Origin of the sequence: Castellaniella sp. S9, assembly GCF_027257175.1 — a bacterium.
Classification (GTDB): Bacteria; Pseudomonadota; Gammaproteobacteria; order Burkholderiales; family Burkholderiaceae_B; genus Castellaniella.
Window position 1 is genome coordinate 56,023 of the sequence record NZ_JAPFGD010000011.1, and the last position, 53,675, is coordinate 109,697.

Here is a 53,675-nt window from a genome sequence, read left to right on the forward strand (position 1 = left end):
CGCCGAGTCGCTGGCCCAAGTCTACGAGGTCTCGGCCCGGGTCGAGACCTGCTCGCGCGGACTGGCGCACATCCTCATCGACGGGCTGTGCGCGCCCGCGTCCTGAGCCGCCCCTCCCCGAACCCTCCATCGACCACCCGGCACAGCCCATGCGACTCTACCCCTCGACCGCCCGCCCCGCCGCAGCCATCGGATCCTCCCCGCGCACCAGACCGGGCGCGGCGCGCCTGCGCGCCGCATTCGCGGCGCTGATGCTGTCCGCGCTGCTGGCCGGCCTGGCGGCGCTGGCCCCGCGGCCGGCCCTGGCGGCACCCATCCAGGTCACCGACATCCTCGGACGGCAGGTCACGCTGCCGGGGCCCGCACAGCGGGTGGTCCTCGCCCAGGCACGACATTTCCAGGTGCTGTCGCTGCTGACGCCGGATCCGGCGGCGATCCTGGCGGGCTGGTCCGACGAGTTCAAGACCTCTTTCGCGCCGGACTACCAGGTCGCGCTCCAGCGCTTTCCCAGTCTGGCCGGGGTCCCGGTCGTGGGACGCCACCGGCCGGACACGTTTTCGGTAGAAGGCACGCTGGGGCTGCGCCCCGACCTGGTGGTCATGACCGCATCGTTCGCCGGCCTGGCGCCGGGCCAACCGGCCGGCGAATCCCCACTGATCGGCCGGCTGGAAGCAGCCGGCGTCCCGGTGATCGTGATCGATTTCTTCATCCGGCCCATGGAGAACACCGTCCCCAGCCTGCGGGCGCTGGGCGCGGCCATCGGCCACGCGGACCGGGCGGAGGCGTTCATCCGCTTTTACGAGGCGCACCTGGCGGCCATCGCGAAACGGCTGGAGGGCCTGGCCGACGCGGACCGCCCACCGGTCTTCGTCCACGCCCACGCGGGCATCACCGACTGCTGCAACTCGCCGGGAGTGGGGACCTTCAATGAAATGGTCCGCTACGCGGGGGGCCACAACATCGGCGCCGACGTGCTGAAGACCGCGACCGGCAAGCTGAATTTCGAATACATCAATTCGCGCGCGCCGCAGGTCTATGTGGCGACGGGCACCGGCTCGGACGCCGCCAAGGGCCTGGCCATCGGGGCTGGCGTGGACCCGGCCGATGCGCGCGCCAGCCTGTGGCGCGTGATCGAGGGCAATCACCTCGACGCCCTGCCGGCGGTGCGCTCGGGCAACAGCCATGGCATCTGGCATGCCTTCAACGACTCGCCGCTGCACGTGGTGTTCATCGAGGCGCTGGCGCACTGGATCCATCCTGAGCGTTTCGCCGACATCGACCCGGCCGCGACGCTGGAGGCGATCAACACCCGCTTCCTTGCCGTGCCGCTCGAGGGCACCTACCTGGTGGATCTCGAGCCCTGATACCGTGGAACGCGACACCACGGCCGGCCTGCGCCCGGCGCCATGACCGTCCGGGAAACCGAGCTGCCCGCGTATCCCGCCGGCACGCAGCCGGCGCGGCGCCTGCGCCTGCACGTCCCGGCCGGCATGGCGCCGCCGGCCGGCTGGCCCTTGCTGGTGCTGCTGGACGGCGATTGGGTCTGGCCGCCGCGCCCGGCGCCCGGCGCCCTGGCGCACTGCGCCGTGCTGATCCCCGGCCATGATGCGGACGAGGCGCAGGCGCTTGCGCGCCGCGCCCTGGACTACACGCCGCCGGCCCCGAGCGGCGGTCGCTGGCCCGACCCGCGCGTGCCCCGCTGGCAATGCGGCGGCGCCGACGCCTTCCTGGACGCCTTGCTGGGCCCGATGATGGATTGGGCGCGCACGCAGGCTGCGATCGACGGCCGGCGCCTGGCCCTGTACGGCCATTCCTACGGCGGCCTGTGCGCCCTGTACGCCCTGGCGACACGGCCGGGAGCCTTCACCCACACGATCTGCGCCAGCCCCTCGCTGTGGTGGCGCGACGGCCTGGCCGCGGACGTGCTCGACCGCCTGCGGGACGCGCCCCCACCGCGTCCGCTGCGCCTGACGCTGATGGCGGGCACGTTGGAACGCTGGCACACACAGCCCCGCGATCCCGCCGCGCCGCACGCCCGCCGCGGGGGCGTGCCGACTCTGCCGGCCTTGCGTGCGCTGGCTGCCCGCCTGGCGGGCATCCCCATGCTGGATTGCCGGCTGGAACTGCTGGAGGACGTGGGCCACGGCGACGCCTTGTCCGCCTCCGCCCGACGCGCCATCGCGCTGGCGCTCGATCCGATCGATCCCGGAGAGCCCCGGAATACGGGCCTGAACGGAAGCTGAACCCGGTCCCGGCTGGACCGATATCAGGGAAATTTCCTATACTCTTGGATTATAATCATTCTCATTATCATGAGCACAATCAATTCAAACCCTCTTCCGCAACAGGTCTGGCCCGCCGAGTTCGCCGAGCGCTACCGCGCCGCCGGCTACTGGCGCAACGAGACCTTCGGCGCCTGGCTGCGCGAGCGCGCCACCGCGCATCCGGACCGGATCGCGGTCGTCGGCGGCGACCAGCGCTGGAGCTATGCCGAGCTGGACCGCCGGGCATCCGCCCTGGCGGCCGGCTTTCTGCAAGCCGGCCTGCAACGCGGCGACCGCGTCCTGGTGCACCTGCCGAACATCCCGGACTTCATCGGCGTGGTCATGGGGCTGTTTCGTGCCGGGCTGATCCCGGTGTATGCCCTGCCCGCCCACCGCATCACGGAAATCGAGCATTTCGCCAAGGGCTCGGGCGCGCGCGCCTACGTGGGCGCCGCCACGCACGCGGGCTTCGACTACCGCACGCTGGCGCGCGAGCTGCGCGGACGTTGCCCATGGGTCGAGCACGTCTGGATATCCGGCGAGGCCGAGGAATTCGCCGCGCTGGACACCCTGTACGCAACCGACGGCGCCGCATTGCCGGCCACCGTCTCGCAAGGCTCCGACGTCGCCTTCCTGCAGATTTCGGGCGGCAGCACGGGCCTGTCCAAGCTGATCCCGCGCACGCACGACGACTATATCTACACGCTGCGCGAATCGGCGCGGATCTGCGGCCTGGGCCCGGACTCGGTGTTCCTCGGCGCGCTGCCGATCGCACACAATTTCCCCATGAGCTCGCCCGGATTCCTGGGGACGCTGTACGCCGGCGGCCGGGTCGTGCTCAGCCCCGCGCCCGACCCGGAGACGGCCTTTGCGCTGATCGAGCGCGAAAGCGTGACCGTCACCAGCCTGGTGCCCCCGCTGCTGCTGCAGTGGCTCGACCTGGCGCCCAAGGCGCGCCAGGACCTGGGCAGCCTGCGGACCATCCAGGTGGGCGGGGCCAAGCTCTCGGCCGAGGTGGCGCGGCGCGTGCGTCCGGTCCTGGGCGCGACGCTGCAGCAGGTGTTCGGCATGGCCGAGGGGCTGGTCAACTACACGCGTCTGGACGACCCCGACGAGATCATCATCCACACGCAGGGCCGGCCGATCAGCCCGGCCGACGAGATCCTGATCCTGGACGACGAGGGCCGGCCGGTCGAACCGGGCCAAGCCGGGCACCTGCTCACGCGCGGCCCCTACACGATCCGCGCCTACCATGACAATCCGTCCGCCAACGCGCGCTCGTTCACCGAGGACGGCTATTACCGCACCGGCGACGTGGTGCGCATGACCCCCGAAGGCTACCTCGAGGTCCAGGGCCGCGCGGGCGACCACATCAACCGCGCCGGCGAGAAGATTTCGGCCGAGGAAATCGAGGATCACTTGCTGTCGCACCCCCAGGTCTTCGACGCCGCGGTGGTCTCGGTGCCCGACGAATACCTGGGCGAGCGCAGCTGCGCCTTCATCATTCCCAAGGACGGCAAGCCGCGCCCGGTCGAACTGAAGCAATGGATCCGGGGGCGCGGCGTGGCCGACTTCAAGGTGCCCGACCAGATCGTGTTCGTCGAGCGCTTCGCCTCGACCGCCGCACTCAAGATCAGCCGCAAGGCGCTGCGCGCCGACCTGCGGGCCCAACTGCTGGCGCAACAAGACGCACAAGGAAACTGACCATGTCCGACACGAGCCCGCTGACCCTGGAGCGCATGCGCGCGGACGTCGCCCGCATGCTGCACGAAGACCCGCAGGACATCCGTGACGATGACAATCTCATGGACCTCGGGCTGGACTCCATGCGCATCATGAAACTGGCCTCGGGCTGGCGCGAGGCCGGCGCCAACCTGGACTTTGCGGACCTGGCGGCCGAGGCCACCCTGGCGCACTGGTGGTCCATCGCCGCACGAGCCTCGGGCCAGGCGGCATGATCCCTCCCGAACCCGCGGCCGCAACGCGGGCGCTGTCCTGGGCGCCGCTGACCGAGGCCCAGGAAGGCCTGTGGTACGCCCAGCGCCTGGACCCCGCCAATCCGATCTTCAATCCGGCGCACTGCACGACACTGCGCAGCGCGCTGGACGTGCCGCGCTTCGTGCAGGCCGTGAACCAGGCCCTGGACGAGGCGCAAGCCCTGTCGCTGCGTTTCGAGGACCGGCCCGACGGCCCCGTCCAGGCCCTGGATCCCGCCCGAACGCCGCGCCTGGAGGTCCGCGACCTGCGCGCGGATCCCCAGGCCGAGGAACACGCCTGGGCCTGGATACGCGCCGACCTGGCGCGGCCGGTCGACCCCGTCGCCGAACCGCTGGCGCGCCAGGTCCTGTTCCTGTGCGGCCCCGCGCTGGCCTTGTGGTACCAGCGCGTCCATCACCTCGCCGCGGACGGCTACGGCATGGCCCTGATCGAGGGGCGCGCGATGCGCCTGTACGGCACGCCGGACGGCGCGGCAGCGGAGCCTGCGCTGGCGCCGCTCGCCCCGGTCTGGGCCGAGGACCAGGCGTGGCGCAGCGGCGAGGCGCGCAGCCGCGCACGCGAATTCTGGCTGGCGCAATGCGCGGGACGCATGCCCGCCGCCAGCCTGGCCGCGGGCACCGCCCTGAGCGCCCACACGTGCCTGCGCGAAGAACATCCCGCGCCCGCCGACCTGGTGGATGCGCTGCGGGCACTGGAAATCGCCGCCGACGTCAGCTGGCCGGATATCCTGACGACGCTGGGCGCGGCCTATGTGGCGCGCCACCTCGGCCCGGAGGCTTGCGTGGTGGGCGTGCCGGCCATGGGCCGCCTGGGCAGCCGCAGCGCGCGCGCCGTGGCCACCATCATGAATGTGGTGCCATGGGTCTGCGAGCTGGACGAGTCCTCCCCCATGGCCGACCTGCTGATGGCCGCCGCGCGCGACCTGCGCGGCCTGCGCCGCCACAGCCGCTACCGGGCCGAGCACTTGCGCCGCGACCTGGCGCTGCCCGGCGGCCTGCCGCGCCTGCACGGCCCCATCCTCAATGTCCTGCCCTTCGACGCCCCCTATGCCGCGGCGGGGCTGGACGCCTCGCAGGCCGTGCTGTGCACCGGCCCGGTGGAGGACCTGACCTTCAGTTTTCGCGCCGCGCCGGACGGCGCCGGCCTGCGCATCGAGGTCGAAGCCAATCCGCATCTATACACCGCGGCCCAGGCGCGGGCCCATCTGGCGCGCCTGACGGTGTTTCTGGGCACCGCTCTGCGGGCGCCGCGGCTGGCCGACGCACCGACCCTGACGCCCCGGGAGCACGAGCGCTGGGCGCTGGCGCCCAACCGGACGGCCCATCCCGTGCCCGAGGGCACGCTCTGGTCGCGCATCCAGGCGCAATTGCGGGCGCGGCCGGACCACGTGGGCCTGGAGGACGCCGAGGGCACCTGGACCTATGCGGACATCGACGCCTGGACCGCAGCCGCCGGCCGCCGGCTGCGCGCCGCCGGCGCTGGGCCGGGCGCCCGCGTGGCGGTGGCCCTGCCGCGCTCGGCCCGGCGGGTCCTGTGCCTGCTGGCCATCCTGCGCAGCGGCGCCGCGTACCTGCCGCTGGATCCACGCCAGCCGCCGGCCCGCCTGCGCGGGATCCTGGAGGACTCGCAGGCCTGCGCCCTGGTGGGGCCGGCCGCGTTATGCGAGGGCCTGGCGGCACGGCCGCTGTCGCTGGCCGCGCTCGCGGCCGAGGACGCCGGGGCGCCGGGCCCGCCGCAGGGGCCGGCCGCCGGCCCGGAGGATCCGGCCTATGTCATCTATACCTCGGGTTCGACGGGCGCGCCCAAGGGCGTCATCGTCCCGCATGCCGCCATCGTCAACCGCCTCGAGTGGATGCGCGCGCACTACGCCATCGGCCCGGCGGACCGCATCCTGCAAAAGACCCCGGCCACCTTCGACGTCTCGGTCTGGGAACTGTTCCTGCCCTTCCTCAGCGGCGCCCGGCTGGTCGTGGCGCCGCCCGACGCGCATCGCGATCCGGCCTGGCTGTGCCGCCTGGTGCGCAGCCACCGCATCACCGTGATGCACTTCGTGCCGTCGATGCTCGCCGCCATCCTGGAGGAACCCTCGGCGCAAGGCCTGCGGGCACGGCTGGTGTTCTGCAGCGGCGAGGCCCTGCCGGCGGCGCTGCGCGATCGGTTCCATCGAACCATCCAGGCCGGGCTGCACAATCTGTACGGCCCCACCGAGGCCGCGGTCGACGTCTCGTATTGGGCCGCCGACGCCGCGGACGACAGCCGGCCCGTCCCCATCGGCTGGCCGGTCTGGAACACCGGACTGCACGTGCTCGATGAGCGACTGCGTCCGGTGCCGCCCGGCACCCCGGGGCAGCTCTACCTCAGCGGACGGCAACTGGCCATCGGCTACCTGGGCCGGCCCGATCTGACCGCCGAGCGCTTCATCGCCGCCCCGCCGGGCCTGGAAGCCGGCGACCGCCTGTACGCGACGGGCGACCTCGCCACGCGCCGCAGGGACGGCGCGGTGGCCTACCTGGGCCGCCTGGACCATCAGGTGAAACTGCGCGGCCAGCGCATCGAGCTGGGCGAAATCGAGGCGATCCTGGCCGCCCGCCCGGAGGTTGCGCAAGTCGCCGTGCTGGCGCGCGAGGACCGGCCGGGACACGCCCTGCTCGCCGCCTACGTCGTGACAGAATCCGGATACGAGGCCGATCCGGACATCCTGGCCGCCCACGCGGCGGCCCACCTGCCAGACTACATGGTGCCCACGGCCTGGGTGGTCCTGCCCAGCCTGCCGGTCACGGCCAACGGCAAGCTCGACCGTCGCGCGCTGCCCGCACCAGCCCAGGACCGCCCCCGGGGCGGACGGCCGCCGCACACCGCGGCCGAGCGCCGCGTGGCCGAGGGCTTCCGCGCCATCCTCGACTTGCCGGGGACACCAGGCGCCGACGACGATTTCTTCGCCCTGGGCGGACATTCCCTGCTGGCGGCGCGGCTGGCGCTGTGGCTGCGCGACGGGGAACGGGATCTTTCATTGGGCACGGTCTTTCAGTATCCGACGGTGGCGCGGCTGGCCGCGCACCTGGAGGCGCGGGCGCTCGAGCCGGCGGGCACGCCGCAGGCGGGCTTCGGCCCGGTGGTGACGCTGCGCGAGGCCGAGGGCCGGCCCGCCCTGTTCTGCATCCATCCGGCCGGCGGCCTGTCGTGGTGCTATGGGACCTTGGCCCGGGCCCTGGCCACGCCGCGCACCGTGCATGGCCTGCAGGCGGCGGCGCTGGCCCTGGACGGCACTGCGCCCCCGGCCAGCCTCGCGGAGATGGCGCGCGACTATGCCGACCGGGTGCAGGCGCTGCAAAGCGCCGGGCCTTACCATCTGGCCGGCTGGTCGGTGGGCGGCATACTCGCACACGCCGTGGCGGCCGAACTGCAGGCGCGCGGCCAGGCGATCGGCGTGGTCGCCCTGCTGGATGCCTATCCTTGCGACGCCTGGCGCGATCGGCCCGAACCGGCGCCCGAGGACCTATACAAGGCCTTGCTGCATATCGCCGGGGCCGATCCCCAGGCGCTGCCGCCCGAGCGCCTGAACCGCGCGGGTGTGGTCGACTTCCTGCGCACCGGGGGCCATCCCCTGGGCGAGCTCTCGGATGCACGGCTGGATGCGGTCTTCGACACGGTGGCCCACACCAACCGCCTCGCCCGCGCCCATCGGCACACGCCCTACGCCGGCGAGGCCCTGCATTTCCAGGCCGCCCTGGACCACGTGGACTCCGGCCTCAGCCCGCAGTCCTGGCACGCGCACGTCGGCGCACTGGCGGTCCACGCCGTGCCCGCCACGCATGCGGCCCTGCCGGCGGCCGAGGCCACCGGCCGCATCGCCCCGATCCTGGACGCCTGTCTGGCCGCGGCCGACCGGGCGCACCGCGACGATGCGCGGAGCCCGGCACGGCGCGCAACCCCAACGATTCCCTCGCACAAGGAACCCGCATGATCCTGACCACCACCCGGCGTCCCCTCGCCCGCAGCGCCCGGCTTTTGCTCGCCGGAGCCGTCCTCGGCCTGGCGGCCGGCTGCGCCGCCACCGACCCCGTCCCGCCGGCGCCCGCCGCCGTCGCGCCCGCCGCGCCCTCATGGTCTTTCGAGGCGCATGGCATCGGCTTGGTCCCCGGGGTGTACCAAAGCGCCTACAGCGCCCGCTTGCAGCGGCTCTACGTCGCCAGCGCGGTGGGCCGTCCGCCCGTGCGCGAATCGCGGCTGCTAAAGATCGATCCCGCCTCGCTGCGCGTCGAGGCCGTCGTCACACCGGCGCCGCAGGCCAGCCGCCAGGACGGCCAGGTCCAGGCCATCTACGGGGTCGCAGCCGACGACGCCCACGGCCAGGTGTGGGCCACCAACACCCGCAGCGGTTCGGTCGCGGTCTACCGGCAATCGGACCTGGCGCTGGTCAAACAGTTCGCCGACAATGCCGTGCCGCATGCACGCGACGTGGCGATCGACGCAGCGCATGATCGCGCCTATGTGTCCTCGCCCGCCAGCAACGTCATCCACGTATTTGACACGGCCACGCTGCAGCCCTTGCCCGGCATCACCCTGAGCGGGGCCGGCGAGGCGCCCAAGCCCATGAGCCTGGCCCTGGACGCCGCCCGCAAGCGCCTGTACACGGTCAGCCTGAACACGGCGGAGGTTTTTGCCATCGATACCGCCACCGGCCGCCAGATCGCCCGCTATGCCGTCTCCGGCGTGCAGGGCGCCTCGGGCATCGCCGTGGACAGCCAGGCGCAGCGGCTCTACGTGGCCTCGCAGAAATCGGGGGACGTCACCGTGCTCGATGCGCGCGATGGTCGCGTGCTGCAACGCGTGCCGACCGGTGCCGGCGCCCTGAACGTGGCGTTCGATCCCCTGCATCGCCTCGCCTACGTCGCCAACCGGGGCGCCGGCACGGTCACGGTCCTGAACGATGCGGGCGTGATCCAGGCGCAAATCGCCAGCGGCTCGGCCCCGAACCATATCATCATCGATCCGCAGGGCATCGCCTGGCTGCTGGTCAAGACCAAAGGCAAGAACGATCCGAACGGCGACCGCCTGATCCGCATCGAGGCCCATGCGAAGTGACATGGACATGCTGACCCACCTGGATGTCGCGCCAAGCACCCTGGCTGATTTCCAACCCGGCGACAGCCTGTTCGCCACGCCCCGCGAGGTCTATCATGGGCGCGGCGCCGGGCTGCGCGCCGCGCCCGTGGGCGGGGTCGCCCGCCGGGCGGCGGAGCTGCTGTCCGAGGCCTCGGACAGGCCGGCCGCGCCGGTGCTGCTGGGCCTGCTGCCCTTCGATCCCGGCCGCCCCGCGCAGTTGCTGGTGCCCGACGTGCTGCACCGCATGAGCGCGCCGCGGGCGCTGCCCCCATCGGGCCCGACGAGCGTGCTGGGCTGCACCGAGCATCCGTCCGGCGCCGCCTACGAGCAAGGCGTGCGCGACGTCCTGGCGCGCATGGCCCTGGATCCGACGCTGCGCAAGGTGGTGCTGGCGCGCACCCTGCGGATCGCGCTCGAGCAGCCGGCCGACCTGCGCCGCATCCTCGGGCGTCTGTGGCTGCACAATCCGGCCGGCTACACCTACGCCGTGCCGCTGGATGGCGGCGAGTGCTTCGTGGGCGCCAGCCCCGAGCTGCTGGTGCGCCGCGAGGGCCGGCGGGTCACCCTTCATCCGCTGGCCGGCACCGCCGCGCGCCATCCGGACCCCGGCATCGATGCGCACGGGGCGCGCGCGCTGCTGGATTCGCCGAAGGACCTGCGCGAGCACGCCGTCGTGATCGAAGCCATCGAAACCGTCCTGCGCCCCCTGTGCCGTACGCTGGACATTCCCGCGCGGCCCTCGCTGACCGCCACGGCCCGCCTCTGGCACCTGGGCACGCCGATCTCGGGCGAGCTGGCCGATCCGGCCATCGGCGCACTGGATCTCGCCCTCGCCCTGCACCCCACCCCGGCCGTCTGCGGCCTGCCCGCCGCGGCCGCGCGGCAGGCCATCGCCCAGACCGAACCCTTCGAGCGCGGCTATTTCGCGGGGGCCGTGGGCTGGTGCGATGCACAAGGCGACGGAGCCTGGTCCGTGGCCATCCGCTGCGCCCACGCCGCGGGACGCGAACTGACCCTGTACGCCGGCGCCGGCATCGTCCCGGGCTCGGTCCCGGAACAGGAGCGCATCGAGACCGGCAACAAGCTGCGCACCATCCTGGATGCGCTGGACCTGGATTCCACCCCATGAGCATTCCTTCCCTGGCGTCCTACGAGATGCCCGACGCCCCGGTGCGCAACCGCGTGCAATGGCGCCCCGACGCCCGCCGCGCGGCGCTGCTGATCCACGACATGCAGAACTATTTCCTGGGCAAGTACGATGTCGCGCGCGCGCCCATCCCGGCGCTGGTCGCCGCCATCGGCCGCCTGCGGGACTGCTGCGACGCGCAGGGCGTCCCGGTGTTCTACACCGCGCAGCCGCCCGTGCAGCCCGACGCCGACCGCGCCTTGCTGAACGATTTCTGGGGTCCGGGGCTGACCGCCCCCGACCAGCAGGCCGGGGCGGGCATCGTCGCGGCGCTGGCCCCGCGCACGGGCGACGTGGTCCTCACCAAATGGCGCTACAGCGCCTTCCAGCGCTCGGACCTGCGCGAGCGCCTGCGCGCGCAAGGCCGCGACCAGCTCATCATCACCGGCGTGTATGCGCACATCGGCTGCCTGAGCACGGCCCTGGAGGCTTTCATGCAGGACGTGCAGCCGTTCCTCGTCATCGATGCCTGCGCGGACTTCAGCCTGGCCGACCACCACATGGCCGTGACGCACGTGGCGCGCTGCTGCGGCATGAGCCTGACCACCGACGACATCTGCGAGGCGCTGACATCATGACGCTTTCCCCTTCCCCCGAACTCGAATTCAGCGGCCGCCGTATCCTCGTGACGGGCGCGGCCAGCGGCATCGGCGCCGCCGTGGCCCGGCGCCTGCTGGCTCAGGGCGCCGCCGTCGCGGCGGTCGACCGCGACGAGGCGGGCCTGGCGGCGCTGCAGGAGTCGGCCGGCGCGCACTCGCAAGACGCGGGGCGCCTGTGGACCGCGCCGCTGGATGTGCGCGACGCCGGCCAGGTCGCGCGCGCCGTGGCCCAGGCCGAGGATGCGCTGGGCCCCTTGGACGGCCTGGCCTGCGCGGCCGGCGTGCTCGAGATGGGCGACGCGGTGGATCTGAGCGACGAACAGTGGGCGCATTGCTTCGCAGTCAACACCACGGGCGTGTTCCAGGTCTGCCGCGCCGTCGCGCGCGGCATGCGGGACCGCGGCGCGGGCGCCATCGTGAACGTCAGCTCGAACGCCGCCGGCACGCCGCGGGCCGGGATGTCCGCCTATGCCGCCTCGAAGGCGGCCGTCACGCAGTTCAGCCGCTGCCTGGCACTGGAACTGGCGCCGCATGGCATCCGCGTCAACATCGTCTCGCCCGGCTCGACGGACACCGCCATGCAGCGTGCCATGTGGGCGCTGGGCAGCTCGCGCGAAGCCGTCATCGCCGGCGATCCGGGGCGCTGGCGCCTGGGCATCCCGCTGGGCAAAATCGCCACCCCGGACGAGATCGCCGATTCGGTGCTGTTCCTGCTGTCGACACGCGCGAGCCACATCACCCTGCACGACCTGCGCGTCGACGGCGGCGCCACGCTGGACCAGGGCTGAATAATTTTTTTGACCCCTTCCATAGGGGTTTTCCCGCCTGGCTCGGGTCGCACGGCTCAAGCCAGGTTTTATTTTTCATCGGCTTTGTACCGTCCCTGTTTTTCACGACTAGAATCATATCCATCCAAAAATAGGGACGGTACATCCCAGAAGACTATTGTTGGACGCCGCCGCAAGGCGTAAGGTTTCGAACTCCGCCGCGCGCACGGCGCGGCCTTCGCATCCGCCTGCCGAGCTCCGCCATGACCCGTCCCGCCTCCTGTCCGCCCGGACTGCCCGCCCCCCAGGGCCTCTACCACCCCATGCACGAGCACGACGCCTGCGGCGTGGGCTTCGTGGCGCACATCCAGGGGCGCAAGAGCCACGCCATCATCCAGCAGGCGCTGAAGATCCTGGAAAACCTCGACCACCGCGGCGCGGTCGGCGCCGACGAATTGATGGGCGACGGCGCGGGCATCCTGCTGCAGATTCCCGACCAGCTGTATCGCGAGGACATGGCCAGCCAGGGCGTCACCCTGCCGCCACCCGACGAGTACGGCGTGGCCATGGTGTTCCTGCCCAAGGAAACGGCCTCGCGCCTGGCCTGCGAGCGCGAACTGGAGCGCGCCGTGCGCGACGAGGGCCAAGTGGTGCTGGGATGGCGCGACGTGCCCGTCGATCACGACATGCGGATGTCGCCCACGGTGCACGCCTGCGAGCCGGTGATCCGCCAACTGTTCATCGGCCGCGGGCAGGACATCATGGTGCCCGACGCCCTCGAGCGCAAACTGTACGTGATCCGCAAGACCGCCAGCCACGCGATCCAGCGCATGCAGCTCGCACATGGACAGGAATATTTCGTGCCCTCGATCTCGGTGCGCACGGTGGTCTACAAGGGGCTGCTGCTGGCCAGCCAGGTCGGCGTCTATTACCGCGACCTGGCCGACACCCGCACCGTGTCCGCCCTGGCGCTGGTGCACCAGCGTTTTTCCACCAACACCTTCCCGGCCTGGCCGCTGGCGCACCCCTACCGGATGATCGCCCACAACGGCGAGATCAACACCGTCAAGGGCAATTTCAACTGGCTGCGGGCGCGCGAGGGCGTGATGAGCTCGGCCGTGCTGGGCGAGGACCTCGCCAAGCTCTACCCCATCGTCTACGAGGGCCAGTCGGATACGGCGACCTTCGACAATTGCCTGGAACTGCTGGTCATGTCGGGCTATTCGCTGGCCCACGCCATGATGATCATGATCCCCGAGGCCTGGGAACAGCACGCCGACATGGACGAGACGCGCCGCGCGTTCTACGAGTACCACGCGGCGATGATGGAGCCCTGGGACGGCCCGGCGGCGGTCGCCTTCACCGACGGCCGGCAGATCGGCGCGACCCTGGACCGCAACGGCCTGCGCCCGGCGCGCTACCTGATCACCGACGACGACATGGTGATCCTGGCCTCGGAGGCCGGCACCTTGTCGATCCCCGAACATCGCATCATCAAGAAATGGCGCCTGCAACCCGGCAAGATGCTGCTGATCGATCTGCAGCAAGGGCGCATCATCGAGGATGCCGAGATCAAGTCGCAGCTGGCCAATGCCCATCCGTACCAGCAATGGATCGAGCGCCTGCGCATGAAGCTCGACACCCTGCCGGCCCTCAAGGCCGACGATGCGCCGGCCTCGGGCGCGACGCTGCTGGACCGCCAGCAGGCCTTCGGCTGGACCCAGGAGGACTTCAAGTTCATCCTCGAGCCCATGGCGCGCAACGGCGAGGAAACCACCGGCTCGATGGGCAACGACGCGCCTCTGACCGTGCTGTCGGACCGGCCCAAGCCCTTCTACAACTACTTCCGCCAGATGTTCGCGCAGGTCACCAATCCGCCGATCGATCCGATCCGCGAGCAGATGGTGATGTCGCTGGTGTCCTTCATCGGACCCAAGCCCAACCTGCTGGACATCAACAACGTCAATCCGCCGCTGCGCCTGGAGATCAACCAGCCGGTGCTGGACCAGGCGGCGATGGCGCGGCTGCGCCACATCGGCAGCCTGACCGGGGACAAGTTCCGCTGCCAGGAACTGGACATCACCTATCCGGTGGCCTGGGGGCCCGAGGGCATCGAGGCCTGCCTGGCCTCGCTGTGCGCCAGCGCGGCCGACGCGGTGCGCAGCGGCTACAACATCCTGCTGGTGAGCGACCGCAAGGTCGACGCCGAGCACGTCGCCATCCCCGCCCTGCTGGCCACTTCGGCGATCCACCTGCACCTGATCCGCGCCGGCCTGCGCACCAAGACCGGACTGATCGTCGAAACGGGCTCCGCGCGCGAGGTGCATCATTTCGCGCTGCTGGGCGGCTACGGCGCCGAGGCCGTGCACCCTTACCTGGCGCTGGAATCCCTGGCGCAGCCGGCCAGCCCGCACGCCTCGCCGGGCGGTACGCTGCCCGACCCCGCCACCGCGACCGAAAATTACATCAAGGCGATCGGCAAGGGCTTGAAGAAGGTCATGTCCAAGATGGGCATCTCGACCTACATGTCCTACACCGGCGCGCAGATCTTCGAGGCGGTCGGCCTGCACGGCAGCCTGGTGCAGAAATATTTCACCGGCACCCCCAGCAACATCGAGGGCATCGACATATTCCAGGTGGCCGAGGAGGCGCTACGCACGCATCATGCCGCCTTCAGCACCGACCCGGTGCTGGCCGACGCGCTGGAGGACGGCGGCGAATACGCCTTCCGCATCCGCGGCGAACAGCACATGTGGACGCCGGACTCGATCGCCAAGCTGCAGCACGCGACGCGCGCCAATAATTATTCAACCTTCAAGGAATACGCGCAGCTCATCAACGACCAGTCGCGCCGCCACATGACGCTGCGCGGGCTGTTCGAATTCCGCGTCGACCCCGCCAAGGCGATCCCGCTCTCGGAAGTCGAGCCCGCCAAGGAGATCGTCAAGCGCTTTGCCACCGGGGCGATGTCGCTGGGCTCGATCTCGACCGAGGCCCACGCCACGCTGGCGGTGGCCATGAACCGCATCGGCGGCAAGTCCAACACCGGCGAGGGCGGCGAGGACGCGCTGCGCTATCGCGCCGAAATGCGCGCCGGCAAGCCCACCGTCCGGAAGGGCGACAGCCTCGCCTCGGTGCTGGGGACCGAGCGCATCGCCGCGGACGTGCCGCTGGCTGCGGGCGACTCGCTGCGCTCGCGCATCAAGCAGGTGGCCTCCGGCCGCTTCGGTGTGACCGCCGAGTACCTGTGCAGCGCCGACCAGATCCAGATCAAGATGGCCCAAGGCGCCAAGCCGGGCGAGGGTGGCCAGCTGCCGGGCCACAAGGTCACCGATTACATCGCCCAGCTGCGCTATTCGGTGCCGGGCGTGGGCCTGATCTCGCCGCCGCCGCACCACGACATCTATTCCATCGAGGACCTGGCGCAACTGATCCACGACCTCAAGAACGTCAACGAACAGGCATCGATCTCGGTCAAGCTGGTCGCCGAAGTGGGCGTGGGCACGGTGGCCACGGGCGTGGCCAAGGCCAAGGCCGACCACGTGGTGATCGCCGGGCACGACGGCGGCACCGGCGCCTCGCCGGTCTCGTCGATCAAGCATGCCGGCATCCCCTGGGAGCTGGGCCTGTCGGAAACGCAGCAGACGCTGGTGTTGAACGGCCTGCGCACGCGCATCCGCGTGCAGGCCGACGGCCAGATGAAGACCGGGCGCGACGTGGCCATCGCCGCCTTGCTGGGCGCCGACGAGTTCGGCTTCGCCACCGCTCCGCTGGTGGTCGAAGGCTGCATCATGATGCGCAAGTGCCACCTGAACACCTGTCCGACGGGCGTGGCCACGCAGGATCCCGAGCTGCGCAGGAAATTCCGCGGCAAGCCCGAATACGTGGTGAATTATTTCTTCTTCGTCGCCGAAGAGGTCCGCGAGATCATGGCGCAGCTGGGCATCCGCCAGTTCGATGAGCTGATCGGCCGCGTGGACCTGCTCGATACGCGCAAGGGCATCGAACACTGGAAAGCGCGCGGCCTGGACTTCAGCCGCATCTTCCACGCCGTGCCCAGCGACGAACCGGTGCACCAGACGATCACGCAGGACCACGGCCTGGCCCATGCCCTGGACCACCAGCTGATCGAGCGCAGCAAGGCGGCCCTGGAGCGCGGCGAAAAAGTATCCTTCATCACGCCGGTGCGCAACCGCAACCGCACCATCGGCGCCATGCTCTCGGGCCAGGTGGCTGCGCGCTACGGCCACGAAGGCCTGCCCGAGGACACCATCCACATCCAGTGCAACGGCTCGGCCGGACAGAGCTTCGGCGCCTTCCTCGCCCACGGCATCACGCTGGACCTGGTGGGCGAGGCCAACGACTACGTGGGCAAGGGTCTGTCGGGCGGCCGCATCATCGTGCGCTCGCCCAATGATTTCCGCGGCTTCGGCCCGGACCACATCATCGTCGGCAATACGGTGCTGTACGGCGCCACCGGCGGCGAGGCCTACTTCAACGGCGTGGCCGGCGAGCGCTTCGCCGTGCGCAATTCGGGGGCCGTCGCGGTGGTCGAGGGCACCGGTGACCACGGCTGCGAATACATGACCGGCGGCACCGTGGTGGTGCTGGGCGAGACCGGCCGCAACTTCGCCGCCGGCATGTCGGGCGGCGTGGCCTACGTCTGGGATCCCAAGCAATCCTTCGCGCGCCGCTGCAACCCGAGCATGGTCCACCTCGAGCCGCTCGAGGCGCACGACGTCCAGTCGCGCGCCGACGAGCGCCATGCCTGGCACAGCATGACGCGCGCCCACGAGCGCGAGACCGACGAGACCATCGTGCGCCGCCTGGTGGAGAATCATTTCCGCCATACGGGCAGCTTCCGCGCCCGCGAGATCCTGGACGACTGGCCGCAGGCGCGCCGCGCCTTCGTCAAGGTCACGCCGATCGAATACCGCCGCGCACTGGGCGAGCTGTGGACCAGCGCCCAGGCCCAGACGATAGCCGCCTGAGGACACGAGAACATGGGAAAAATCACCGGATTCATGGAATTCCAGCGGGTCTCGCCCGCCTACGAGGCGCCCGCCTCGCGCATGCGCCACTGGAAGGAATTCGTCCCCGTCCTGACCGACGAGGAAGCCAAGGTCCAGGGCGCACGCTGCATGGACTGCGGCATTCCATTCTGCACCCACGCCTGCCCGGTCAACAACATCATTCCCGACTGGAACGACCTGGTCTACCGGCAGGACTGGCGCCGCGCGCTGGACGTGCTGCTGTCGACGAACAATTTCCCCGAGTTCACCGGCCGCGTCTGCCCCGCGCCCTGCGAGGCCGCCTGTACCCTGAACCTGAACTTCGAGGCGGTGGGCATCAAGTCGATCGAGCATGCCATCATCGAGCGCGGCTGGGCCGAGGGCTGGGTCTTGCCCATGCCGCCCACGCGCAAGACCGGCAAAAGGGTCGCCGTCATCGGCTCCGGCCCCTCGGGCCTGGCCTGCGCGCAGCAGCTGGCGCGGGCCGGCCATAGCGTATCCGTCTATGAAAAAAGCAACCGCATCGGCGGCCTGCTGCGCTACGGCATTCCGGACTTCAAGCTGGAAAAGGCCCACATCGACCGCCGCGTGGCGCAGATGGAGGCCGAGGGCGTGGAATTTTTCCCTTCGACCTACGTGGGCCGCCCCGAGGACGCCGAGGACGGCCTCACCGTGGTCACACCGGAGGATCTGCTGGAGCACCACGACGCGGTGGTGCTGGCCGGCGGCGCCGAACAGCCGCGCGACCTGCCGGTGCCCGGGCGCGAGCTGCGCGGCGTGCACTTCGCGATGGATTTCCTGCGCCAGCAGAACAAGCTCAACCACGGCGACCGCATCGCCCGGCCGATCAGCGCCAAGGACAAGCACGTCATCGTCATCGGCGGCGGCGACACGGGTTCGGATTGCGTGGGCACCAGCAATCGCCAGGGCGCGGCCTCGGTGACGCAGTTCGAACTGATGTTCAAGCCGCCCGAGGCCGAGGACAAAATGCTCACCTGGCCCTATTGGCCGATCAAGCTGCGCACCTCGAGTTCGCACGAGGAAGGCTGCCAGCGCGACTGGGCGGTGGGCACGCAGGCCTTCGAGGGCAAGGGCGGCAAAGTGGACAAGCTGGTCGCCGCCCGGCTGGAATGGCTGCGCGACAAGGCGACCGGCCAGTTGAAGATGCGCGAGGTGAAGGATTCGCGCTTCGAGATGCCGGCCGACCTGGTGCTGCTGGCGATGGGCTTCGTGTCGCCAGTGCGCGCCGTGCTGGATGCCTTCGACATCGCGGTGGACGGGCGCGGCAATGCGCAGGCCAACACCGAGGACTATTGCAGCAGCCGCGCCAAGGTGTTCGCCGCCGGCGACATGCGCCGCGGCCAGTCCCTGGTGGTGTGGGCGATCCGCGAGGGGCGCCAGTGCGCGCGCTCGGTGGACGAGTACCTGATGGGTTCGTCGGTGCTGCCGCGCTAATACGCGGCCTTGCCTTGGCCGGTCTCGCCGGCAGGCCAAGGCAAGGCCGCAACAACCTATCAGGTATAGGGCTGCGCGCCGCCGTCGGCCGCCGGCAGGCACAGGCGCAGCCGCGCGCCGCCTAGCGGCGATGCCAATGCCTGCACACTGCCGCCGTAGGTCTGCGCCAGCACACGCACGATATCCAGCCCAAGGCCGGAGCCCGGATGCTGTTCGTCCAGCTGCACGCCACGCTCGAACATGCGCGCACGCAGCGCCTCCGGAATGCCCGGCCCATCGTCATCCACGGTGAAGCAGATCCGTCCGTCCTCATGCTGCACATCGACGACGACGCGCGTGCGCGCCCACTTGCCCGCATTGTCGATCAGGTTGCCCAGCAGCTCGTACAGGTCCTGCTCCTCGCCGCGAAACGCGCCATCCTGTGCCTGGGGCGCCAGCTCGAACGCCAGCTGTCGCTGGGCGTGCAGGCGCTGCATGGTGCGCAGCAGCGCCTGCACGGGCGCCAGCACTGGCGTGCGCAATCCCGTGGCGCGCACGGCCGCAGCGGCGCGGGCGCGCGCAAGGTGGTAGTCCACCTGGCGACGCGCGCCAGCCACCTGCTCGAGCACCAGCCGCGCCAGAGGGCTGCTGTCCTGCTCGGCCGCATTGGCGAGGATGGACAAGGGCGTGTGCACCGCATGCGCCAGATTGCCGGCCTGGGTACGGGCGCGCCCCACCATGTCGGCGTTCGCTGCCAGCACGTGATTGAACTCGTTGACCAAGGGTTGCAGCTCTTGCGGGAAGCGTCCTTCGATTTGGACGGCATGGCCGTCACGCACCGCCGCCAGACGCGCGCGCAGCAGCCTGAAGGGACGCAGGGCCAAATGCAACTGGACCGCCATGGCCACGGCCATGGCCAGCGCCAACATGCCGAGCGCGATCAGCAGCATGCGGGTGAACCGCTGCAGGGGTTCGGCCAGCAGCGCCGTGTCGCCGGCCACGGCCAGGCGCAACAGCGGGGCGTCGTCCTCGGCAAGCTGCAGGGTACGTGCCACGGCCAGCAATTCATGGCCTTGCGCATCGCGCAGGTGCAGCACGCGGTACCCACGGGCGGGGTAGTCTTCGAGGGCGGGCGGCAGCGTCAGCACTTGGTCCCATAGCGAACGCGAACGCACAACGGCCGACAGCGGTGCCGCACCCAGCCGGTCGATCTGCCAATACAGGCCGGACAGCGGCTGCGCCAGGCGCGGGTCGGCCACCATGGCCGCCACGGTGGCGCCGTCCCGGGGCGTCCAGTCCACGGCGGCGCTCAGCTGGTCCAGCTGCACCACCAATTGCGCCTGCAGCTGCTGCGTGATGTGGTCCTGAAACAGGGCGCGCAGCGCCCAGCCCGCCAGCGCGATGCTGAGCACCATCCACGCCAGGGTGCCCGCCAGCAGCCGCAGGCGCAACGAACCGCCCCTCATGCAGGCGCGCCCGCCTCGACCAGCCGGTAGCCCAGACCACGCACGGTTTCTATGCTGCCCGGGGGCAGCTTTTTGCGCAGGCGGCCCACGAAGACCTCGATCGTATTGGAATCTCGGTCGCTGTCATGCGGGTAGATGTGCTCGGACAGTTCCGTGCGGGACAGCACCTCGCCCTTGCGTTGCATGAGCAGCGACAGCAGCTTGAACTCGTGGCTGGTCAGCGTCAGCGGCCGGCCGTCCACCAGCACGCGCGCCTGGCGTGTGTCCAGCCAGATGGCGCCGCACTGCCACTGGGCCGTGGCATGCTCGCCCAAGCGTCGCAGCAGGGCGCGCAGGCGGGCCAGCAGTTCCTCCATGTGGAAGGGCTTGGCCAGATAGTCGTCGGCGCCCGCGTCCATGCCGGCCACCTTTTCGTGCCAGGCACTGCGCGCGGTGAGGATCAGCACCGGCATGTTGCGTCCTGCCGCGCGCCAGCGTCGCAGCACCGACAGGCCATCGAGCGCGGGCAGGCCCAGGTCCAGCACCACCGCGTCGAAATCCTCGACCTCGCCCAGATAGTGCGCCTGGACCCCGTCGCCGGCGGTCTCGACCGTATGGCCCGCCGCGGTAATGGCCTGCACCAGCTGGGTGCACAGCACGGGTTCGTCCTCAACGACGAGAATCCGCATCCCTGTCCTTTCGGTCTTCCTTGCGTTTGACCTTCAACACGCGCCCATCCACCGCATCGACCTGGAGCTTGGCCATGCGGCCGTCATCCTGCAGCATGCGGATCTCGTAGATGAAGCGGCCATCCTCACGCTCGAACTCCACTTTCAGCACCTGCCCCTGGTATTCGTGCTCGACCTTGTCGAGCACGACGCGCAACGGCAACACCTGGCCGCGTTCGAGCGCCTGGCGCGCCAATTCATGATCCTCATGCTCACCGGCATGCAAAGCGCCGCCCGTCATGGCGATGCCCAAAGCCAGGGCCGGCGGGATGAGGAAACGATGCAATGTCTTCATGGGCAATTTTATACAGGGGCCGCGATGAACGGGAGATGAACGGCGCCTTCACCAGGCGTTCATGGCGAGTCCCACAGAATGGGCCTCAAATCCGCAAACAGGGGAAACATCATGCGTATCAAAATTGCCTTGGGAGCCTGGCTGGCCGCCATCGCCCTGGCCTGGCTGGCCGTGGCCTCGCCGCAGCTGGGTGTATCGCCACTGGTGGACGCGCAGGGCGCCGCCACGGGCTGGTGGCAGCTGCGCCAGCATATTCTGTACCTTTCCGGCCTGTGGAGCATCGGCCTGATGGGGCTGGTGATGCTACTGGCCCTGCGCCCGCCCTGGCTGGAGCGTCCCCTGGGCGGCATGGATCAGGTCTATCGCCTGCACAAGTGGGCGGGCATCGGCGCGGCATTGTTCGCCCTCCTGCATTGGGGGGCCGATCAGTCCAGCGACTGGATCAAGTTCCTATGGGGACGCGAGGGCCGACCCGCACGCGAGGCGGTCCTCCCGTGGCTGACCGGCACCCGGGGCGTTGCCAAAGACCTGGGCGAGATGGCGTTTTATCTGCTGCTGGCCATGGTGGCCATCACGCTGCTGACCCGGCTGCTGCCCTACCGTCCCTGGCGCTTCCTGCATCGCGCCATGCCGCTCGTGTTCCTGGCGCTGGTGTTCCACAGCATCGCGCTGATGCCACTGGCCTTCTGGACGGCGCCGCTGGGCCTGCTGATGGGCGCGCTGCTGGCACTGGGCAGCGTGGCGGCCATCTGGTCGCTGGCGGGACGGATCGGCCGCTCGCGCAGCCACACGGGCCATATCCATGCCGTATACATCCTGGGCGAGGGCGACACGGCTGCGCCCATCGAGGTGATCTGCGCCCTGCCGCCAAGCTGGCCCGGCCACCGCGCGGGGCAGTTCGCCTTCGTGCGATTCGACGGCGCCGAGGGCGCCCACCCCTTTACCATTGCCAGCGCACCCGGCAGCCTGGGCGTCAACGAACAGGGTGAGCGGCTGCTGCGCTTGGTGATCAAGCCCCTGGGCGACTACACCCGCACTCTGGGCCGTCGGCTGCAGGCCGGGCAGCGCGTGGACGTCGAAGGCCCGTATGGCCGCTTCAACGGCAAGGGCCGCCATCAACGCCAGCAGGTCTGGGTGGCCGGCGGCGTAGGCGTTACGCCCTTCCTGGCGCTGCTGGAGGCCCGCCAACCGGGCGCCGCCCCGGCGCCCCACACCTTGCAAGCCGTACAGATGCACTACTGCACCCGCGACGCCGCCACCGATCCGCTGCTGCCGCGCCTGCGCACATTGTGCGAACAGGCCCAGCCGCCGGTCACGCTCACCGTGCACAGCGACGCCCATGGCCAGCGCCTGCGTCCCAGGGACCTGGAGTCCCTCGGCGAACCGCTGGACATCTGGTTCTGCGGTCCCCAAGGCCTGGGCGACACCCTGGACGCATACACCGGCGGCCCGCGCCCTTGGCGCCTGCACCGTGAATCCTTTGCCCTGCGTTGATTCCGATAAGGAGTATCCCATGAAACGCCTCACTTCATTACTCGCCTTATGCGTGCTCCTGCCCGCGCTGGCGCATAGCCGCCAGGTCACGCTTTCAACCACGCTCAAGAACCCTGAAGGCGACGGCGCCTATCTGGCCATCTACCTGACCGATGCCAACGGCGCCTACGCCAGTACCCTGTGGGTGGCTGGCCGCAAAGCCAAGTACTACAAACACCTGACGGACTGGAACCGCCTCTCCGCTGGCGACGGCCGCCGTCTGCAAGGCATAACCGGGGCCAGCGCCGGAGCGGGACGGATCCTGAAGGTGACCACCGACCTGGCTGACGCACTGATCGACGCGGGCTATGAAATCCGCGTCGATGTGTCCGCGGAGGACATGGACGACAGCCCTTCGGAGATCCGCGTGCCCCTGTCTTCCGCACAGGCGGGCCAGCCACAGGCCGGCACGCAGTTCATCCAGTCGTTCATGGTTCAGCTGCAGTAGCAGCGTCGCTCGGATGGACGCGATGCCCCCGAACCGTTCCGCCGCGAGGCGTTTGCTGCTGCACGGCCCCACCATGGGCACGCGCTGGTCCGTGATCTGCGATGCCCCGCTGGACGCGGACTCGCATGTCCTGCGCGGCGCCATGGCTGCAAGCGTGGCGCAGGTGGACACGCAGATGTCACCCTGGCTGCCGGATAGCGACCTCAACCGCCTGAACCATACGCCGCCTGGGACATGGGTGGCCCTGCCCGCCGAAACCCTCGAGGTGCTGGCCCATGCTCTGGACGTCTGCCGTCATAGCCAAGGCGCGTTCGATCCGGCCGTCGGCGCGCTGGTCGATGCGTGGGGCTTCGGCGCAGCCCGCAATGCGCCCGATGCGGCTGCGATTCGCGCTGCCAGTCAAGCGACGCACCCGCCGACACATGAGGCATTGGAATTGGACCGGGCCACAGGCCGCGCCCGCAAACACGCACCGCTACAGCTGGACCTGTGCGGCATCGCCAAGGGTTATGCGGTGGACCGTATGGCCGGCACGCTTCGGCAACTCGGCATACGGCACGCCCTGATCGCGCTGGACGGCGAATTGCGCGCCCTGGGCGGCCAAGCCGACGACCGCCCCTGGACGGTGGCGGTGGAAAATCCCGTCCCCGGGCGCCGCAGCGTCCATAGCGTCCTCGAGCTGCGGGACCTGGCTGTGGCCACCTCCGGCGATTACCGCCGTTATCTGGACATAGGCGGCGCACGCCTGGCACACACTATGGATGCGCGCCGCGCTGCCCCCGTACGCAACGAGGTCGCCTCCGTCACGGTGCTGGCGCGCCGCTGCATGCACGCCGACGCCTGGGCCACCGCGCTGCTGGTCGCCGGACCCACCGAAGGGCCGGCGCTGGCCCGCCGCATGGGGCTGGAGGCACTGTGGATACTGCGTCGCCAAGGCGCACTGGCCGCGCTGGGCCTGGGACGGTTCGGCCAGACGTGTGCATCCATCAATGGGGAATACTGACGTTTTCCCAACCGGGATGGTCGAAGTATTCGCCATAACGGTTCAGGGCGCGCGCCAGCGCGACCACCCCGTCCGCGCGAGGCTGCCCGGCCTGCTTGCCAGCGGCGACGTCGGCGCCGGCCACCACATCACCCAGAATGACATGCAGCGCGGCGTCGGCGTCCGGAGGCAATTTGCAGTTTTGGACGATATAGGACAGCTCGCGGTTGGTTTGTGCGCCCAGCCCATCATATTGGGCGTCGGTCAATGTGCCCGCATGGGCCTGAGGCAGCGCCTCGGACACAGCTTGGCGCAGATTGCCCATCGCCAGGCGCAAGGGATCGTCGGTGGCCCACTTGCGGCCATGATCCAGCGTCAACGCAGTGGTTTCGGCATGTCCGTGATCATGCGTCTCGGCCGCGATGGCCGGACTGCCGGCCAAGGGCATGGCAAGGCTCAAAGCAATGATGAGGTGGCGAGTGGAAGTTTTCATATTGCGGCTCCTGTAGGCGTTCGGTCAATGTCGTTCCCGACCTTGATATAAACGTGCCAGGTCCGGAAAAGTTCCATCCGCCCCCGGGCTCGCTCAGGGCTGTGGCGGCACCTGGTGCAAATGCCCCTCTCGCGTGCTCGCCTGGCGGCCGTACTCGTCGAGCAAAAGGGTTTTGAGCAGCGCACGCTGCCCTTCGTCCAGTACCGCCTGCTCGGCCAGGAGCTGGGCGATCACGCGCTTTTGCTGGGCATCCTGCAGGCTGGCGATGCGCGCCTGGATCGAGGCAAGGCGCGCGGTATCCGGATGCCCCGAAAATATCTCGTCGAGCAGGGCCTGGCGCTGGGCGCGGATATCCGTCCAGTTCGTGGCCAGGTCATCCAGGAACGGCTGTTCGAGCGCGTGCCAGGCCGCACGCTGCGACGGCGACAACGAAAGCCGGTCGGCCAGGGCCGAGGCCGGTTGAGTCCGTGCCATCCCGGATCCCAGCCACTGACGATAGCCGACCGCGCCGACAAAGCCGACATTCAAGGCCAGTGACGCCGCCAGCACGGATTTCAGGACACGGGCATTCATGTTTGCTCCTTCGAAGGATTGCACAGCCCCGCGGCTGCGCATAGGCCGCCCGGCGGCACAGGATCAAAAACGCGAAGCGACGCGGTTCGCACGCCGGGATCGGACGGCGAACCCGGCGGCGGCAGCACGCCCAGTCCGACGCCCATCGCCAGCGCGGCGGCGATCGCCAGGCCGGCGGGGCTCCAGCCCAACCATAGGCGCCACGCGGGGGCGCGCCGCGAAGCCGGCCGCGACGAGTATCGGACCGCAAGATCCAGGTCCAGCGGCGGGTCCGGCAGCTCGCGCAGTTCGTCGGACAGTCGCTGCAAGGCGGACAGCTCGGCGGCGCAGGCCGGGCAAGACCGGACGTGGACGCCGATCAACATCGCGCGCCGCTCGGTGCAGGCGCGGTCCAGATAGGCTGACAGCAGGACGGTTCTGGGGCAGGGCATGGTTTCCTCCGTCAACTTCGCAAAACGGCGAGCAGCGCGGCCCGTGCGCGCGCAATGCGCGAGCGCACGGTGCCAAGGTTCAAATCGAGCGCGCGGGCAATGTCCTCATACGACATCCCCTCGATTTCACGCAACAGAAGGACCTCGCGATGGGCGGACGGCAGGGCGGCCAGCGCCGCCTCCAGCCGGCGCGCTTTCTGCGTGGTCTCGAGGCGCGCGTCCGGGCCGGGGGCCGGGTCCGCCACATCCAGCCCACCGTCGATCGGCACGAAAAGACGCTCGCGCCTGGCCCGGCGCAGGTGATCCATCGCCAAGTTATGGGCGATCCGGAACAGCCAGGTGCGGAACCTGGCCTCGGGGCGCCACGCCCCGATCGCCTGAAACGCGCGCAGAAAGGTATCCTGAGCCAAGTCGCGCGCGGTATCCGGCGCACCCGTCAGTCGCACCAGGTAGCGATGGACCGAAGCCTGGTGCCGGGTCACCAGCCAAGCGTAGGCGCGCGCGTCTCCCGCGCAAGCGCGTGCCGCGTACTGGGCCTCTTCGAGGTCGGAATCCGTCTTCACATCCAGTTCAACGAACGAGCCCGCAAAAAGTTCCCTAAGCCGGCCCACGGGCAGTGGGCACGAGCCGGCACAACCTTAGCTGCGTCCACGGGTACAATAGCAAATCGAGATAGACTTGGCCCGAAATGAATCAAGCCGCTCCTTCCTCGCCCATCGTGAAATTCGACGGTGTTTCACTGGGATACGGCGATTTCACCGTGCTGCACGACGTGGACCTCGAGATCCTGCCGGGCCAGGTCGTCGCCGTGATGGGCGGATCCGGCTCGGGCAAGACCACGCTGCTGCGCGCCACCACGGGACAGCTCGCGGCCAGCGCCGGACGCGTCGAAGTCTTCGGCCGCGACATGGCGACGCTGCACGGCGAGGCGCTGCGCGAGGCCCGCCAGCGCATGGGAGTGCTGTTCCAGGCCGGCGCCCTGTTCACCGATCTCGATGTGTTCGAGAACGTCGCCTTTCCGCTGCGCGAACACACCTGCATCTCCGAACACCAGATCCTCGAACGCGTCCTGGACAAGCTGCAGGCCGTCGGCCTGCGGCAGGCGGCGCACCTGCGGATCTCGGAGATTTCCGGCGGCATGGCCCGGCGGGTCGCACTGGCGCGCGCCGTCGTGCTGGAGCCCGAGCTCATGCTCTACGACGAGCCTTTCGCCGGCCTGGACCCGATCTCGCTGGGCGTCACCGCCCAGCTCATCCGCAACATGACCGACCAGCTGGGCTGCGCCACGATCCTGATCACCCACGACGTGGCCGAGTCCTTCGCCATCGCCGACCAGGTCTATCTCATCGGCCAGCGCACGCTGATCGCCCGCGGCACGCCCGAGGCGCTGTCAGCCTCGACCGACGCCTACGTGCGCCAGTTCCTCGACGGCCAGCCCGACGGTCCGATCGCCTTCCGCTATCCCGATACGCCCGCCTTCCAGCAATGGCTGGCATCCAAGGGGCGGCCATGAACGGCCTGACGTCACGCATCACCGCCCTGGGCCGTGGATTCCTGTCCGCCGTCACCGGCCTGGGCGCATTCGCGCGGCTGCTCGTGGCCATTCTGGCGCGCAGCGGCGTGGCCTTGCGCCGCCCCAGGCTGGTGTCGCAACAAATCCATTTCATCGGCAACCACTCGCTGCTGATCATCGGCGTCTCGGGCCTGTTCGTGGGCTTCGTCCTGGGCCTGCAGGGCTACTACACCCTGAACCGCTACGGCTCCGAGGAGGCCCTGGGCCTGCTGGTGGCGCTGTCGCTCACGCGCGAACTGGGTCCGGTGGTGACGGCGCTGCTCTTTGCCGGGCGCGCCGGCACGTCGCTGACCGCCGAGATCGGCCTGATGAAGGCCGGCGAACAGATCGCAGCCATGGAGGTCATGGCCGTCGACCCCGTGCGGCGCGTGCTGGCGCCGCGGTTCTGGGGCGGGGTGATCGCCATGCCGGTGCTGGCCGCCGTGTTCTCGATGGTCGGCGTGCTGGGCGGCTGGTTCGTGGGCGTGGTGCTGATCGGCATCGACCCGGGCGCCTTCTGGTCGCAAATGCAAAGCGGCGTGGACGTCGTCAAGGACGTCGCCAACGGGGTCTTCAAAAGCCTCGTCTTCGGCGTGGTGGTCACGCTGATCGCGCTCTATCAGGGCTGGACGGCGCGGGCCACGCCCGAGGGCGTGTCGCGGGCGACCACGCGCACGGTGGTCGACGGCGCCCTGGCGGTGCTGGGACTGGATTTCCTCATGACGGCGCTGATGTTCGCCAACTGAAGATTCGATGGAAACGACATGACGCGTGAAAAAACCGATTTCTGGGTAGGCCTGTTCATCCTGCTGGGCCTGATCGCCCTCGTATTCCTGGCGCTGCGCGCCGGCAACATGAGTTCATTCTCCTTCGCGCCCACCTACCAGGTGACGGCGCATTTCGACAATATCGGCGGCCTCAAGGTGCGCGCACCCGTCAAGAGCAGCGGCGTGGTGGTCGGCCGGGTCGCGGCCATCGGCTTCGACAACCAGCGCTACCAGGCGGCGGTCACGCTGGACATGGAGCAGGCCTACGAGTTCCCCACGGACTCCTCGGCGTCGATCCTGACCTCGGGCCTGCTGGGTGAACAGTACATCGGCCTGACCCCGGGCGGCGAGGACAAGATGCTGGCCCAGGGCGGCGAGATCCAGTTCACGCAAAGCGCCGTGGTCCTCGAGGAACTGATCAGCAAGTTCCTCTACAGTTCCGCCGAAAAAGAAGGCGGCGCCCAGGGCGGCGCCGCCGCGCCGGCCATGCAGTGAGGATGTCGGCGGTGCGCCGCATCGGCTGGCCGGTGCGGGCGCGGCTCCGCCGCGCGCCCGGTGTTCTGGTTTATCCCTTGACCTTATACAATGCGTAGTTTCATTTCACGAACTGTTCGCAAAGGCGCCGCCATGAACACCTCGAATCCATCCGCCCAACCGTTGCCCGTTCGCCGCCGCGCCGCACGCGCCGGCCTGGCGCTGGCTGCGGCCGCCTTGGTGGCCGGATGTGCGAACGTGCCCAATCCCGCTCCCAACGATCCGTGGGAATCCTACAACCGCAGCATGTACGCGTTCAACGACACGGTCGATCGGGCCTTCCTCAAGCCCATCGCCACCGGCTACGAAACCGTCACGCCACGGCCCGTGCGCACCTGTATCCACAATGTCTTCAGCAACCTGGGCGATGTCTGGTCGGCGGTCAACAGCTTCATCCAGGGCCGCGGCCACGATTTCGCCAACACCCTGGGCCGCGTGCTGTTCAACAGCACCATGGGGCTGGGCGGCTGCATCGACGTGGCCTCGATGAACGGCGCGCGCAAGATCCCCAACGACTTCGGCGTGACGCTGGGGGTGTGGGGCTTCGACAGCGGCCCCTACCTGGTGCTGCCCTTCCTCGGATCCAGCACCGTGCGCGACGGGGTCGGCACGGGGGTCGCCCTGGTCGCCCCGTCCTCGCCGACCGCCGCGATCCTGACGCTGGACGACATCCCGGTGCGCAATGCCCTGGTCGGCCTGTACATCGTCGATACGCGCGCCAACCTGCTCGAGGCCGACCGCCTCGTCGAGCAGGTCGCCCTCGACCGGTACAGCTTCATCCGCGACGCCTACCTGCAGCGGCGCAACGTCATGGTGCAGTCCCGGCGCAGTGGCGGCGAGGCCGCGGGCGAACAGGGGCCGGGGTATGCAGACCCCACGCTACCGGATTATGCTGATCCGGATGACGAATGATGGACATGACCATGCACACCTTTGTTTCCGCCTTTTCACATCGCTTGCGCACCCTCGGCCTCGGGATCCTGCTGGGGACCGCGCTGGCGCTGGCCGCCGCTGGACCCGCCCAGGCGCAGCGCCCCGTCGACCCCAAGGCCGAGCCCAACGCCTTCATGGAGGCCATCGCCAACAACATGCTCGATGCGGTCAAGGCCGACGAGCGCGCCCGCCAGGGCGACGTGGCGGCGATCACCGCCCTGGTCGAGCAATACGCGATGCCCTACGTCGACATGGACAAGACCACCCGCCTGAGCGCCGGGCGCTATTGGCGCCAGGCCTCGCCCCAGCAAAAGACCGCCTTGGTCGAGGCCTTCAAGGGCACCCTGATCCGCACCTACAGCGGCGCCTTCACCAAGGTCGACAGCAGTTCGCGCATCGACTTCCAGCCGTTTCGCGGTGATCCGGCGGCGGATGACGCGGTGGTGCGCTCGACGGTGACCCAGCCCAATGCGCCCTCCGTGGGGGTGGACTACCGCCTCGAGCGCACCGACGCGGGCTGGAAAATCTACGACCTGGGCGTCGAGGGCATCTGGCTGATCCAGAACTACCGCAACCAGTTCGCGCAGCAGATCAACAGCAGCGGCATCGACGGCCTGATCCAGGCGCTGTCCTCGCGAAACACGCGCTGACTCCGCGGCCCCGGGCGCAAGGCGCCGGGCGGCTATAATAGTGGATTGCGGCTCCATTTACGGGGCCGGTCCCATGCCCATGCCCGCGCTTGATCTGCAACACGTCTCGAAAATCTACTCCCCTGCGCGCCGCAGCCTGCGGGACATGGTCTCCGGCCGCGGCCGGCCGGCCGGTTTCCAGGCCCTGCGCGACGTCAGCCTCAGCGTCGAGCACGGCGAATTCTTCGGCCTGCTCGGTCCCAACGGCGCCGGCAAGACCACCCTGATCTCGATCCTAGCGGGCCTGGCGCACGCCACCGGCGGCCGCGCCCAGGTCTGCGGCTACGATGTGGTCGACGATTTCCGCCAGGCGCGCCGGTCGCTGGGCGTGGTGCCCCAGGAAATCGTCTACGACCCGTTCTTCACCGTGCGCGAGACCTTGCGCATCCAGTCGGGCTATTTCGGCCTGCGGCGCAATGATGACTGGATCGACGAGATCCTCGACAACCTGGGCCTGCTCGACAAGGCCGACACCAACATGCGCGCGCTCTCGGGCGGCATGAAGCGCCGGGTGCTGGTCGCCCAGGCCCTGGTGCACCGCCCGCCCGTGATCATCCTGGACGAGCCCACCGCGGGGGTGGACGTCGACCTGCGGCGCACGCTGTGGGAATTCATCGCGCGCCTGAACCGCGCCGGCCACACCATCCTGCTGACCACCCACTACCTCGAAGAGGCCGAGGCCCTGTGCGGGCGCATCGCCATGCTGAAGGCCGGCCGCGTGGTGGCGCTGGACACGACCCCGGCCCTGTTGGCGCGGGTGGGCGGCGCCGATCTCGAGGACGCGTTCGTGCGCATCATGCACGAGGACGTCGCCATGGAGGCCGAACTATGATCCGCCCCCTGACCCAGGAACGCCCGGCGATGGGCTCGGGCTTTCCGACGCTGCTGCACAAGGAACTGATGCGCTTCTGGAAGGTCGGCCTGCAGACCATCGCGGCGCCGGTGGTGACGGCGCTGCTGTACCTGTTGATCTTCTCGCACGTGCTCGAGGATCGCGTGCAGGTCTACGGCACGATCTCGTACACGGCCTTCCTGATTCCCGGGCTGATGATGATGAGCATGCTGCAGAACGCCTTCGCCAATCCCTCATCGTCGCTCATCCAAAGCCGCATCACGGGCAACCTGATCTTCGTGCTGCTGCCGCCGTTCTCGCACCGCCAGATCTTCCTGGCCTACCTGCTGGCGGCCGTCGCACGCGGGATGATCGTGGGGTTCTGCGTCTGGCTGGTGGCGCTGTTCTTCATCGCCCTGCCGATCCACCAGCCGCTGTGGCTGCTGGCCTTCGGCGTGCTGTCGTGCTGGATCCTGGGCACGCTGGGCCTGATCGCCGGCCTGTGGTCGGAAAAATTCGACCAGCTCGCCGCCTTCCAGAATTTCCTCATCGTCCCCGCGACCTTCCTGTCGGGGGTGTTCTACTCCATCCACAGCCTGCCGCCGTTCTGGCAGGCGGTCTCGCGCTGGAACCCGGTCTTCTACATGATCGACGGCTTTCGGCACGGGTTCTTCGCAGCGTCCGACGTCTCGCCCTGGCACAGCCTTGCCGTGGTGCTGGCCGTCGCCCTGGCCCTGAGCCTGTTCGCCCTGCGCCTGCTGGCGCGCGGCTACAAACTACGGAGCTGACCATGTCGCCCACCCCCGAACTCGTCCGCCAGTACATCGCCGACAACCTCGACTGCCACCACCTCGAAGTCTACGGGGACGGCGCGCACTTCGAGGCCCTGATCGTCAGCAGCGTCTTCGAGGGGCAACGCACGCTGGCGCGCCACCAGACGGTCTACCGCGCGCTGGGCGACCGCATGAAGGCCGAGATCCATGCCTTGTCGATGCGCACCCTGACGCCGGCCGAATACGAGGCCACCTTGAATGGATAAACTGCGCATCGAGGGCGGGGTCGCGCTCGACGGCGAAATCGTGATCTCCGGCGCCAAGAACGCCGCACTGCCCATCCTGTGCGCCGGCCTGCTGACGGCCGATACGCTCACCCTCGACAATGTCCCCGACCTGCGCGACATCGGCACGACGCTCGCCCTGCTGCAGCGCATGGGCATGCACGCCGAACGCGAGGCGGGTGGCCGGGTGCGGCTGCGCGCCGACCAGATCCACAGCCGGGAGGCGCCCTACGAACTGGTCAAGACCATGCGCGCCTCGATCCTGGTGCTGGGGCCGTTGCTCGCGCGCTTCGGCCAGGCGCGCGTCAGCCTGCCCGGCGGCTGCGCCATCGGCCAGCGCCCCGTCGACCAGCACATCAAGGGCCTGGCAGCGATGGGCGCCCGGATCCGGATCGAGCACGGCTTCGTCGTGGCCGAGGCCCCGCGCCTGCGCGGCGCCTCGATCCTGACCGACATGGTCACGGTCACCGGCACTGAAAACCTCATGATGGCCGCGACCCTCGCCGAGGGCCGCACCGTCCTCGAGAACGCCGCCTGCGAGCCCGAGGTCGTCGACCTGGCCGAGGTCCTGATCGCCATGGGCGCCCACATCGAGGGGCAGGGCACGGACCGCATCGTGATCGAGGGCGTCGACGCCCTGCACGGCGCGACCCACCGCATCGTGCCCGACCGCATCGAGGCCGGCACCTTCCTGTGCGCCGTGGCGGCCGCCGGCGGCCAAATCACACTGCGCAACGCGGCGCCGGCCACCATGGGCGCCATCCTCGACAAGCTCGCCGACGCGGGCCTGGCCATCGAATGCGGCAAGGACTGGATCCGCGCCGCCATGGACGGCCGGCCGCGCGCGACGGGCTTTCGCACCAGCGAATACCCGGGCTTCCCGACCGACATGCAGGCCCAGGTGATGGCCCTGAACACCCTGGCCGAGGGCACCGCGGTGATCACCGAGAACATCTTCGAGAACCGCTACATGCACGTGCAGGAACTCTGCCGCATGGGGGCGGACATCGACATCGACGGCCATACCGCCGTGGTCAGCGGCGTGCCGGCGCTCTCGGGCGCCACCGTGATGGCCACCGACTTGCGCGCCTCGGCCAGCCTGGTCATCGCCGGGCTGGCGGCCCGCGGCACCACCACCGTCGAGCGCATTTACCACCTGGACCGCGGCTACGAGCGCATGGAGACCAAGCTCCAGGCCCTGGGCGCCCGCATCGAACGCATCCGCTCATGAGCACCCACCAAGATCCCCTGACGCTGGCCCTCTCCAAGGGCCGCATCTTCGACGAAACCATGCCGCTGCTGGCGGCCGCCGGCGTGGGCGTGCCCGAAAACCCCGAGACCTCGCGCAAGCTGATCCTGCCGACGGACTCGCCCGGATTGCGGATCATCATCGTGCGCGCCTCGGACGTCCCCACCTACGTCCAGTACGGCGCCGCCGACTTCGGCATCGCCGGCAAGGATGTGCTGCACGAGCACATGGCCCAGCACCCCGGCAGCCTGTACCAGCCCGTCGACCTGAACATCGCCCGCTGCCGCCTGTGCGTGGCCGCGCCCGAGGGCTTCGACTACCAGGCCGCGGTGCGCCAGGGTTCGCGCCTGCGCATCGCCACCAAGTACGTGCGTGCGGCGCGCGAGCACTTTGCCGCCAAGGGCGTGCACGTGGACATCATCAAGCTCTACGGCTCGATGGAGCTCGCCCCTCTGGTGGGCCTGGCCGACGCCATCGTCGACCTGGTGTCCTCGGGCGGCACGCTGCGCGCCAACCGCCTGGTCGAAGTCGAGGAGATCCGCCAGATCTCCTCGCGCCTGATCGTCAACCAGGCCTCGCTGAAAATGCGCGGCACGCGGCTGCGCCCCTTCATCGACGCCTTCGCGCGCGCATCGGCCGACATGGGCTGAATGCGCGCTAACATAGGTTCTTTCCGCCGTCACTGCCCGCCATGCCATTGATCCAGCGCCTAGACGCCCGCTCCCCGGATTTCGACGCCGCCCTCGACCGGCTGCTCGCCTACGAGGCCTCGCAGGACGAGGCCATCGAGGATGCCGTGCGCGCCATCCTGCAGGACGTGCGCGACCGCGGCGACGACGCCGTGCTGGACTACACGCGACGCTTCGACCACGTCGAGGCCGACTCGGTCGCCGCCCTGGAGATCCCGCGCGACGACTGGATCGCGGCGCTGGAATCCCTGCCGGCCGACCAGCGCGCGGCGCTCGAGGCCGCGGCCGAACGCGTACGCGCCTACCACCTGCGCCAACGCGCCGAAACCTGGACCTACACCGAGGCCGACGGCACGATGCTGGGCCAACAGATCACGCCCCTGGACCGCGTGGGCCTGTACGTGCCCGGCGGCAAGGCCGCCTACCCGTCGTCGGTGCTGATGAACGCGATCCCCGCCAAGGTCGCGGGCGTGCCCGAGGTCGTGATGGTCACGCCCACCCCTGGCGGCTCGCGCAATCCCATGGTGCTGGCGGCCGCCGCCCTGGGCGGCGTCGACCGCGTGTTCGCCGTCGGCGGCGCGCAGGCCGTGGGCGCCCTGGCCTACGGCACCGCCACCATGCCCGCGGTCGACAAGATCGTGGGCCCCGGCAACGCCTACGTCGCCGCGGCCAAGCGGCGTGTGTTCGGCATCGTGGGCATCGACATGATCGCGGGCCCCTCAGAAATCCTGATCATCGGTGACGGCTCGACGCCGGCCGACTGGATCGCGATGGACCTGTTCTCGCAGGCGGAGCACGACGAGCTGGCGCAGGCCATCCTGCTGTCCCCCGATGCGGCCTACCTGGACGCCGTCGAGGCGGCCATCGGCCGGCTGCTGCCCGCGCAACCCCGCGCCGACATCCTGCGCGCCAGCCTTGGGGGCCGCGGCGCGCTGATCCAGGTCCGGGACCTGGATCACGCCTGTCGGATCGCCAACCGGATCGCGCCCGAGCACCTCGAGGTCTCGACCCGCGATCCACAGGCGCTGCTGCCCCTGATCCGCCATGCCGGCGCAATTTTCCTGGGCGCCTACAGTTCGGAATCCCTGGGCGACTACTGCGCCGGCCCGAACCACGTGCTGCCCACCGCGCGCACCGCGCGCTTCTCGTCGCCGCTGGGCGTGTATGATTTCCAGAAACGCAGCAGCCTGATCCAGGTGTCGCCCGCCGGCGCCCGGACCCTCGGGCGCATCGCGGCAACGCTGGCCACCGGCGAGGGCCTGCATGCGCATGCCGCCAGCGCCAGCCTGCGCCTGGAAACCGGCCAGCCCTAGCGTCCTCCACCGACCCTCGCCTACGGAAGCCCCATGCGCACCGCAGACATCCAACGCAATACCAATGAAACCCGCATCCGCGTCGCCGTGAACCTCGACGGCACCGGACAACGCACCCTGCAGACCGGCGTCCCGTTCCTGGACCACATGCTGGACCAGATCGCCCGCCACGGCCTGTTCGACCTGGACGTCCACTGCGACGGCGACACCCACATCGACGACCACCACACCGTCGAGGACGTCGGCATCACCCTGGGCCAGGCCTTCGCCCAGGCCGTGGGCGACAAGGCCGGACTGCGCCGCTACGGCCACGCCTACGTGCCCCTGGACGAGGCGCTGACGCGCGTGGTGATCGACCTGTCGGGGCGCCCGGGCCTGCATTACTTCGTGCCCTATACCCGCGCGCGCATCGGCACCTTCGACGTCGACCTGGCCCGGGAATTCTTCCAGGGCTTCGTCAACCATGCCCAGGCCACCGTGCATATCGACAATCTGCGCGGCGACAACGCCCACCACCAGTGCGAGACCGTGTTCAAGGCCTTCGGCCGCGCGCTGCGCATGGCCGTCGAGGTCGACCCCCGCGCCGGCGGCGCCATCCCCTCGACCAAGGGCTCCCTCTGAACCTTTCCCGGCGGTCCTCGTGAACACCATTGCCATCGTCGACTACGGGATGGGCAACTTCCATTCCGTGGCGCGCGCCCTGCAGGCGGCCGCGCCCGGGCACGACATCTGCATCGCGCGCGACGCCACCGCCATCGACGCGGCCGAACGCGTGGTGTTCCCCGGGCAAGGCGCGATGCCGGACTGCATGCACACCCTGGAGGCCTCGGGGTTGCGCGCGGCGGTGCTGCGCGCCGCGCGCGACAAGCCCCTGCTGGGCGTATGCGTCGGCGAGCAAATGCTGTTCACCCGCAGCGACGAGGGCGACACGCCCGGCCTGGGCATTTTCCCGGGTACGGTGCGACGCTTCGCCGGGCCGGCCTTCGATGCCGCGGAAGGCGGCGAGGCGCGCCTCAAGGTGCCGCACATGGGCTGGAATCCGGTCCACCAGACGCAGGCCCACCCCCTGTGGGAGGGCATCGCCCAGGACACGCCGTTCTATTTCGTGCATAGTTACTATGCGCTGCCCGACGATCCCGCGCTGGTGGCCGGCACCAGCCGCCACGGGGTGGAATTCTGCTGTGCGATTGCGGCCGGCAATATTTTTGCCGTACAGTTCCATCCAGAGAAAAGCGCGGAGCCGGGCCTGCGGATGTACCGCAACTTCGCCCGCTGGCGGCCCTGACCGCGCGGGGCCTGTTAACGCTACTTTCATCTCCTAGCACTGACCGACGACGACCACCATGCTCCTCATTCCCGCCATTGACCTCCAAGACGGGCGCTGCGTGCGCCTGCGCCAAGGCGACCTGGACGACGCCACCGTGTTCTCGGACGACCCCGCGGCCATGGCCACCCAGTGGCTCGAACAGGGCGCACGCCGCCTGCATTTAGTGGACCTGAACGGCGCCGTGGCCGGCAAGCCCCGCAACCGCGCCGCCATCGAATCCATCGTCGCCGCCGTCGACGAGGACATCCCCATCCAGATCGGCGGCGGCATCCGCGACCTCGACACCGTCGAATACTATCTGGACAACGGCGTGTCCTACGTCATCATCGGCACCGCCGCCGTCAAGGATCCGGGTTTCCTCAGCGACGCCTGCAGCGCCTTCCCGGGCCACATCATCGTCGGCCTGGACGCGCGCGACGGCAAGGTCGCCACCGACGGCTGGTCCAAGCTCACCCGCCACGACGTCCTCGACCTGGCGCAAAAATTCGAGGACTACGGCTGCGAATCCATCATCTACACCGACATCGGGCGCGACGGCATGCTGAGCGGCGTCAACATCGAGGCCACGGTGCGCCTGGCGCGCCAGGTCCGCATCCCGGTGATCGCCTCCGGCGGCGTGGCCACCCTGGACGACATCCGCGCCCTGTGCGCCGTCGAGGACGACGGGGTCGAGGGCGCCATCCTGGGCCGCAGCCTCTACGAGGGCACCCTGGATTTCGCCGCCGCCCAGGCCCTGGCCGATGCGGCGGCCGGCGACACGGACGGCGCACCGGCATGACGATGGACGCCACCAAGGCCCCCGGCACGCCCCAGGCCGCCGATCACGACACCGGCCTCGCCTGCCGGATCATCCCCTGCCTGGACGTCAACGCCGGACGCGTGGTCAAGGGCGTGAACTTCGTCAACCTGGCCGATGCCGGCGATCCGGTCGAGATCGCCCGCCGCTACGACGAGCAGGGCGCCGACGAACTCACCTTTCTCGACATCACCGCCACCAGCGACGAACGCGGCCTGATCCTGCCGATCATCGAGGCCGTGGCGCGCCAGGTCTTCATCCCCCTGACGGTGGGCGGCGGCGTGCGCGAGGTCGCCGACATCCAGCGCCTGCTCGACGCGGGTGCCGACAAGGTCTCGATCAACAGCGCGGCGGTGGCCCGGCCGGAACTGGTGCGCGAGGCCGCGCAGCATCACGGCTCGCAGTGCATCGTGGTGGCCCTGGACGCGCGCCGCACATCCGCCCCCGGCGAGGCGCCGCGCTGGGAGATTTACACCCACGGCGGACGCAAGGCCACCGGCCTGGACGCCATCGAATGGGCGCGGCGCATGGCCAAGTACGGCGCCGGCGAACTGCTGCTGACCAGCATGGACCGCGACGGCACCAAGGCCGGCTTCGACCTCGAACTGACGCGCGCCGTGTCCGACGCCGTTCCGGTGCCGGTCATCGCCTCGGGCGGCGTGGGCACGCTCCAGCACCTGGTCGACGGCGTCAAGATCGGCCGCGCCAGCGCCGTGCTGGCCGCCAGCATCTTCCATTTCGGCCAGCATACCCTGGCCGAGGCCAAGGCTTTCATGGCGGCGCAGGGCATCCAGGTTCGCGCATGACACGCAACGGCCCGCCCCGCGCCAAGGAATCATCATGAGCACACCCGCCTGGCTGAACGAACTGGTCTTCGACCGCGACGGCCTGATTCCCGCCATCGCGCAGGACGCGCTCAGCGGCACGGTATTGATGATGGCCTGGATGAACGCCGAGGCCGTGGCCGAAACCGCGCGCAGCGGCCGGGCCGTCTATTTCTCGCGCTCGCGCGGGCGCCTGTGGCGCAAGGGCGAGGAATCGGGCCACGTCCAGCGGGTGCACGACATGCGCCTGGACTGCGACGGCGACGTCATCCTGCTGCGCGTCACCCAGCAAGGCGGCATCGCCTGCCATACGGGCCGCGAGCGCTGCTTCTACCGCCGCCTCGACACCGACGCCGCCGAACCCGCCTGGATCGTCGAGGATCCGGTCCTCAAGGACCCGGGCCGGATCTACGGCCAATCCGACGCCTCTTGATCGCAACCGGCACACGCATGACCCAATCCAACCACCCCGCCGCCGACGTGCTGGCCCGCCTGGCCGACACGCTGGCCAGCCGCCGACCCGACCAGGGCGGCGACCCCACCACCTCGTATACCGCCAAACTGCTGGCCAAGGGCCCGGACGCCTTCCTCAAAAAAATCGGCGAGGAGGCCACCGAGCTCGTCATGGCCTCCAAGGACGGCGTGCCCGAGCGCATCGTGGCCGAAACCGCCGATCTCTGGTATCACTGCCTGGTCGCCCTCACCTACCATGGGCTGCGCCCCGAGGCCGTGCTGGACGAGCTGGCCCGGCGCGAGGGCCTGTCCGGCCTCGAGGAAAAGGCCTCGCGGACATCATCCTAGCGCGCCGGGCCTCATCGGGGCATACCCGAAGGCAGGCCGAAAAGCGGGTCGCACGCCACAGCAGGGCCTTGAAATGTGGCAACATAGCGTGTTGAACGGGTCCATCCGGACCCCGCGATGTTCGTTCGTATCCCTATGAGTCACGACTGCCTGTTCTGCAAGATCGCCCAGCACCAGATCCCATCGACCATCGTCTATGAGGACGATGAGTTCATGGCCTTCAAGGACATCAACCCGGCCGCGCCGGTACACCTGTTGCTGGTGCCCAAGCACCACGTCGAATCGCTCGCCGGGGTCGAGGCGGGCGACACCGACTGGCTGGGCCGCATGCTGCGTCTGGCGCCGCAGATCGCGTATGACAACGGCTGCAACCCGGGTTCCGCGGGCGGTTTCCGGCTGGTGGCCAACACCGGCATCGAGGGTGGGCAGGAAATCGCCCACCTGCATTTCCACATCCTCGGGGGCGCACGCCCCTGGGACAAACGCGCGGCACCAGCCGCCTAGGAGCAATCATGGGTAGTTTCAGCATTTGGCACTGGCTGATCGTGCTGGTGATCGTGGCGCTGATATTCGGCACGAAAAAACTGCGCAATATCGGCGAAGACCTCGGCGGCGCGGTCAAGGGCTTCAAAAAAGGCATGAACGAGGCCAAGGACGAGTCCCAGCCCTCGGTCACCCAGCAGGTCCAGGACTCCTCCACGATCGACGTGCAGGCCAAGGAAAAATCGGACGCCTGAGGGTGGCCGCCGCCCCATCCTGAACCGGACCCGCCATGTTTGATGTCAGTTTCAGCGAGCTGATGCTGATCGGCGTGATTGCGCTGATCGTGATCGGCCCCGAGCGCCTGCCCAAGGTCGCCCGCACCGTCGGGCACCTGCTGGGCCGCGCCCAGCGCTACGTCAGCGAGGTCAAATCCGACATCCAGCGCGAGATCGACCTCAAGGAAATCGGCGACATCAAGAACCAGATGCAGGATGCCGCGCGCTCGGTGGAGACATCCATGCAAAGCTCGGTCAGCGATCTCAAGGCCGCGGTCAACGAGCCCACCGACAGCCTGCGCCAGGCCCTGGACGAGGCCCGCACGGCGGTCACGCCCACCGCCGCGCCGTCGACCGCGCCCGGCGATGCGGCGGCGGACGACACAGCCCGCATCCCCGCACCCCAGGCGCCCGAGGTGCCTGCGGCACCGGTGACAGACCAGGCCGCTGAAACGGCCCCCAGCAGCGAAAAACAGGCATGAGCGACGCCAGCGACGACTCCTCCCAGGACACTTTCATCTCGCACCTGGTCGAACTGCGCACACGACTGGTACGCGCGGTCGCGGCAGTGCTGGGCGTCTTTGTCGTGTTGTTCATCTTCCCCGGCCCGTCGGCCATCTACGACGTGCTGGCCCAGCCCATGCTGGCGTCCCTGCCCCAGGGCACGCGCATGATCGCCACCGGGGTGATCACGCCCTTCATGGTGCCGATCAAGGTCACGCTGCTGGCGGCCTTCGTGCTGGCCCTGCCCGTGGTCCTGTACCAGGCCTGGGCCTTCGTCGCCCCGGGCCTGTATCGCCACGAACAGCGCCTGGCCCTGCCGCTGATCCTGTCCAGCACGCTGCTGTTCCTGCTGGGCATGGCGTTCTGCTATTTCGTGGTGTTCCACACCGTGTTCAGCTTCATCGCGAATTTCGCGCCGCAGTCGATCACCCCGGCGCCCGACATCGAGGCCTACGTGGGCTTCGTGCTGACCATGTTCATTGCCTTCGGCGTCACCTTCGAGGTGCCGATCGCGGTGGTCCTGCTGGTCAAGACCGGCGTCGTCACGGTCCGCAAACTGCGCGAGATCCGCGGCTACGTCATCGTCGGGGCCTTCGTGGTCGCAGCCATCGTGACGCCACCCGATGCCCTCAGCCAGATCCTGCTGGCCGCGCCCCTGTGCCTGCTATACGAGGTGGGCGTCCTGGTGGCCGCCAGCCTCGAACGTAAAAAAGCCCAGCTGGCGGACGCCGAGGGCGACCTGCCGTCCCGGGCGACGGACGACCCGGCGGATTCCTGATCAGCGATCTGGCGCCGTGACCAATACGCGGTCCAGCACGGCGCTGAATTCCGCGGCCTTCTTGAATCCGATCACCCGCGCATCCGGCAGCACGCGGCCATGCGCATCAAAGAAAATAATCCCCGGCGGGCCAAACAAGTCAAAACGCGCGAGCAGTTCGCGGTCCTGCGCCGTCATGCGGGTCACATCGGCCTGCAGCAGCAGGACGCCGGACATGCGGCGCGCGACCTCAGGGTCGCTGAAGGTGAATTTTTCCATCTCGATGCAGGACACGCACCAGTCGGCGTAGAAATCCAGCATCACGGGCCGGTCGGCCGCCGCCAGGCGCGCCTCCAGATCCGCGGCCGATGCGATCCGTGTAAAGCGCGCGCGAATCGCGTCCAAGTCCACGGCGCCGCCGCCGGCCGCGCCCGATCCCGCGGCGAAAGGCGCCAAGGGCCGCAGCATATCGCGCCCGCCAGCCAGCAGGCCCATGAACTGGGCGGCCGCCCAGAGGGCCAGCAGGGCCGCCAGCGCGCGCACGGCAAGGCGCAGGCCCGCGCCGTCGCCGCGGCCCGCGCGCCACAGCATCATCGCGGCCCAGAGGGCCAGCAGGGACCAGCCGGCCATGTACAAGGCACCGGGCACCAGAGGCCGCGCCATCCACCAGGCGGTCGCCAGCAGCAGCACCCCGAAACCCGCCTTGATCTGGTCCATCCAGGCGCCCGCGCGCGGCAGCAACGCCCCGGCGCCGGCACCCACCGCCAGCAGCAACAGGCCCTCGCCCCACGCCATGGCGAACAGGGACGCGCCACCCACCACCACGTCGCCCGTCTGGGAAATGAACAGCAAAATGCCGGCCAGGGGGGCCGCCACGCAAGGTCCGACGATCAGGGCCGAGACCATGCCGGTGAGGAACACCCCGCCGGCCTGCCCGCCCGGCATGCGCGCGGCGCGCGCCTGCAGCGCCGACTGCAGGCCGACGGGCGCCTGCAGGGTAAAGACATCGAGCATCGCCAGCCCGAACAGCGCCAGCAGCACGGCGAAGGTGCCCAGCACCCAGGGGGATTGCAGCCAGGCGGCCAGGCCGGCGCCCAGCAGGCCGGCCGCCACGCCCAGCGCGGTATAGACCAGCGACATGCCCAGCACATAGCAGGCCGCCAGGCCCAGCCCGCGCAGACGCGAGGGCGATTGCCCCGTACCGGCGATCATGGCCAGCAGGATAGGCACCATCGGCAGCACGCAGGGCGTGAAAGACAGCAGGACACCAAAGAGCAGGCTGAACAGCAGGATGCTGCCCAGCCCCGCCTGCGCCAGCCAGGCCGCCATGCCGGTGTCGCCGAGGTCGAAGACGCTGTTCGCAGCCGGGACGGACGCGGCGCCCGCAGCGACACCGGCATCGGGACCGCCAGAGACTTCGTCACGCGGCGGCGGCACCCGGTCCGTCACCTGTGCGCCCACGGCGCGGTAACCGCCGTCCGTGGCCTCCAGGACCAGATCCTGGGTCATGGGCGGATAGCACAGACCGGCATCCGCGCAACCCTGGCCGGTGATTTCCACCGCCAGCGGGCCCGCCTCGCCCGCCTGCAGGGGCAGGCGCAGGGTAACCCCGCCGTGATAGACCTCCATGTCGCGGTCGAAAGTCGGATCGTATTTGACGGTACCCCCGGGCAGCGCGGGACCTGCCGCCCAGGCCGGCTTGCCGGCGGCGGCCACATCCTCGGGCAGCGTCAGCGCCGAGGGCATGAACATCAGCGTGCGGCCGTCGGCTGCACGGATGCGCACCTCGAAGCGCTCGCGATACATGTAATAGGCCGGCGCGATCCGGTAATGCACGTCCAGGGTCAGGGGGTCGTGCATGGCGGCGGCGGGCACGAAGGCGATCGCCGGATCCAGGAAATCGGCCTCGGCCTGCGCCGGCCGCGGCAAGGACAGCCAGGCCGCCAAGCCCAGCAGGACCACGGCCAGCAGCGTCCAGATGCGGCGGCCGGCGTGAGACGGCGCCGGCGCGATCACGTCCAGTGTTTTCAAGGGGGCGGCCTTGGGGGATGCGTGTGGATTCATGGCAGGTCAACCCCGCGGCCGGCGTCGGCCGGCGCCGACGCCATCTGGGCGACCCAATCGAGGTAGCCGGCGTTGCCCGCGTGCACGGCGAGGACCAGGAATTCAGGCACTTCGTAGGGATGCAGCTGGCATAGGCGGGCATACAGCGCGGGCAGGCGCGCCGCCGTGGTCTTGAGGGTCATGGGGACCTCGTCGCCGCCCTCGAGCTTGCCCTGCCAGAGATACATGGACACCCCGGGCGCGCCCACGTGGACGCAAGCGGCCAGCGATTCCTCGACGAGGATGTGCGCGATGCGCTTGGCCAGCAGGGTGTCCGGCGCGGTACTGAGCACCACCACCGCATCCGCCGCGCCACCCTGCTGGGTGCGCAAGCCCGCCGCGCCGGTCGCCTCATCCCGATCATCCGTCATGTCGCAAACCCTTGTGTATCCGCCTTTTATTGTACCCGGACACGGGAAAACCCGAGTCGACGACACGGTGCCCAAACGAAGGCGTGAGACAGCTCGCCCGCCAGGCGAAGACTTCACGCGGCGCCAACCGCGCAAATACAAACACCCCGGCGCAAGACAGAGCCTGCGCCGAGGTGTCGGCGGGTCCTGACACCCCGCCCGCGGCAAGGCCGCGCGCGGGGTCAGTGATCATTCGGCGTCGGCGGGCGCCTCGACCTCGGGGCGATCAACCAGTTCCATGTAGGCCATGGGCGCATTGTCGCCCTGGCGGAAACCCATCTTGAGCACGCGGGTGTAGCCGCCGTTGCGGGCCTGGTAGCGCGGACCGATCTCGTTGAAGAGCTTGGTGACGGCGTCGCGATCGCGCAGGCGGGCGAAGGCCAGGCGACGGTTGGCCAGGGTGGGATTCTTGCCCAGGGTGATCAGGGGCTCGACCACGCGGCGCAGTTCCTTGGCCTTGGGCAGGGTGGTCTTGATGGCTTCGTGGGTCAGCAGGGACACGGCCATGTTGCGGAACATGGCGAGGCGGTGGCTGCTGGTGCGATTGAGCTTGCGAAGGCCGCTACGATGACGCATTTCAGTTTCCTTTTGAATCTATGGGCGGGATGTCCCGCGTTGTCCGGATCTTCTATCGGCTGCGCCGCGGTCCGGGAGTGTGAATCCCCGGGCGGCCAGGGCCGCGCCGGGGTGTGATACGGATCAGGGGCGCTCGAGGCCGACGGGCGGCCAGTTTTCGAGCTTCATGCCCAGGGTCAAGCCGCGCGCGGCCAGGACTTCCTTGATCTCGTTGAGCGACTTGCGGCCCAGGTTGGGGGTCTTCAGGAGCTCGTTTTCGCTGCGCTGGATCAGGTCGCCGATGTAGTAGATGTTCTCGGCCTTGAGGCAGTTGGCCGAACGCACGGTCAGCTCGAGGTCGTCGACCGGACGCAGCAGCACCGGATCGATCTGTGCGCCGCCGCCGACCTGGCCCAGGCCGGCGCCCAGGGAGGTCTGGCCGGCGTCCTTGTCGGCCAGCGAGACGAACACCGAGATCTGGTCCATCAGGATGCGGGCCGACTGGCGCACGGCTTCCTCGGGCGAGATCACGCCGTTGGTCTGCACGTCCAGGACGAGCTTGTCGAGGTCGGTGCGTTGTTCGACGCGGGCGTTCTCGACCGCGTAGCTGACGCGCCGCACCGGGCTGAAGGAGGCATCCAGCACGATCTGGCCGATGGTGGCGGAGCGGTCGTCGACCAGGGCGCGCACGTTGCCCGGCACATAGCCGCGGCCCTGCTCGACCTTGATCTGCATTTCCAGCTTGCCGTCGTCGGTCAGGGTGGCGATGAGGTGATCGGGATTGACGATCTCGACGTCATGCGGCAGCTCGATGTCGCTGGCGCGCACGGGGCCTGCGCCCTGCTTGTTCAGCTGCAGGGTGACTTCGTCGCGGTTGTGCAGCTTGAACACCACGCCCTTGAGGTTCAGCAGGATGTCGACCACGTCCTCGCGCACGCCGGCGATCGTGGAGTACTCGTGCACCACGCCGGTGATCTGGACCTCGGTGGGCGCATAGCCCGTCATGGAGGACAGCAGGATGCGGCGCAGGGCGTTGCCCAGCGTGTGGCCGTAGCCGCGCTCGAAGGGCTCCATCACCACCTTGGCGTGATTGGCGCCCAGCGATTCGACGGTGATGTTGCGCGGCTTGAGAAAACCTTGTGAAGACATATGTGTTCCCTTTTCAATACCCTCGGCTCGTTACACCGATAAGGCTGATGACAGGACCGGATGGACCGGTGAAGACAACCACACAGCCCACCGCACCGTCCGCGGCGCAGTGGGCTGCAAAAATGCGTAAAGCCGATCGATCAACGGGAATACAGTTCCACGACCATGGATTCGTTGACGTCGCGGGCGACGTCCTGGCGATCCGGGACCTGCTTGAACACGCCCGAGAGCTTGCCGGCGTCGACCTCGACCCACTGGGGCAAGCCGTTGCCGGTCGCCAGATCCAGGGATTCCTTGATGCGGGACTGGCTCTTGGCCTTCTCGCGCACCGAAATCACGTCCCCGGCCTTGACCAGCATGGAGGCGATGTCGGCCGTGCGGCCGTTCAGCTCGATGGCGCGATGGTTCACCAGCTGGCGAGCCTCGGCGCGCGTCGAGCCGAAGCCCATGCGATAGACGACGTTGTCCAGCCGCGATTCCAGCAACTGGATCAGGGTTTCACCCGTGTTGCCGCGACGGCGATCGGCCTCGGCGAAGTACTTGCGGAACTGCTTTTCCAGGACGCCGTACATGCGCTTGAGTTTTTGCTTTTCACGCAGCTGCTGGCCGAAGTCCGAGGTCCGCGAACCCGAGATGCGGCCGTGCTGGCCGGGCTTGGATTCGAGCTTGCACTTGGAGTCCAGCGAGCGGCGCGCGCTCTTGAGGAACAGGTCCGTGCCTTCGCGGCGCGAAAGCTTGCATTTAGGTCCAATGTAACGTGCCACAGTGATCCCCTTAGATACGACGACGCTTGGGCGGACGGCAGCCGTTGTGCGGCACGGGCGTGATGTCCGAAATGCTGGAGATCTTGATCCCCAGGGCATTGAGGGCGCGCACGGAGGATTCGCGTCCCGGGCCGGGGCCCTTGATGCGGACTTCCAGGGTCTTGATGCCGTATTCCTGCGCAACGCGGCCGGCCGATTCGGCGGCCACCTGCGCGGCGAACGGCGTGGACTTGCGCGAGCCCTTGAAGCCGGCGCCGCCCGAGGTCGCCCACGACAAGGCATTGCCCTGGCGGTCGGTGATGGTGATGATGGTGTTGTTGAAGGACGCGTGGACGTGCGCAATGCCGTCCGAGACGTTCTTCTTGACTTTCTTGCGGACGCGCGCGGCGCCGCTCTGAGCTTTCGCCATGTTCTGGTTCCTCGATTATTTCTTCAGGGACGCTGCGGCGCGACGCGGGCCCTTGCGGGTGCGCGCATTCGTGCGCGTGCGCTGCCCGCGCACGGGCAGGCCGCGCTTGTGGCGCATGCCGCGATAGGTGCCCAGGTCGATCAGGCGCTTGATGGAGAGCTGAACCTCGCGACGCAGGTCACCCTCGACGGTGAACGCGCCGACCTGCTCGCGAATACGCTCGAGTTCCGCATCGGTCAGGTCCTTGACCTTTTTGGAGTACTCGATGCCGGAAGCGTCGCAGATCTTGCGGGCACGAGTGCGACCAATGCCGAAAATGGCGGTCAAGCCGATTTCGGTATGCTGATGCGGCGGAATGTTGATGCCAGCGATACGGGCCATGACTGTTCCTTGTTGATTCCGTTACGCCCGGCCTTAGCCTTGGCGTTGCTTGTGACGCGGGTCGGTGCAGATGACGCGCACCACGCCGTGACGTTTGATGATCTTGCAGTTGCGGCAGATCCGCTTTACCGATGCCATTACCTTCATGGTGATCTCCTGGTTTCTGTGACCGGCCGCTTATTTGGAGCGGAAAACTATCCTGGCACGCGACAGGTCGTAGGGCGTGAGCTCCACCGTGACCTTGTCACCCGGCAGGATCCGGATGTAATGCATGCGCATCTTGCCGGAAATATGGCCCAGAACCACGTGGCCGTTTTCGAGCTTGACACGAAATGTTGCGTTGGGAAGGTTCTCGAGGACTTCCCCCTGCATCTGTATGACGTCGTCCTTGGACATGATCTCTAGCGCATGGGCAGACCCGCACCCTTGAAATTGGCTTTCTTGAGGAGCGAATCGTACTGTTGGGACATCATGTAGGCCTGCGCCTGGGCCATGAAATCCATGGCGACCACGACGATGATCAGCAAGGACGTTCCGCCGAAATAGAACGGCACGTTCCAGCGCATCTGCATCAGTTCGGGCAGCAGGCAAACCAGCGTGACATAGACCGCACCGGCCAGTGTCAGGCGCATGAGGATCTTGTCGATGTAGCGGGCCGTTTGCTCGCCGGGACGGATCCCGGGGACGAATGCACCGCTTTTTTTCAGGTTGTCCGCCGTCTCGCGGCTGTTGAATACCAAGGCCGTGTAGAAGAAGCAGAAGAAAATGATCAAGCCCGAGTACAGCGTCACGTACAGCGGCTGCTGCGGCGAAAGCGCGGCCGCCAGGTCGCCCAGCCACCGCATGTTGGGGCTGTTCGAGAACCAGCTGGTCACCGTCGCCGGCAGCAGGATGATCGACGAAGCGAAGATCGGCGGAATCACGCCCGACATGTTGAGCTTGAGCGGCAGGTGCGAGCTTTGCCCGCCGTAGAGCTTGTTGCCCACCTGGCGCTTGGCGTAATTCACCGTGATGCGGCGTTGGCCGCGCTCGACGAAGACCACGAAATACGTGACCGCGACCACCAGGGCCAGGATGAACAGCGCCGAGAGGATCGACATCGAGTCGGTGCGCACCAGGTCCAGCATGCCGCCCAGCGCGCCGGGCAGGCCGGCCACGATCCCGGCGAAAATCAGCAGCGAGATGCCGTTGCCCAGCCCCCGCTCGGTGATCTGTTCGCCCAGCCACATGAGGAACATGGCGCCGGTCACCAGGGAGACGATGGTGGTGAAGCGGAACAGCAGCCCCGGTTCGATCACCAGCCCCGGCTGCGATTCCAGCGCGACCGAGATGCCGACGGCCTGGAACAGCGCGAGGAACACCGTGCCGTAGCGGGTGTACTGGGTGATCTTGCGCTGGCCCGACTGGCCTTCCTTCTTGATGGCTTCGAGCGTGGGCACGACCACCGCCAGCAGCTGCATGATGATGGCCGCCGAGATGTACGGCATGATCCCCAGCGCGAGCACCGAGAAGCGCTCGAGCGCGCCGCCCGAGAACATGTTGAACAACCCCAGGATCCCGCCCGAGTTCTGCTGGAACATGTCCGCCAGCGCGTCCGGGTTGATGCCGGGCACGGGGATGTGCGTCCCGAAGCGATAGACGATCAGGGCGAGGACGAGGAACAGGATGCGGCGCTTGAGGTCGCCGTATCCCGCACTGGTCTTTTGTGCCTGCGCTTTGGCCACTGCAGCCCCTTTACGCCAGCGTGCCGCCGGCCGCCTCGATCGCGGCGCGAGCGCCGGCCGTGGCTGCGATGCCCTTGAGGGCGACCTTGCGGGTGAGCTCGCCGGTCTTGATGACCTTGGCGTAGCGCACGAGCTCGCCGACCACGCCGGCGGCCTTCAGGACCTGGACGTCGATCTCGTCGACGGGCAGGGCCTGCAGGTCGGACAGGCGGACCTCGGCGTACAGGTGGCGGCCCAGCGGCGTGAAGCCGCGCTTGGGCAGGCGGCGCTGCAGCGGCATCTGACCGCCTTCGAAGCCGACCTTGTGGAAGCCGCCCGCGCGGGACTTCTGCCCCTTGTGGCCGCGGCCGCCGGTCTTGCCCAGGCCGGAGCCGATGCCGCGTCCCACCCGGCGGCGGTCGCGCTTGGCGCCTTCGGCGGGCTTGAGCGTATTCAATTGAGTGACAGACATCTCGATTCCTTATCAGACGTCCGAGACGGTGACCAGATAATCCACCTTGCGGATCATCCCACGCACCTCGGGCGTATCGACCAGCACGCGGCTGCTGTTCACGCGGCCCAGGCCCAGCCCGCGCACGGTGGCGCGATGGGACTTGTGGGTGCCGATGACGGAGCGCACGAGCGTAACCTTGATTTGCTTTTCAGCCATGACTTACCCCAGGATGTCTTCGACGGACTTGCCGCGCTTGGCGGCGATCTCCGCCGGGGTGGAGCACGCGCGCAGGCCGTTGAGGGTCGCGCGGACCATGTTGTACGGATTGCTGGAGCCCAGGCTCTTGGCCACCACGTTGCGCACGCCCATGACCTCGAAGATCGCGCGCATCGGGCCGCCGGCGATCACGCCCGTCCCTTCGGCGGCCGGCGAGATCAGCACCGTCGAGGCGCCGTGCTTGCCGACCACGGTATGGTGCAGCGTGCCGTTCTTGAGGGCAACCTTGACCAGGCCGCGACGGGCCTGTTCCATGGCCTTCTGGACGGCAACCGGGACTTCGCGGGCCTTGCCCTTGCCCATGCCGATGCGGCCATCGCCGTCGCCGACCACGGTCAGGGCGGCGAAGCTCATCGTGCGGCCGCCCTTGACGACCTTGCTGACGCGGTTGACCGCAATCATCTTTTCACGCATGCCGTCGTCGCGTTCCTGCTCCGGGGCGTGCTTGCCTTGTGCTTTAGCCATTTGATTCCCTTAGAACTTCAAGCCGGCTTCACGCGCGGCTTCGGCCAGCGCCTTGACGCGGCCATGGTAACGGAAGCCGGAGCGGTCGAAGGCAACGAGTTCGATGCCGGCGGCCTTGGCCTTTTCGGCCACGCGCTTGCCGACCAGGCCGGCCGCGGCGGTATTGCCGCCGTTGACATTCTGGCTGGCGAGTTCCTTGCGGACCTCGGGCTCGAGCGTCGAGGCGCTGACGAGCACGCGGTCGCCTTCCGGCGAAATGATGTTGGCGTAGATGTGCAGATTCGTGCGATGCACCGACAGGCGATGCACGCGCAATTCGTGAATCTTGCGGCGGGTCGCCACGGCACGACGCAAACGCGAGAGTTTCTTGTCCATGATTCGTCCTTGCCTGCGTGCTTATTTCTTCTTGGTTTCTTTCATGATGACCCGCTCATTCGCATAGCGCACGCCCTTGCCCTTGTAGGGTTCGGGTTCGCGATAGGCGCGGATCTCGGCGGCCACCTGCCCGACGACCTGCTTGTCGGCGCCCTTGACCAGGACTTCGGTCTGGGTCGGGCACTCGATCTTGATCCCGTCAGGGATCTCGTGGAGGATGTCGTGCGAGAAACCAAGCTGGAGCTTCAGGGCGGAGCCCTGGACCTGGGCGCGGAAACCCACGCCGACCAGGTTCAGCTTGCGCTCGAAGCCGGTGCTGACGCCGGTGACCATGTTGGCCACCAGGGCACGCACCGTGCCCGACATGGCATTGGCCTGGCGGGACTCGTCGGCGGCGACGAACGTCAATTGGCCGTCTTCCTGGTTGATGCGGACCTCGCCGGTCAGCGCCTGGCTCAGGGTGCCCAGCGGGCCCTTGACGACGATCTGTCCGGCGCTGATCGTGGCATCGACGCCCTTGGGCAGCGCAACGGGGTATTTGGCGATACGTGACATGTCGGCCTCCTTATGCCACGTAGCAGAGGACTTCGCCGCCCACGCCGGAGGCGCGGGCCTTGCGGTCCGTCATGACGCCACGCGGAGTCGAGACGATCGCCACGCCCAGGCCGTTCATGACCTGGGGAATCGTGGCGCTGCTCTTGTAGATGCGCAGGCCGGGGCGCGAGACGCGGTCGATGCGCTCGATCACCGGACGGCCGGCGTAGTATTTCAGAGTGATTTCCAGCTGCGGCTTGGCTGACTCGCCGCCGATGCGGAAATCCTCGATGTAGCCTTCGTCCTTGAGCACGGCGGCAATAGCCGCCTTCAGCTTGGAGGAGGGCATGGAAACCGACGTCTTGTTGACCTGCTGCGCGTTGCGCACGCGGGTCAGCATATCGGCGATGGGATCGCTCATGCTCATGGTGTTGTTCCTCTTACCAGCTGGCCTTGGTCATGCCGGGGATTTCGCCGCGCATGGCCATTTCGCGCAGTTTATGGCGCGTCAGGCCGAATTTGCTGAAGACGCCACGGGCACGGCCGGTCACGATGCAGCGGTTGCGCTGGCGCGACGGGCTGGAATTGCGCGGCAGCTTCTGCAGCTGCAGACGAGCCTGGTAGCGGTCCTCGTCGGACCGGCTCTGATCGTCGATGATCGCCTTGAGGGCGGCACGCTTGGCAGCGAATTTCTCGACTTGCTTGGCGCGCTTGATATCGCGGTTGATGAGGGAAAGTTTTGCCACGTCAGCCCCTTAGTTACGGAAGGGGAAGCTGAACGCGCTCAGCAGCGCCTTGGCTTCCTCGTCGGTCTTGGCGGAGGTGGTGATGCTGATGTTCATCCCGCGCACCGCGTCGATCTTGTCATATTCGATTTCAGGGAAGATGATCTGTTCCTTGACACCGATGTTGTAGTTGCCGCGGCCGTCGAAGGCCCGGCCCGAGACGCCCCGGAAGTCGCGCACGCGCGGCAGGGCCACGGCGACCAGGCGATCCAGGAATTCATACATGCGGCGGCCGCGCAGGGTGACCATGCAGCCGATCGGGTAGTCCTCGCGGATCTTGAAGCCGGCGATGGCCTTGCGGGTCTTGGTGACCACGGGCTTCTGGCCGGAGATCTTGGTCAGGTCGGAGACCGCGTTCTCGATGATTTTCTTGTCGGCCACGGCCTCGGACACACCCATGTTCAGGGTGATCTTGGTGATGCGCGGCACTTGCATGGGGGACTTGTAGCCGAACTTGGCCTGCAAGTCGGCCGCCACCTTGCTGCGGTAGAAGTCTTGTAAACGAGCCATGATTGCCTCTTAAGCCTTCGCGCCAACGACAGCGCCGCTGGAACGGAAAATGCGGACCTTGGCCCCGTCCACGACCTTCACGCCCACGCGGTCGGCCTTGCCGGTCTCGGGGTTGTAGATCGCCACGTTCGAGACGTGGATGGGCATGGTCTTGTCGATGATGCCGCCCTGGGTGCCGGCCATGGGGTTGCCGCGCGTGTGCTTCTTGACGACGTTGATGCCCTCGACCAGGACGTGGTCGGGTCCCACGCGGCGCAGCACGGTGCCGCGGCGGCGGCGATCGCGGCCGCTGAGGACGATGACTTCGTCGCCTTTGCGAATGTTTTGCATGATCTGCTCCTTACAGCACTTCGGGCGCCAGGGACACGATCTTCATGAACTTTTCGGTCCGCAGCTCGCGCGTGACCGGTCCGAAGATACGCGTGCCGATGGGTTCGAGCTTGGCGTTGAGCAACACGGCGGCGTTGCCGCCGAAACGGATCAGCGAACCGTCCTTGCGGCGCACGCCCTTGGCGGTACGCACCACCACGGCATTGTAAATTTCGCCTTTCTTGACGCGCCCGCGGGGGGCCGCTTCCTTGACGGTGACCTTGATGATGTCCCCGATAGCGGCATAACGGCGCTTGGAGCCGCCCAGCACCTTGATGCACATGAGGGTCCGCGCACCGGTGTTGTCGGCCACGTCCAGCGTGGTCTGCATTTGGATCATGATTTTTCCTGTTCCAACTTAACAACGAAGCCCGTATCAGGCAACGCAGCCAGTTTTGGTCCCGTCAAGCCGGCACGAAAAGCCGCGTCGGCCCTGGGTTGAAATCTTGCCATCCGTGACGCGCGCGGATTCGCGATGCGCCACGAAAAATGAAGGTTACTGCCTTATGTCACTGCCTTATCCACCATACGGGCCGCAAAACCCCCGCCCTCAAAGGCAAGGACCGCACCCAAACGCGGACAAGACCGAAATTATAGGATAAAGATAAAAGGCATGCAAGCCCAACGACCCGGACCGGACCCTAGATCGACCGGAGCCGCGCCGAGGCCCGCGGCAGCGCCCCGTACTCCTCGACCATGCGGCGCACACGCTCGTCCTCGACGTCGTCCACGTAGACCTTCATCCCCATCCCGATGGCGGTCTCGGTGACGGCGACCAGGATCTGGACGCCGCCGGGGCTGGACACGAGGTTGCGCACCAGGCTGCCGCCCAGCTTGACGTAGGTGAAATCGACCTCGTGGATGTGCTGCAGGGCCTCGGTCTGCATGTCCAGGCCGCGCAGGCCGATGTGGCCGTCCGCCGCCATCACCGCGTCGGCAAAGGCCTTGAAGGCCTCGGCATGATGGACCAGGCCATAGGCGTCGAGCTCGATCGCCAGACGCTGCGCAAGATCGTCGCCCGCGCGCCGCAGCAAGTCACCGGTTTCGCCGCAGAAATGGCCATCGAGCAAAGAAGCGACCGACACCCGCACCACCAGGACGCCCTCGTTCGCGCCCAGCCACCCGAGCCCCAATGCGATGGCGCGCAGGTCGCAGGCGGCCGACAGGCCCAGGCGCTGGGCCGCCGGCATGAACAGGAAGCCCGAAATCGAGGGCTGGTCGGGATCGTCCTCGTGCAGGCTGAGGGTGGCCTCATGGCGCGCCTCGAGTTCGTCGCCCTCATAGGCGACGGGCCGGACGTCCAGCCTGAATCGGTCGTGCGCCAGCGCCTGGCCGATCAGGGCACGCCAGGACGCCTCGCCGAATTGGGGCGCGCCGTCCTGCCGATCGGCATGGGACATGAATTCGACCTCGGCGTGGCCGGCGCTCTCGGCGCACATCAGGGCCAGATCCAGGCGCGTCAGGACTTCCTTGGTGGTGCACTGGGCCGTGTAGTCGGTCAGCGCCAGCGCCCAGCGGGACAGGTTGTGGCTGTCGAGGGGCACGCGCAGGGTGTCGAGCACCTGGCGCAGGCGCTGGATGGGACGCATGACCTCGGGGCCGCCGCCCACCGGGAACAACACCACGAAGTCGGCCCCGTTCAGGCGCGCGACCAGCGATTGCGTGGCGGGATACTCGTCCATGGTCCCGGTCAGGCGCTGCCCCAGCAGGCGCAGCCAGTCGTCCACCTCGGCGCGGGGCGTCTGGTTCTGGATGCG

At 68.6% G+C, this 53,675-nt stretch carries 64 protein-coding genes (2 of these 64 only partly in view); 36 read left to right on the top strand and 28 right to left on the bottom strand.

The window, feature by feature from the left end:
* From OOZ48_RS16520 to OOZ48_RS16575, 12 genes are all read left to right on the top strand, one after another.
* Positions 1-106, top strand: partial view of an ABC transporter ATP-binding protein gene (locus OOZ48_RS16520; RefSeq protein ID WP_269499918.1) — the end only. 680 nt of this gene lie to the left of the window's left edge; the window shows 106 of its 786 coding nt (coding positions 681-786); the start codon falls outside the window, past its left edge; the stop codon is at positions 104-106.
* A gap of 43 nt (positions 107-149) precedes the next feature.
* Positions 150-1,364: an ABC transporter substrate-binding protein gene (locus OOZ48_RS16525; RefSeq protein WP_269499919.1), complete on the top strand. Its 1,215-nt coding sequence runs from the start codon at positions 150-152 to the stop codon at positions 1,362-1,364.
* A gap of 42 nt (positions 1,365-1,406) precedes the next feature.
* On the top strand, positions 1,407-2,243 hold the full coding sequence (locus OOZ48_RS16530) for an alpha/beta hydrolase (protein ID WP_269499920.1): 837 nt from the start codon (positions 1,407-1,409) through the stop codon (positions 2,241-2,243).
* A 69-nt stretch (positions 2,244-2,312) separates the two neighbouring features.
* Positions 2,313-3,968 (top strand): (2,3-dihydroxybenzoyl)adenylate synthase, encoded by a 1,656-nt coding sequence (locus tag OOZ48_RS16535; RefSeq protein ID WP_269499921.1) that lies wholly within the window; start codon positions 2,313-2,315, stop codon positions 3,966-3,968.
* 2 nt (positions 3,969-3,970) lie between these two features.
* Entirely contained in the window at positions 3,971-4,222 is a 252-nt protein-coding gene (locus OOZ48_RS16540; RefSeq protein ID WP_269499922.1) for a phosphopantetheine-binding protein, read from the top strand.
* Positions 4,219-8,226 (top strand): amino acid adenylation domain-containing protein, encoded by a 4,008-nt coding sequence (locus OOZ48_RS16545; RefSeq protein WP_269499923.1) that lies wholly within the window; start codon positions 4,219-4,221, stop codon positions 8,224-8,226. Before OOZ48_RS16540 ends, OOZ48_RS16545 begins: the two co-directional genes overlap by 4 nt.
* A complete protein-coding gene (locus OOZ48_RS16550) occupies positions 8,223-9,347 on the top strand; it encodes a YncE family protein (RefSeq protein ID WP_269499924.1) in 1,125 nt (374 codons plus the stop codon). Before OOZ48_RS16545 ends, OOZ48_RS16550 begins: the two co-directional genes overlap by 4 nt.
* A 1-nt stretch (position 9,348) precedes the next feature.
* Positions 9,349-10,497, top strand: a complete 1,149-nt coding sequence (locus OOZ48_RS16555) for an isochorismate synthase (protein WP_269499925.1) — start codon at positions 9,349-9,351, stop codon at positions 10,495-10,497.
* Entirely contained in the window at positions 10,494-11,132 is a 639-nt protein-coding gene (locus OOZ48_RS16560; protein ID WP_269499926.1) for an isochorismatase family protein, read from the top strand. The genes OOZ48_RS16555 and OOZ48_RS16560 overlap by 4 nt, the downstream gene beginning before the upstream one ends.
* Positions 11,129-11,941 (top strand): 2,3-dihydro-2,3-dihydroxybenzoate dehydrogenase, encoded by an 813-nt coding sequence (dhbA, locus tag OOZ48_RS16565; protein ID WP_269499927.1) that lies wholly within the window; start codon positions 11,129-11,131, stop codon positions 11,939-11,941. Before OOZ48_RS16560 ends, dhbA begins: the two co-directional genes overlap by 4 nt.
* Positions 11,942-12,183: 242 nt before the next feature.
* Positions 12,184-16,911, top strand: a complete 4,728-nt coding sequence (locus OOZ48_RS16570) for a glutamate synthase-related protein (RefSeq protein WP_269499928.1) — start codon at positions 12,184-12,186, stop codon at positions 16,909-16,911.
* A 12-nt stretch (positions 16,912-16,923) separates the two neighbouring features.
* The gene (locus tag OOZ48_RS16575; RefSeq protein WP_269499929.1) at positions 16,924-18,387 is read left to right on the top strand and encodes a glutamate synthase subunit beta; all 1,464 of its coding nucleotides are present in this window, start codon (positions 16,924-16,926) and stop codon (positions 18,385-18,387) included.
* A gap of 59 nt (positions 18,388-18,446) precedes the next feature.
* On the opposite strand, the gene OOZ48_RS16580 is transcribed toward OOZ48_RS16575, so the two are convergent.
* From OOZ48_RS16580 to OOZ48_RS16590, 3 genes are read right to left on the bottom strand one after another with little or no spacing between them, the layout of a single operon-like run.
* A complete protein-coding gene (locus OOZ48_RS16580) occupies positions 18,447-19,832 on the bottom strand; it encodes a sensor histidine kinase (protein WP_269499930.1) in 1,386 nt (461 codons plus the stop codon).
* On the bottom strand, positions 19,829-20,500 hold the full coding sequence (locus OOZ48_RS16585) for a response regulator transcription factor (protein WP_269499931.1): 672 nt from the start codon (positions 20,498-20,500) through the stop codon (positions 19,829-19,831). The genes OOZ48_RS16580 and OOZ48_RS16585 overlap by 4 nt, the downstream gene beginning before the upstream one ends.
* A complete protein-coding gene (locus OOZ48_RS16590) occupies positions 20,481-20,780 on the bottom strand; it encodes a PepSY domain-containing protein (protein ID WP_269499995.1) in 300 nt (99 codons plus the stop codon). The genes OOZ48_RS16585 and OOZ48_RS16590 overlap by 20 nt, the downstream gene beginning before the upstream one ends.
* Positions 20,781-20,945: 165 nt before the next feature.
* Here OOZ48_RS16590 and OOZ48_RS16595 point away from each other — a divergent pair, with 165 nt between their 5' ends.
* The 3 genes from OOZ48_RS16595 to OOZ48_RS16605 are packed head-to-tail and all read left to right on the top strand — an operon-like array spanning position 20,946 to position 23,818.
* Positions 20,946-22,328 (top strand): ferredoxin reductase family protein, encoded by a 1,383-nt coding sequence (locus tag OOZ48_RS16595; RefSeq protein WP_269499932.1) that lies wholly within the window; start codon positions 20,946-20,948, stop codon positions 22,326-22,328.
* Between the two features lie 19 nt (positions 22,329-22,347).
* The gene (locus OOZ48_RS16600) at positions 22,348-22,815 is read left to right on the top strand and encodes a DUF2271 domain-containing protein (RefSeq protein WP_269499933.1); all 468 of its coding nucleotides are present in this window, start codon (positions 22,348-22,350) and stop codon (positions 22,813-22,815) included.
* A 22-nt stretch (positions 22,816-22,837) separates the two neighbouring features.
* A complete protein-coding gene (locus tag OOZ48_RS16605; RefSeq protein WP_269499934.1) occupies positions 22,838-23,818 on the top strand; it encodes an FAD:protein FMN transferase in 981 nt (326 codons plus the stop codon).
* Here the strand turns inward: OOZ48_RS16605 and OOZ48_RS16610 are convergent.
* From OOZ48_RS16610 to OOZ48_RS16625, 4 genes are all read right to left on the bottom strand, one after another.
* On the bottom strand, positions 23,802-24,290 hold the full coding sequence (locus tag OOZ48_RS16610; protein ID WP_269499935.1) for a hypothetical protein: 489 nt from the start codon (positions 24,288-24,290) through the stop codon (positions 23,802-23,804). The two genes, OOZ48_RS16605 and OOZ48_RS16610, sit on opposite strands and share 17 nt — an antisense overlap.
* A 93-nt stretch (positions 24,291-24,383) precedes the next feature.
* On the bottom strand, positions 24,384-24,863 hold the full coding sequence (locus OOZ48_RS16615) for a Spy/CpxP family protein refolding chaperone (RefSeq protein ID WP_269499936.1): 480 nt from the start codon (positions 24,861-24,863) through the stop codon (positions 24,384-24,386).
* On the bottom strand, positions 24,860-25,294 hold the full coding sequence (locus tag OOZ48_RS16620; RefSeq protein WP_269499937.1) for an anti-sigma factor family protein: 435 nt from the start codon (positions 25,292-25,294) through the stop codon (positions 24,860-24,862). The genes OOZ48_RS16615 and OOZ48_RS16620 overlap by 4 nt, the downstream gene beginning before the upstream one ends.
* Before the next feature lie 11 nt (positions 25,295-25,305).
* A complete protein-coding gene (locus tag OOZ48_RS16625) occupies positions 25,306-25,857 on the bottom strand; it encodes an RNA polymerase sigma factor (protein ID WP_269499938.1) in 552 nt (183 codons plus the stop codon).
* A 125-nt stretch (positions 25,858-25,982) separates the two neighbouring features.
* Here OOZ48_RS16625 and OOZ48_RS16630 point away from each other — a divergent pair, with 125 nt between their 5' ends.
* The 21 genes from OOZ48_RS16630 to tatC all read left to right on the top strand — a co-directional run bounded on the left by OOZ48_RS16630 (position 25,983) and on the right by tatC (position 40,697).
* Positions 25,983-26,807 carry an ABC transporter ATP-binding protein gene (locus OOZ48_RS16630; RefSeq protein WP_269499939.1) on the top strand — a complete coding sequence of 275 codons (825 nt, stop codon included), beginning with the start codon at positions 25,983-25,985 and terminating at the stop codon, positions 26,805-26,807.
* The gene (gene mlaE / locus OOZ48_RS16635) at positions 26,804-27,592 is read left to right on the top strand and encodes a lipid asymmetry maintenance ABC transporter permease subunit MlaE (RefSeq protein WP_269499940.1); all 789 of its coding nucleotides are present in this window, start codon (positions 26,804-26,806) and stop codon (positions 27,590-27,592) included. The genes OOZ48_RS16630 and mlaE overlap by 4 nt, the downstream gene beginning before the upstream one ends.
* Before the next feature lie 18 nt (positions 27,593-27,610).
* Entirely contained in the window at positions 27,611-28,108 is a 498-nt protein-coding gene (mlaD, locus tag OOZ48_RS16640) for an outer membrane lipid asymmetry maintenance protein MlaD (protein WP_269499941.1), read from the top strand.
* Between the two features lie 132 nt (positions 28,109-28,240).
* Complete coding sequence (locus OOZ48_RS16645; RefSeq protein WP_269499942.1) at positions 28,241-29,059, top strand: MlaA family lipoprotein; 819 nt, start codon at positions 28,241-28,243, stop codon at positions 29,057-29,059.
* A gap of 11 nt (positions 29,060-29,070) precedes the next feature.
* Positions 29,071-29,730, top strand: coding sequence for an MlaC/ttg2D family ABC transporter substrate-binding protein (locus tag OOZ48_RS16650; RefSeq protein WP_269499943.1), 660 nt, complete (start codon positions 29,071-29,073; stop codon positions 29,728-29,730).
* 79 nt (positions 29,731-29,809) lie between these two features.
* Positions 29,810-30,601, top strand: coding sequence for an ABC transporter ATP-binding protein (locus tag OOZ48_RS16655; protein ID WP_269499944.1), 792 nt, complete (start codon positions 29,810-29,812; stop codon positions 30,599-30,601).
* Positions 30,598-31,389: an ABC transporter permease gene (locus OOZ48_RS16660; protein ID WP_269499945.1), complete on the top strand. Its 792-nt coding sequence runs from the start codon at positions 30,598-30,600 to the stop codon at positions 31,387-31,389. The genes OOZ48_RS16655 and OOZ48_RS16660 overlap by 4 nt, the downstream gene beginning before the upstream one ends.
* Before the next feature lie 2 nt (positions 31,390-31,391).
* Complete coding sequence (locus OOZ48_RS16665) at positions 31,392-31,640, top strand: BolA family protein (RefSeq protein ID WP_269499946.1); 249 nt, start codon at positions 31,392-31,394, stop codon at positions 31,638-31,640.
* Positions 31,633-32,889: a UDP-N-acetylglucosamine 1-carboxyvinyltransferase gene (murA, locus tag OOZ48_RS16670; RefSeq protein ID WP_269499947.1), complete on the top strand. Its 1,257-nt coding sequence runs from the start codon at positions 31,633-31,635 to the stop codon at positions 32,887-32,889. Before OOZ48_RS16665 ends, murA begins: the two co-directional genes overlap by 8 nt.
* The gene (gene hisG / locus OOZ48_RS16675; protein ID WP_269499948.1) at positions 32,886-33,557 is read left to right on the top strand and encodes an ATP phosphoribosyltransferase; all 672 of its coding nucleotides are present in this window, start codon (positions 32,886-32,888) and stop codon (positions 33,555-33,557) included. The genes murA and hisG overlap by 4 nt, the downstream gene beginning before the upstream one ends.
* 41 nt (positions 33,558-33,598) lie before the next feature.
* On the top strand, positions 33,599-34,909 hold the full coding sequence (gene hisD, locus OOZ48_RS16680) for a histidinol dehydrogenase (protein ID WP_269499949.1): 1,311 nt from the start codon (positions 33,599-33,601) through the stop codon (positions 34,907-34,909).
* 33 nt (positions 34,910-34,942) lie between these two features.
* On the top strand, positions 34,943-35,530 hold the full coding sequence (gene hisB, locus OOZ48_RS16685) for an imidazoleglycerol-phosphate dehydratase HisB (protein ID WP_269499950.1): 588 nt from the start codon (positions 34,943-34,945) through the stop codon (positions 35,528-35,530).
* Positions 35,531-35,549: 19 nt separating this feature from the next.
* A complete protein-coding gene (gene hisH, locus OOZ48_RS16690) occupies positions 35,550-36,194 on the top strand; it encodes an imidazole glycerol phosphate synthase subunit HisH (protein ID WP_269499951.1) in 645 nt (214 codons plus the stop codon).
* A 58-nt stretch (positions 36,195-36,252) separates the two neighbouring features.
* Positions 36,253-37,014, top strand: a complete 762-nt coding sequence (hisA, locus tag OOZ48_RS16695; RefSeq protein ID WP_269499952.1) for a 1-(5-phosphoribosyl)-5-[(5-phosphoribosylamino)methylideneamino]imidazole-4-carboxamide isomerase — start codon at positions 36,253-36,255, stop codon at positions 37,012-37,014.
* A 2-nt stretch (positions 37,015-37,016) separates the two neighbouring features.
* Positions 37,017-37,838, top strand: coding sequence for an imidazole glycerol phosphate synthase subunit HisF (hisF, locus tag OOZ48_RS16700; RefSeq protein ID WP_269499996.1), 822 nt, complete (start codon positions 37,017-37,019; stop codon positions 37,836-37,838).
* A 34-nt stretch (positions 37,839-37,872) separates the two neighbouring features.
* Entirely contained in the window at positions 37,873-38,289 is a 417-nt protein-coding gene (hisI, locus tag OOZ48_RS16705) for a phosphoribosyl-AMP cyclohydrolase (RefSeq protein ID WP_269499953.1), read from the top strand.
* Between the two features lie 17 nt (positions 38,290-38,306).
* Positions 38,307-38,657 carry a phosphoribosyl-ATP diphosphatase gene (locus OOZ48_RS16710; protein ID WP_269499954.1) on the top strand — a complete coding sequence of 117 codons (351 nt, stop codon included), beginning with the start codon at positions 38,307-38,309 and terminating at the stop codon, positions 38,655-38,657.
* Positions 38,658-38,792: 135 nt separating this feature from the next.
* Positions 38,793-39,161 carry a histidine triad nucleotide-binding protein gene (locus OOZ48_RS16715; RefSeq protein WP_269499997.1) on the top strand — a complete coding sequence of 123 codons (369 nt, stop codon included), beginning with the start codon at positions 38,793-38,795 and terminating at the stop codon, positions 39,159-39,161.
* An 8-nt stretch (positions 39,162-39,169) separates the two neighbouring features.
* Positions 39,170-39,394, top strand: a complete 225-nt coding sequence (gene tatA / locus OOZ48_RS16720) for a Sec-independent protein translocase subunit TatA (RefSeq protein ID WP_269499955.1) — start codon at positions 39,170-39,172, stop codon at positions 39,392-39,394.
* 35 nt (positions 39,395-39,429) lie between these two features.
* Positions 39,430-39,897, top strand: coding sequence for a Sec-independent protein translocase protein TatB (tatB, locus tag OOZ48_RS16725; RefSeq protein WP_269499956.1), 468 nt, complete (start codon positions 39,430-39,432; stop codon positions 39,895-39,897).
* On the top strand, positions 39,894-40,697 hold the full coding sequence (gene tatC / locus OOZ48_RS16730) for a twin-arginine translocase subunit TatC (protein WP_269499957.1): 804 nt from the start codon (positions 39,894-39,896) through the stop codon (positions 40,695-40,697). Before tatB ends, tatC begins: the two co-directional genes overlap by 4 nt.
* On the opposite strand, the gene dsbD is transcribed toward tatC, so the two are convergent.
* From dsbD to OOZ48_RS16835, 21 genes are all read right to left on the bottom strand, one after another.
* Positions 40,698-42,740, bottom strand: a complete 2,043-nt coding sequence (gene dsbD / locus OOZ48_RS16735; RefSeq protein WP_269499958.1) for a protein-disulfide reductase DsbD — start codon at positions 42,738-42,740, stop codon at positions 40,698-40,700.
* Positions 42,737-43,150, bottom strand: a complete 414-nt coding sequence (cutA, locus tag OOZ48_RS16740; protein WP_269499959.1) for a divalent-cation tolerance protein CutA — start codon at positions 43,148-43,150, stop codon at positions 42,737-42,739. Before cutA ends, dsbD begins: the two co-directional genes overlap by 4 nt.
* Positions 43,151-43,378: 228 nt before the next feature.
* The gene (gene rplQ, locus OOZ48_RS16745) at positions 43,379-43,765 is read right to left on the bottom strand and encodes a 50S ribosomal protein L17 (protein ID WP_269499960.1); all 387 of its coding nucleotides are present in this window, start codon (positions 43,763-43,765) and stop codon (positions 43,379-43,381) included.
* A gap of 123 nt (positions 43,766-43,888) precedes the next feature.
* Positions 43,889-44,893 carry a DNA-directed RNA polymerase subunit alpha gene (locus OOZ48_RS16750; protein WP_269499961.1) on the bottom strand — a complete coding sequence of 335 codons (1,005 nt, stop codon included), beginning with the start codon at positions 44,891-44,893 and terminating at the stop codon, positions 43,889-43,891.
* Positions 44,894-45,033: 140 nt separating this feature from the next.
* Positions 45,034-45,657 (bottom strand): 30S ribosomal protein S4, encoded by a 624-nt coding sequence (gene rpsD, locus OOZ48_RS16755; protein WP_269499962.1) that lies wholly within the window; start codon positions 45,655-45,657, stop codon positions 45,034-45,036.
* 10 nt (positions 45,658-45,667) lie between these two features.
* On the bottom strand, positions 45,668-46,066 hold the full coding sequence (rpsK, locus tag OOZ48_RS16760) for a 30S ribosomal protein S11 (protein WP_043678919.1): 399 nt from the start codon (positions 46,064-46,066) through the stop codon (positions 45,668-45,670).
* A gap of 15 nt (positions 46,067-46,081) precedes the next feature.
* Complete coding sequence (rpsM, locus tag OOZ48_RS16765; protein ID WP_269499963.1) at positions 46,082-46,447, bottom strand: 30S ribosomal protein S13; 366 nt, start codon at positions 46,445-46,447, stop codon at positions 46,082-46,084.
* 33 nt (positions 46,448-46,480) lie between these two features.
* Positions 46,481-46,594 carry a 50S ribosomal protein L36 gene (rpmJ, locus tag OOZ48_RS16770; RefSeq protein ID WP_003805360.1) on the bottom strand — a complete coding sequence of 38 codons (114 nt, stop codon included), beginning with the start codon at positions 46,592-46,594 and terminating at the stop codon, positions 46,481-46,483.
* A gap of 30 nt (positions 46,595-46,624) precedes the next feature.
* Positions 46,625-46,843: a translation initiation factor IF-1 gene (gene infA / locus OOZ48_RS16775; protein WP_165023363.1), complete on the bottom strand. Its 219-nt coding sequence runs from the start codon at positions 46,841-46,843 to the stop codon at positions 46,625-46,627.
* 5 nt (positions 46,844-46,848) lie between these two features.
* Positions 46,849-48,171 (bottom strand): preprotein translocase subunit SecY, encoded by a 1,323-nt coding sequence (secY, locus tag OOZ48_RS16780; protein WP_269499964.1) that lies wholly within the window; start codon positions 48,169-48,171, stop codon positions 46,849-46,851.
* A 10-nt stretch (positions 48,172-48,181) separates the two neighbouring features.
* Positions 48,182-48,622 carry a 50S ribosomal protein L15 gene (gene rplO / locus OOZ48_RS16785; RefSeq protein ID WP_269499965.1) on the bottom strand — a complete coding sequence of 147 codons (441 nt, stop codon included), beginning with the start codon at positions 48,620-48,622 and terminating at the stop codon, positions 48,182-48,184.
* A gap of 12 nt (positions 48,623-48,634) precedes the next feature.
* On the bottom strand, positions 48,635-48,820 hold the full coding sequence (rpmD, locus tag OOZ48_RS16790; protein ID WP_269499966.1) for a 50S ribosomal protein L30: 186 nt from the start codon (positions 48,818-48,820) through the stop codon (positions 48,635-48,637).
* Between the two features lie 3 nt (positions 48,821-48,823).
* Entirely contained in the window at positions 48,824-49,345 is a 522-nt protein-coding gene (gene rpsE / locus OOZ48_RS16795; RefSeq protein WP_269499967.1) for a 30S ribosomal protein S5, read from the bottom strand.
* A 9-nt stretch (positions 49,346-49,354) separates the two neighbouring features.
* On the bottom strand, positions 49,355-49,720 hold the full coding sequence (gene rplR, locus OOZ48_RS16800; protein ID WP_269499968.1) for a 50S ribosomal protein L18: 366 nt from the start codon (positions 49,718-49,720) through the stop codon (positions 49,355-49,357).
* 21 nt (positions 49,721-49,741) lie between these two features.
* A complete protein-coding gene (gene rplF, locus OOZ48_RS16805) occupies positions 49,742-50,275 on the bottom strand; it encodes a 50S ribosomal protein L6 (protein ID WP_269499969.1) in 534 nt (177 codons plus the stop codon).
* 10 nt (positions 50,276-50,285) lie between these two features.
* Entirely contained in the window at positions 50,286-50,681 is a 396-nt protein-coding gene (rpsH, locus tag OOZ48_RS16810) for a 30S ribosomal protein S8 (protein WP_269499970.1), read from the bottom strand.
* A 13-nt stretch (positions 50,682-50,694) separates the two neighbouring features.
* Positions 50,695-51,000 carry a 30S ribosomal protein S14 gene (rpsN, locus tag OOZ48_RS16815; RefSeq protein WP_269499971.1) on the bottom strand — a complete coding sequence of 102 codons (306 nt, stop codon included), beginning with the start codon at positions 50,998-51,000 and terminating at the stop codon, positions 50,695-50,697.
* Between the two features lie 9 nt (positions 51,001-51,009).
* Positions 51,010-51,549 (bottom strand): 50S ribosomal protein L5, encoded by a 540-nt coding sequence (gene rplE, locus OOZ48_RS16820; RefSeq protein ID WP_269499972.1) that lies wholly within the window; start codon positions 51,547-51,549, stop codon positions 51,010-51,012.
* A 9-nt stretch (positions 51,550-51,558) separates the two neighbouring features.
* A complete protein-coding gene (gene rplX / locus OOZ48_RS16825; RefSeq protein ID WP_269499973.1) occupies positions 51,559-51,879 on the bottom strand; it encodes a 50S ribosomal protein L24 in 321 nt (106 codons plus the stop codon).
* A 10-nt stretch (positions 51,880-51,889) separates the two neighbouring features.
* The gene (rplN, locus tag OOZ48_RS16830; RefSeq protein WP_269499974.1) at positions 51,890-52,258 is read right to left on the bottom strand and encodes a 50S ribosomal protein L14; all 369 of its coding nucleotides are present in this window, start codon (positions 52,256-52,258) and stop codon (positions 51,890-51,892) included.
* 301 nt (positions 52,259-52,559) lie between these two features.
* Positions 52,560-53,675, bottom strand: partial view of an EAL domain-containing protein gene (locus tag OOZ48_RS16835; protein WP_269499975.1) — the 3' portion only. The gene runs 789 nt beyond the window's last position; the window shows 1,116 of its 1,905 coding nt (coding positions 790-1,905); the start codon falls outside the window, past its right edge; the stop codon is at positions 52,560-52,562.

What these genes read in the sequence shown, in the direction of transcription:
- OOZ48_RS16525 (WP_269499919.1), top strand. Translation starts at nt 150, where the DNA reads ATGCGACTCTACCCCTCGACCGCCCGCCCCGCCGCAGCCATCGGATCC.
- OOZ48_RS16530 (WP_269499920.1), top strand. Translation starts at nt 1,407, where the DNA reads ATGACCGTCCGGGAAACCGAGCTGCCCGCGTATCCCGCCGGCACGCAG.
- OOZ48_RS16535 (WP_269499921.1), top strand. Translation starts at nt 2,313, where the DNA reads ATGAGCACAATCAATTCAAACCCTCTTCCGCAACAGGTCTGGCCCGCC.
- OOZ48_RS16540 (WP_269499922.1), top strand. Translation starts at nt 3,971, where the DNA reads ATGTCCGACACGAGCCCGCTGACCCTGGAGCGCATGCGCGCGGACGTC.
- OOZ48_RS16545 (WP_269499923.1), top strand. Translation starts at nt 4,219, where the DNA reads ATGATCCCTCCCGAACCCGCGGCCGCAACGCGGGCGCTGTCCTGGGCG.
- OOZ48_RS16550 (WP_269499924.1), top strand. Translation starts at nt 8,223, where the DNA reads ATGATCCTGACCACCACCCGGCGTCCCCTCGCCCGCAGCGCCCGGCTT.
- OOZ48_RS16555 (WP_269499925.1), top strand. Translation starts at nt 9,349, where the DNA reads ATGGACATGCTGACCCACCTGGATGTCGCGCCAAGCACCCTGGCTGAT.
- OOZ48_RS16560 (WP_269499926.1), top strand. Translation starts at nt 10,494, where the DNA reads ATGAGCATTCCTTCCCTGGCGTCCTACGAGATGCCCGACGCCCCGGTG.
- dhbA (WP_269499927.1), top strand. Translation starts at nt 11,129, where the DNA reads ATGACGCTTTCCCCTTCCCCCGAACTCGAATTCAGCGGCCGCCGTATC.
- OOZ48_RS16570 (WP_269499928.1), top strand. Translation starts at nt 12,184, where the DNA reads ATGACCCGTCCCGCCTCCTGTCCGCCCGGACTGCCCGCCCCCCAGGGC.
- OOZ48_RS16575 (WP_269499929.1), top strand. Translation starts at nt 16,924, where the DNA reads ATGGGAAAAATCACCGGATTCATGGAATTCCAGCGGGTCTCGCCCGCC.
- OOZ48_RS16580 (WP_269499930.1), bottom strand. Translation starts at nt 19,832, where the DNA reads ATGAGGGGCGGTTCGTTGCGCCTGCGGCTGCTGGCGGGCACCCTGGCG.
- OOZ48_RS16585 (WP_269499931.1), bottom strand. Translation starts at nt 20,500, where the DNA reads ATGCGGATTCTCGTCGTTGAGGACGAACCCGTGCTGTGCACCCAGCTG.
- OOZ48_RS16590 (WP_269499995.1), bottom strand. Translation starts at nt 20,780, where the DNA reads ATGACGGGCGGCGCTTTGCATGCCGGTGAGCATGAGGATCATGAATTG.
- OOZ48_RS16595 (WP_269499932.1), top strand. Translation starts at nt 20,946, where the DNA reads ATGCGTATCAAAATTGCCTTGGGAGCCTGGCTGGCCGCCATCGCCCTG.
- OOZ48_RS16600 (WP_269499933.1), top strand. Translation starts at nt 22,348, where the DNA reads ATGAAACGCCTCACTTCATTACTCGCCTTATGCGTGCTCCTGCCCGCG.
- OOZ48_RS16605 (WP_269499934.1), top strand. Translation starts at nt 22,838, where the DNA reads ATGCCCCCGAACCGTTCCGCCGCGAGGCGTTTGCTGCTGCACGGCCCC.
- OOZ48_RS16610 (WP_269499935.1), bottom strand. Translation starts at nt 24,290, where the DNA reads ATGAAAACTTCCACTCGCCACCTCATCATTGCTTTGAGCCTTGCCATG.
- OOZ48_RS16615 (WP_269499936.1), bottom strand. Translation starts at nt 24,863, where the DNA reads ATGAATGCCCGTGTCCTGAAATCCGTGCTGGCGGCGTCACTGGCCTTG.
- OOZ48_RS16620 (WP_269499937.1), bottom strand. Translation starts at nt 25,294, where the DNA reads ATGCCCTGCCCCAGAACCGTCCTGCTGTCAGCCTATCTGGACCGCGCC.
- OOZ48_RS16630 (WP_269499939.1), top strand. Translation starts at nt 25,983, where the DNA reads ATGAATCAAGCCGCTCCTTCCTCGCCCATCGTGAAATTCGACGGTGTT.
- mlaE (WP_269499940.1), top strand. Translation starts at nt 26,804, where the DNA reads ATGAACGGCCTGACGTCACGCATCACCGCCCTGGGCCGTGGATTCCTG.
- mlaD (WP_269499941.1), top strand. Translation starts at nt 27,611, where the DNA reads ATGACGCGTGAAAAAACCGATTTCTGGGTAGGCCTGTTCATCCTGCTG.
- OOZ48_RS16645 (WP_269499942.1), top strand. Translation starts at nt 28,241, where the DNA reads ATGAACACCTCGAATCCATCCGCCCAACCGTTGCCCGTTCGCCGCCGC.
- OOZ48_RS16650 (WP_269499943.1), top strand. Translation starts at nt 29,071, where the DNA reads ATGCACACCTTTGTTTCCGCCTTTTCACATCGCTTGCGCACCCTCGGC.
- OOZ48_RS16655 (WP_269499944.1), top strand. Translation starts at nt 29,810, where the DNA reads ATGCCCGCGCTTGATCTGCAACACGTCTCGAAAATCTACTCCCCTGCG.
- OOZ48_RS16660 (WP_269499945.1), top strand. Translation starts at nt 30,598, where the DNA reads ATGATCCGCCCCCTGACCCAGGAACGCCCGGCGATGGGCTCGGGCTTT.
- OOZ48_RS16665 (WP_269499946.1), top strand. Translation starts at nt 31,392, where the DNA reads ATGTCGCCCACCCCCGAACTCGTCCGCCAGTACATCGCCGACAACCTC.
- murA (WP_269499947.1), top strand. Translation starts at nt 31,633, where the DNA reads ATGGATAAACTGCGCATCGAGGGCGGGGTCGCGCTCGACGGCGAAATC.
- hisG (WP_269499948.1), top strand. Translation starts at nt 32,886, where the DNA reads ATGAGCACCCACCAAGATCCCCTGACGCTGGCCCTCTCCAAGGGCCGC.
- hisD (WP_269499949.1), top strand. Translation starts at nt 33,599, where the DNA reads ATGCCATTGATCCAGCGCCTAGACGCCCGCTCCCCGGATTTCGACGCC.
- hisB (WP_269499950.1), top strand. Translation starts at nt 34,943, where the DNA reads ATGCGCACCGCAGACATCCAACGCAATACCAATGAAACCCGCATCCGC.
- hisA (WP_269499952.1), top strand. Translation starts at nt 36,253, where the DNA reads ATGCTCCTCATTCCCGCCATTGACCTCCAAGACGGGCGCTGCGTGCGC.
- hisF (WP_269499996.1), top strand. Translation starts at nt 37,017, where the DNA reads ATGGACGCCACCAAGGCCCCCGGCACGCCCCAGGCCGCCGATCACGAC.
- hisI (WP_269499953.1), top strand. Translation starts at nt 37,873, where the DNA reads ATGAGCACACCCGCCTGGCTGAACGAACTGGTCTTCGACCGCGACGGC.
- OOZ48_RS16710 (WP_269499954.1), top strand. Translation starts at nt 38,307, where the DNA reads ATGACCCAATCCAACCACCCCGCCGCCGACGTGCTGGCCCGCCTGGCC.
- OOZ48_RS16715 (WP_269499997.1), top strand. Translation starts at nt 38,793, where the DNA reads ATGAGTCACGACTGCCTGTTCTGCAAGATCGCCCAGCACCAGATCCCA.
- tatA (WP_269499955.1), top strand. Translation starts at nt 39,170, where the DNA reads ATGGGTAGTTTCAGCATTTGGCACTGGCTGATCGTGCTGGTGATCGTG.
- tatB (WP_269499956.1), top strand. Translation starts at nt 39,430, where the DNA reads ATGTTTGATGTCAGTTTCAGCGAGCTGATGCTGATCGGCGTGATTGCG.
- tatC (WP_269499957.1), top strand. Translation starts at nt 39,894, where the DNA reads ATGAGCGACGCCAGCGACGACTCCTCCCAGGACACTTTCATCTCGCAC.
- dsbD (WP_269499958.1), bottom strand. Translation starts at nt 42,740, where the DNA reads ATGAATCCACACGCATCCCCCAAGGCCGCCCCCTTGAAAACACTGGAC.
- cutA (WP_269499959.1), bottom strand. Translation starts at nt 43,150, where the DNA reads ATGACGGATGATCGGGATGAGGCGACCGGCGCGGCGGGCTTGCGCACC.
- rplQ (WP_269499960.1), bottom strand. Translation starts at nt 43,765, where the DNA reads ATGCGTCATCGTAGCGGCCTTCGCAAGCTCAATCGCACCAGCAGCCAC.
- OOZ48_RS16750 (WP_269499961.1), bottom strand. Translation starts at nt 44,893, where the DNA reads ATGTCTTCACAAGGTTTTCTCAAGCCGCGCAACATCACCGTCGAATCG.
- rpsK (WP_043678919.1), bottom strand. Translation starts at nt 46,066, where the DNA reads ATGGCGAAAGCTCAGAGCGGCGCCGCGCGCGTCCGCAAGAAAGTCAAG.
- rpsM (WP_269499963.1), bottom strand. Translation starts at nt 46,447, where the DNA reads ATGGCCCGTATCGCTGGCATCAACATTCCGCCGCATCAGCATACCGAA.
- rpmJ (WP_003805360.1), bottom strand. Translation starts at nt 46,594, where the DNA reads ATGAAGGTAATGGCATCGGTAAAGCGGATCTGCCGCAACTGCAAGATC.
- infA (WP_165023363.1), bottom strand. Translation starts at nt 46,843, where the DNA reads ATGTCCAAGGACGACGTCATACAGATGCAGGGGGAAGTCCTCGAGAAC.
- rplO (WP_269499965.1), bottom strand. Translation starts at nt 48,622, where the DNA reads ATGTCTGTCACTCAATTGAATACGCTCAAGCCCGCCGAAGGCGCCAAG.
- rpmD (WP_269499966.1), bottom strand. Translation starts at nt 48,820, where the DNA reads ATGGCTGAAAAGCAAATCAAGGTTACGCTCGTGCGCTCCGTCATCGGC.
- rpsE (WP_269499967.1), bottom strand. Translation starts at nt 49,345, where the DNA reads ATGGCTAAAGCACAAGGCAAGCACGCCCCGGAGCAGGAACGCGACGAC.
- rplR (WP_269499968.1), bottom strand. Translation starts at nt 49,720, where the DNA reads ATGGACAAGAAACTCTCGCGTTTGCGTCGTGCCGTGGCGACCCGCCGC.
- rplF (WP_269499969.1), bottom strand. Translation starts at nt 50,275, where the DNA reads ATGTCACGTATCGCCAAATACCCCGTTGCGCTGCCCAAGGGCGTCGAT.
- rpsH (WP_269499970.1), bottom strand. Translation starts at nt 50,681, where the DNA reads ATGAGCATGAGCGATCCCATCGCCGATATGCTGACCCGCGTGCGCAAC.
- rplE (WP_269499972.1), bottom strand. Translation starts at nt 51,549, where the DNA reads ATGGCTCGTTTACAAGACTTCTACCGCAGCAAGGTGGCGGCCGACTTG.
- rplX (WP_269499973.1), bottom strand. Translation starts at nt 51,879, where the DNA reads ATGCAAAACATTCGCAAAGGCGACGAAGTCATCGTCCTCAGCGGCCGC.
- rplN (WP_269499974.1), bottom strand. Translation starts at nt 52,258, where the DNA reads ATGATCCAAATGCAGACCACGCTGGACGTGGCCGACAACACCGGTGCG.